The organism is Helicobacter sp. NHP19-012 (assembly GCF_019703325.1).
Taxonomy (GTDB): Bacteria; Campylobacterota; Campylobacteria; order Campylobacterales; family Helicobacteraceae; genus Helicobacter; species Helicobacter gastrofelis.
The window spans coordinates 799,695-856,098 of record NZ_AP024819.1 but is presented as its reverse complement, the minus strand read 5'-3'; the positions used below and the strand labels follow the sequence as shown (position 1 = coordinate 856,098).

Sequence of the window (56,404 nt, the reverse complement as noted above, 5' to 3'; positions counted from 1 at the left end):
TTTGTAGCGTTGTCTGTCTTTGGTTTGCGGGTGTTGCGCTTTCTTTGCGCCCTCTTTAGCCTGCTCAATGCCCTAGCTCTTTACTTTGTTAGCACCTACCACGCCCTATTGACAAAGGACATGATGGGCAATGTCCTCAACACCAACTTCAATGAAGCCAGTGCCTTTTTAGGCGGACATTTGTGGGCTTATGCCTTACTAGGGCTTGTAGTGGGGGCTATCTTTTGGGTCTTGCCCTTAAAGCCAAGCCCCTTTAAGAGTAAAGCCTATTTTTTCTTAGGCTCGGGGCTTGTCTTTGCGCTGTGGGGGGCGACCCACACGAAACAATGGCTCTTTTTTGACCGCCACGCCAAGGCCATCGGTGGGCTGGTTGCGCCCTACAACTACAGCATCAACGCTGCGCGCGCCGCCCTAGCCCACTTAAAACACACTCCTCTAAAACGCTTTGGCTTAGTGCCCCTGCAAGCGCAAGGGCGGGTGGTGGTGCTGGTCATCGGCGAGAGCGCGAGGCGGGCAAATTATGGTATCTATGGCTACAACAAGCCCACCACGCCCAAACTCCAAGAGCTTTTAAACCACCACGAAATTTTAGCCCTCAAAGCCACCTCTTGCGCCACCTACACCACCGCTGTGCTGGCGTGCATTTTAAACGCCAAGAGTGGGTATGAGAACTTGCCCTTGTTCTTACACCGACAAGGGGTTAAAGTCGTGTGGCTGAGCCTAAATGACGGACCACCTCCCATGGATGTGGACTGGTCTCCCCCTTTGCTAGAGCTGCACCAATGGTTTAGACAAGCAGGCTTAGATCCTAAGATCATAGACTACGATGAAGCCCTAGCCCTAGCCTTGCCCCATTTGCTGGCACGCTACCCTAAAGACAATTTATTGGTCATCTTGCACCTCAAAGGTTCGCACGGCCCGCTGTATGTGGATAAAGTCCCTAAAGGTTTCGCCCCCTTCAAACCCATTTGCACCCACAGCGAATTAAACATGTGCCAGAGTGCCGCCCTCATCAATGCCTACGATAACACCATCGCCTACAATGATAAAGTCCTAGGTCTTTTGGTGCAAGACCTACACCACACGCCCCGCCAAGCGGTGTTGCTTTACATGAGCGATCACGGCGAGAGTTTGGGCGAACATGGGCTTTACTTGCACGGCACGCCCTACCTCATCGCCCCCGATTTTCAAAAACAAGTCCCCTTCATTGTTTACATCAACCCCGCCTTTCAAACGAGTTTGCAAACCAAACCTATAAAGTCCAACTACCACCAAGATGTGATTTTTTCTAGTGTCTTGCACGCCTTTGGGCTGCAAAAAAGCCCTGCCTACAACCCCCATTTGGATATTTTCCAATGAAGCTTAAAACCCTATGTCTAAACAGCCTACCTAAGTGCTTACCGCTCAAAGGCATTATGCTTTTTTTCCTGCTCTTTTTAGTGGGTGTTATTGTGCCTTTTCCTAAGATTGCCAAACAACCTCAAGTCCCCACCGCCTTTAGCGTGACCGAGCATTACGCCCGCTTTGTGCCGACAATCACCTCTTTTGCCTTGCCTCTTGCTAAAAGGGACATAGTCGGTTTGGTGCAAATTATCCATGTGAGCATCGCCACCACCATCGCCACGCATGCGCTCAAATGGGGCTTAAACAATGTCGTGCTTTTTGGGCGGCGTTTAGGAGAACGCCCCAATGGGAGCTCTAAAAACATGCCCAGCGGACACTCTTCGATGGTCGCCTGTGCTTTGGGCTTTTTAGTGCGTCGCTATGGGTGGGTGTGGCTGTGGTTTTTGCCTTTAGCCTTCATGACAATGGGGGCTAGGATTTTTTACAACGCCCACACCATCGGCGCGCTCATCGCCGGCTTTAGTGTAGGGATTTTATGTGTTTTGTTTTTAACAAGCCGGTTTAAGTAGGTCTTTTATAAATCTCTGGGTGCGTGGTTTTGAAACGGCGATGAAACCAAAACCAACTCTCAGGGTGCGCTCTAATGATTTGCTCGCTCAAGGTGGCTTGGGCTTGGGTCGCCTCTTGTATGTCGGCTTGGCTGTCGTCTGTAATGTTGATTTTGATCGGGGGGTAGTAGGTGACGAAGTAGTGGCTGTAATCCTCGTTAAAATCAATGATCACCGCCACAATGTCTATGTTAAAACGCCTCGCTAGGATAGAGCCGATCGTGGTGTGGGTCGCCTTGTGCCCGAAAAACTCCACCTCCACGCCCTCTTTGGGCGAAATGTTTTGATCGACCAAAATGCCTACTAAACCCTTGCCCCCATTATAGACTTTTAAGAGTTCTTTAAACGCCCCGACTTTGTTGATAAAACGCACGCCAAAAGCCTCTCTATGTTTGACAATCAAGCGGTTAATGTTTTCAAACTTCGTCAAACGCCCCAAACTCCCCCGATCGTACTGCGCATAATACTGCGCTAAAGAAGTCCCCACCGCCTCCCAATAGCCAAAGTGCATGCCCATCACCACCGCCTGCCCGTTCTTAGCCAGCGACTTTAAAACATTTTCTTGATCAATCAGCGTAAAGCGGGCATCGTAAATGTCTTTAGGCAAAAACTCCACCCTAACGCTTTCTAAAATAATGAAGGCGAAGTTTTGGTAAGCCCTTTTGATGATTGCCTCTTTACGCTCATTTGACATTTCGGGGAAGACAAAGTCTAAATTTGCCTTAGCGTCATAATAACGCCGTCTATCTAGCTTGTAAAAGATAGAGCCCAAAGCCCGCACACAGCCTACAAACCATTTATGGGGCATGCGTGCTAGAATGAAGCCCAGCCCATTTAAAGCCCACTCCAAAAGCTTGCCCCAAAATATCCCCCACTCCCTTTTAATCCCGTTTTCTTTAATCAAGTTTCTTTGTCCCTTCTAACACTTTTAACACCGCCTCTTTAATGGCAAGGGGCGGTATGTCTTTAATGGAGTGGTCGTTTTTGTTGTAGGTGGCATTGGGGTTACCCACTAGGGCGATGTGGTGCGCACCTTTCAGCTCAAATCTCTCTTTAGGGGTGTTGCCATACAGCGTTACCGAAGGCGTTTTTAACGCCCAAGCCAAATGCACCACGCCCGTATCCCCGCCCACCACCACACTCACCCCAGCCACAAGGGTTTTCACCTCTTCTAGGCTTAATGGGGGTAAAAGCGTGGCTTTCACTTGGGGGTTTAAATAGGTGTAAAGCTCTTGGGCTTTCTCTAAGTGGGCGTGGCTTAAAATTAAAATTTCCAGCCCATAGTCTCTTAGCGCCAACCCCACTTGTTTAAAGCCCTCTAAAGGGTAGGTTTTATGCACCCTAGAAGTCTCTAGCACGAACAAAACTTTAGGCGTTTTGGTGTTTAAAATGGGCTCTAATTTTAGGCTAGCAGGGCAGAAAAAGGCAAGGTTTCTTAGCTCTAAGCTGTCTTGCCACTCTTGCACGCCAAAGACTAAATTAAAAGCGTCATGCAAGACTTTTTTATTGCGTTTTAAAATGTGGGCGCTGTAGGGGATTGCGACCTTATGGGTGTAAAAAAAGCTTGCTAATTTCTCTTTAATGGAGTGCTTGTCAAAGCCCACAAAATGCCTAGGCTTTTTCTTTGCCAAAAACAGCCCGATTAAAGCGGACTTTAACAGCCCTTGCATATCAATGATTAAATCAAACACTCCCAAAGAGCGTAAATGCCGATAGAAACGCCAAATTTTTAAGGGGTTTTTGGAGTGCAAGGTTTTTTTATAAGGCAGGACGTGTAAGACATCAATGTAGGGGGCATTTTTTAAAATGGGGGCGAAGTTTTCATCTACAAACCAATGGATTTTCGCCCCATTATAGCGTTGCTTTAAAAAGGGTAAAAACACGGCACTCACAATCACATCGCCTAGGGCTGAGAGCCTAATGATGGCGATTTTCATACAAACTCAATTTCAAAGGGCACGGGTTTGGTGAGTTTGGCAGCGATCTCTTGGCATAAATAGGTGTCGCTCGGGCATTTGATTTGTAAGGTCTTGTGCTTGAGGCTGTAGTGCGTGCCCTTGGGCACACGGGCTAGGCACATGGTTTCAGCAAGCCCCAAAATAAAGCTGAGCCACTGCAGGGTCAAAATGGGGGGCATGATCGCACTGATATGGGCGATGTTGCTATCTCTAGGGATTTTTTTATGGCTAAATTGCACTAATAGACAAATGATTGCCCGATCTTGATGAGAAAAGCCATAGCTCAAAGAGTGCAAACTTAAATAAGCCCCGTGTTTGTGGGCGTTGTAGAAATTTAACACCTTGCCAATGCTAGAGAGTTGTCCGGCGATTTTCAAATGGTAGAGGTATTTTTGGTGGATGCCATGCAAGGGTTGTAGGACTTCAAAGAGTTTAGCGCACTCTTTTTTCACCTCTTGGCTGTGCTTGGAGTGGGGCAAGAAGCGATCCAAGAGCGATAAAATGGAGGGGTTGATCCCCTTGGGGAAGCTGTGGTTGTGGCTTCTTAGCATGTCGCTTAAAAACACGCCCTCACGCACGCCCACCCCGCTAGCCACAATCGTACTCGCCTTAAAATGCTCCAAAAACATGGTGAAAATCAAGGTCCCACTGCGGATGCTGTCTTTGCGATCCTCGCTGATGCCAAACTCGGCAAGCTGCGATTCACTGCTTCTAATGATTTGTTGCATCCAATGCCAATTGCTCTTCACATCCATTTCGTAGCCGTGGATCACATCAATGGGGTAGTTATTTTGAAACATCCCCACCTTAGCTAAAGAGCGGATCGTCCCACCCACACCAAAAACACAGCTGGTTTTAAAATGGGGGGGCAATTTGGCCAATTCTTTTTGGATAAACTCCCTAGCTAAGCTCAAATCGAGGTTTTTATCAAAAAAGAGTTCTTTGAGGCGGATTGTGCCAAGATTAACAGAAATCAAATCCTTGATTTTACCATTTTCAATCAAGGCGCACTCTGTGCTCCCCCCGCCAATGTCAATGGTGATCCCGTCTTTATGGTGCAAGAGATTCGCACAAGCCACGCCCCCATAAAACGCCTCTTTTTTGCCATCAATCACCTTCACTTGCAGGCCACACTCCTCTTTCACAAGGGCGACAAATTCTTTAGAGTTGGGCGCATCGCGCACGGCTGAGGTCGCCACGCATAAAATCTTACGGCTCTTGTATTTTTCGGCAATGTCCTTAAAGTCGCTGAGTGCCCGCAACGCCCGCTTGAGTGGGGCTTTTTGCAAGACCCCCTTATGCTCGTAAGTGCCTTGCGAAATGCGCACCTTGGCTTTGATCTCATAGAGCAGATAAAAACCAAATTGGCTTGTCTTTTTAAAGATCGCCATGCGCACGGAGTTCGAGCCGATGTCAATGATGGTGGTGATTTTTGCCATAAAAACCTAGTTCTCTTCTTGCAAGCTCTCGTATTTGTATTGCAATTCCTCTTGAGTTTCGGCATTATTTGGGTCGGGTATAATCGCATCTACGGGGCAAATGCCGACACAGCTAGGCTCATCGCTGTAGCCCACGCACTCCGTGCACCGATCGGGGTCAATGGTGTAAATCGGGTCGCTTCCATCAATGGCAATGGCTTCTGTAGGGCACTCCTCTCGACACGCATCGCAAGCAATACACTCCTGAATGACTAATAAAGACACGAAAACCCTTTATATAGAATTTTTAGCATGCGTATTTCTACTAGAGTTTTGCTAAATTTTCTCTAAAAAATCTAAAAAAAGACTCCTAAGAGCCTTTATTTTCATCAAAACACACTTTCAAACTTGCCCCGACTAATGCTCTTTGGCACGCTTGGGGCTTTTTAATAGACATATAGACTTGTGTAATAGTAGGAAAGCAAGTCTTAAGCCATGCGCTAATTTCGCTTAACGCCTCCTCTAAAAGCCCATACTTGGTTGTGGATAATTTGTTTTGCACCACCTCTAAAATGTCCATGTAATCTAGGTAGTTTTGGGGGGTATAGTTGTACTCAATGCTTAAATCCACAATCAAGGGCTGGGGGGCTTTTTGCTCGCCCTCCAACACCCCGATGATGGCATCGATTTGGTAATCTTGCACACTTAGTGTCATAAAATCTTGCCCTCTTGTCCGCTTAGTAAATTTAGTAAATTAGACCAATGCTTGTAAAGTGTGAAAACAAAAATCAGCACCATGGGCGTTTGCGTGCCCACCTCATGCACGATATTAATCGGTGCCGGCAGGAATTTAGGCATGAAAAAGATGAGGATTGTTGCCGTGCCCACCCCCACAATGGAGGCTAAGGACGAGATTTTAAGCCCCTTGCCAATGACCGCCCACAAGGCAAGCCCGATCAAACTTTCTACGGGGATTAACAAGAGCACCGCCCCCATGGTGGTGCTGACCCCCTTACCGCCCTTGAAGTTCAAAAAGGGCGAATAGCAATGCCCCAAAATCGTGGCGATGGCGACCATCCACTGCGCCGCAAAATTCAAGCCCGCCATTTTGGCAAGGAAGACACAAAAAACCCCTTTCACCAAGTCCAAGACCAAGACCAGCGTACCGATTTTTTTCGCCTTAGCCGGGTCAATATTTTTAAGCACCCGCACGACATTAGTCGCCCCAATGCCCCCACTGCCATGCGCGGTGATGTCCACTTGGTACATGATTTTGATGAGCCAAAACCCAAAGGGCATGCCCCCCACCACATAGCCCACAATGTAAAAAATGACATTAATGTTTGTCAAAAAACTCAAGAGACTATCCATAAGCTCCCCTAAAATTTAAACCCCCATTATAGCCAAATTCAAAACGACTTGAGATAAGCCCCCTTAATGAAGACATGGTTTTTATCATTAAAGAGAAAATCCACCTTGTAACTCTCTTTAATCTTTTGCTTTTTATTGGGCAAAATGTGGCGCACGGCTAGCTCAATGGGGGGCAACTTTAAGGGGGTATTGGGTTTGACCTCAAAGGCTAAAAACAGCGGTTTGTTGTGCACCTTGTCCCAGCCCGTGCGCCACCTAGGCAAAGTCCCCTGACTTTTTAAAAGTCTATCGCCCACCTGAAACTCAAAAGAAGCCAAGTAATACAGCCCGGGCTCTAGGTAGCGTTGTTCGATTTTGGCTTTTTTATAGGGATCTTTGAAAATCAACAACACCCAATTATTGCTCCCGAGTGCAAACTCTTTAGAAGGTTTGTCGCCCAGCTTACGCCAATAAGTTTTCACCACCCCCCCCTGATGGGCAATGTCAAAGGTTACCAAGCTCGCATTTGGGGAGTGTTTTACAGCACACGCCCCTAAAAATAGCCCCAAGAGCAGACTAAATATTTTCACGGGCTATTTGATAAGCTTAGAAATGGCTTTAAACTGCGGGTGGGTGTAGGTTTTAAGCCAGCCAAAGGCGCACATTTCAATGGAGACAATCCTCGCCCCCTGTGTGTGTAAATCCTCTAGGGCTAAATGGCAATCCGTGGGCTTTCTTGAGCTGACACACTCGGCGACCACGCTCACACTAAAGCCTGCCCCTAAGAAGTCCAGCACGCTTTGATACACGCACACATGCGCCTCAATGCCGAGCATAAATAGGGGGGTTTTAGGCAGAGATAAAACGGGGTGGGCACTAAAGCTCTCTTTGGTGTAAATCTCCTCACAAAAGGGGCGCAACTCTTGCAAGGTTTCACCCAACTTAGTGGGGTTTTGCTCTGTGGCGATGGTAGGGATATTGAGCTCTTTAGCGATTTGTAAAAAACGCAGGCAGTTTTCAAGCAGTGCTTCTTTTTGGTGCATGGCAGAAAAGAGGCGTTCTTGCAAGTCAATGAGTAAAATGAGGGGTTTTTCTAGGGTTTGCATCCATGTCCTTTAAAAGCCCCTATTCTAGCCCAAAATGTTTAAATTTAAGGAGTTTCTTTAAAGGTGGTACCAAAAGTCGGACTCGAACCGACACGGAGTTGCCTCCACCAGATTTTGAGTCTAGCGTGTCTACCAATTCCACCATTTTGGCTTAAAGTTTTTAAGGCTTTGAGCCGTTTCACTAGCTTGCTCATAAAGCAACCAGCCGTTTTTTATCCGCCCTGCGACGCAACTAGCCGTTTTACACAACTAACAAATCCCACGGTTTTGTGGTGCACTGAGCGAGACTCGAACTCGCACGGGTTGCCCCACCACCCCCTCAAGATGGCGTGTCTACCAATTCCACCACCAGTGCCTAACCCCCTCCTTTTGTTTTAAGCCAAGAAAGGGTTGCTGTAAATCGCCACGATGGCAAACACAAGGGTGTAAATCACTTGCGCCTCGATCATCGCCATGGCGATGAACATGGTGGTGAGCAATTTACCGCCCACGCCGGGGTTGCGGGCTGTGCCTGTGATGGCAGCGGCAGCGGCGTTGCCCATACCGATTGCGCCCCCACAAGCAGCCACGCCTAGCCCCACAACTGCCCCCACGATAGAGTAGGATTTAATCATGTCCACCCCGCTCATATCCGCTCCAAAGGCTAGCCCTAACGCTCCTAAAAAGAAAAGCACAAAAAACTTCATCACCGCCACAACCTCGCTTTGCTATTTTAAAATATACATAAGCCCTAATTATAGCAACTCTAAACTTAAGCTAAAATGACATGCACCTTGCCCTGCTCGATTTTAGAGATTTCACACCACAGCGGCGTGCCATTTTCTAAGCTCGTCAAATCCAAATCCCCCGCATTGCTCTTATGCAACAAAGCGTCCTCCCCCGCCTCCAAGCGCACAAACACCCCAAAATCCACCACCCGTTTGACAAAGGCCTGCACCTTCTGCCCCACGCTCAAATTTTGCAGTTGCAAGGCTTGGCTAATGTACTCTTTAGCCTGTGTAACTGCCTCTTGCATGCCCCTCACCGTCACAAGTCCGCTTGCCTTGTCTAAATCGATCTGCACGCAAAAGCGTTGTAAAATGTCTTTAATGTGCTTGCCCCCCGGACCTATGAGTGCGCTCATTTTTTGGGCGGGGATGTGAAAACTCTTAGTGGTGGGTAGGTTTGTGTTGATCGCCATGTTCTGCGCCGCCTCTTGCATGTGCTCCAGCACGGCTAGGCGGGCTTCTTTGGCCTGCTCTAAAATTTCTTCTAGCCACTCTAGGGGCAAGCCAGCTAATTTCGTATCCATTTGCATGGCGACCACGCCCTGAGTGGTGCCTGCGATTTTAAAATCCATGTCGCCTTGCATGTCCTCTAGCGCGCTGATGTCGCTTAAAATGGCATGCTTATTGCCATCAAACACCAACCCCATCGCCACACCCGCCACTAAGGCGGTGGGCTCAATCCCGCTTGCCTTTAAAGCTAGCGAGCCCGCACACACGCTCGCCATAGAGCTAGAGCCATTGGACTCTAAAATCTCGGACACTAGGCGGATGACGGGGGCATTTTGGGGCAAAGAACAGCTTAAAGCCTTTTGGGCCAAATGCCCATGCCCTAGCTCGCGGCGGCTGGGTGCGCTAAGTGGGGCAGCCTCACCCACACTAAAAGGTAAAAAATTATAGTGGAGCATAAAGCGTTCTTTGGTGGGGCTCGCCTCTTGTAAACCAAAGTTTTGTTTGGCATCGCCCTCTGCCCCCAAAGTGCAGGTTACCAAAGCTTGGGTGTGCCCCCTTTCAAAGAACACGCTGGAGTGGCAAGTGGGGAGTAGGTTTGTGTCAATGCGTATGGGGCGGATTTGTTTCAAGCCGCGCCCATCCGCCCTCTCTTGGTGCTCTAAAATGCTTTGGTGCAGTAGCTCTTTAAAGCAGGCGTGTAGGGCGTGTTTGAGCTCTGTGAGGCAGTGCTCGCCCAGCTCGTGGGCGATGTATTCTAATAAATGTTCTAATTGTGCGCCCCGCTCACTCTTTGCCATTAAGGACATGGTTTCTAAGATTTGGGGCCTAAAGCGGGTGCTTAAAATTTGCATTAAATGCGGATTTAAGGGTTTTTCCTCAGGGATTTGTAGTTTTGCTTTTCTATGGGGGCTAAAATGCTCGGTGTAAAGGGCGCACTGGGTTTTAATGTGGGCGTGGGCGTTTTTTAACAAATCTAAAAGCTGTGCCTCGCTTAAGGGGTCGCTCGCCTCGCTTGCTTGCATTTCGATCATTAAGATTTTATCCGCACTGCCCGCCACAAAAAGGTCGCCTTTTTCTTTGAGGCGCATGGCATGAATCGTTTCTTCCACGCCCACATTGGCTAAGTAGAGTGCACAAGAAGCGGCGTTTAAAGCGCACACCTGTAAATCGCTCTCATAGGCGTGGCTTAAAAGCAAGAGCGTGATTTGCGTGGAGTAGGCGTAGTTCTTAGGAAAAAGGGGGCGCAAAGAGCGGTCAATGAGCCGTGAGGTTAGGGTTTCAAAGTCCTCCATCTTGCCCTCGCGGCGGGTGAAACTGCCCGGCAGTCTGCCCACAGCATAAGCCCTTTGGGCATATTGCACGCTGAGGGGCAAAAAGTCCTCCTCTGTGGCTTGCAAATCCACCACCACGCTGGCTAAAATCGTGGTGTCCTTGTGGCGATAAAGCAGCGCACTCGTGGCCTGGCGCGCCATGTAATCTAAAATAAATTCTTCATGATTAATGTTAATTTTTTGCATCATTTCCTTTCATTTGGACTTCTTCAATTTTCTTTAAAATGGCTTCAATCTCGGCGGGTTCGATTTGTATGGGGGTTTTGTAGTAGTGGTCTCTGCTGACAAAATACTCAGGGCGGTACACGCTCACCACCCCATCGCACAGCATGGCTAAAGCGTCCGCCACGCTCTTTGGCAAAATGGGGGTGAGTATATAAATATTTTTTGATGACTTTGCCATGCAAGTTTGGATAGCTAAATTCGCCGTGATGCCTGTTTCAATGCCATAGTCCACGATGAACACATTTTTATTCTCTAGGGATTTAATGGTGTTGCCCTTGCGGTATCGATAAATTTTAGACAAAATCTCCTCTTCATACACCCGTTTGGCTTCCCCATAGACATAATCTAGGGTGATCTCAAAGGAGTTAATCAAATTCTCGTTCATTAAAATATCCATGCTCTCGCTCACAAGGGCGATCTCACACTCGCGATTTAGCGGGGCATAAATGGGAGCGGTGAAAAGAAAATCTAGGGGGGTGTTGAGCCTTCTAGCGAGCACATGGGCAAATTTCAAGCCCTTTAGGCTTATTACAAGCATGAGGGCGTTCTTGGTGTCTAAATGCCGGATAAGGATTTCGTTCATCAGCAACTGCAGCGCGTCTTCAGGGCTAGCAAACATGAAATTGTCCACTAAATCACTCATTTTAATGCCTTAAGGATCGGTAGGTGATGTTGGTTTTGGTGAGGGGCGAGAAGTCAAGGGTCAATTTGATATAGTTGTTTTGGTAGATGGTGAGCGGGTCGGCGGGATTGCTTGTGAGCACAGGGCGGCGTTGGCTCACAAATTGCAGTCCAACGCCAAAACAGCGGATTTTTTTAAAAATCCCTACGCGCCAATTTAAAATCACATTGTTTTGGATGTCATAACCCACGGATGCATTTAGAGAAAACCAGCGAAAATCGTTGCTAAGACCGGCTTTTAAATAGTTGGAGTTGTTCGTGGAAATTTTATTAATGCCACTCTCATCAAAGTTCTTTTTTAGGTAGTAGGACACATTTGCGCTTAAAAATTTACGGGTGTAATTGGCGTTGATGGACACTTCCTCTAGGCTGTTGTAATACCACGAGTAAAAGACGGTCCCGTAAATGTCAAGCCCTCTTAAGGGCGAAAACCCGATTTTGCTCTCCATCGGCGAGTTGGCGGTCGAAATCGGGTTGGCAAAGTCCAACACCTGACTGATGCGCCAATAGAGCAACTCTTGCCCACCTAGTCCGTATAAATATTGTGTCAAGTTCAAATAAAGTTGGCTATTAGAGGGGTTTGGGGCAAAGAGTAGGGAGGGGTTCCACACCGCATCGTACAAACGCCCCCCCACGGCGTAGTTACTTAAGGTGGGCGAGGTGAAGTTGTTTAGTGCCCGTGCGCTTAAGTCATACATTTGTGTGTCAAACAACCCATTGGCAAAGGTGTAGTAAGCCCCACTAAGGAGGGCTTGAAACTGCACCGTGTGCAAGAGTTTGTGGTATTCCCTAGCTAGGTCGGTGTTTAAATAGAGTGCGTAAGAGCTAGAGAAGTAATTGCCAAACTCTTTAGATTGTCCGCTCACCTGCGGAATGTAGCTGGCTTTGGTGTTTAAAATGGCTAAGTTACTCAGTTGCACCGTGTTCCACAATCCCACCGAGAGGTATTTGTTAAACATGGAAAATTGCAAGCCTAGGGGGACATTGATCGTATTTTGGGCGTAGCCATAGCCCACATCCCGCACCACATTGTGGAATTGATAGTCAAAGGAATAAAGTAAATGCTTCCACCCTAAAGTATTGAGGTATTTGTGGTATTGCAAATTTGGCAAGGATTGGAAGGTGTTGTTGTTGTTGATTTTATTCAGGTTTAAAAAGTATTTGAGGTAAAAGCCGTAAAAGTTGTTGTTCGTTTGTACATAGTAGTTGCCCCTAGACATGTGGGTTGCGTCCGTGATGCGCTTATTCACCTTTTCAAAGCGCACATAGTCTAGGTCGTTCATATACAAGAAGTCTAAATAAAAGGCGTTGTCTAAAGGCTTTTTCAAGCCAAAATATTTTTGCAAGGTTTGGCGGCTGGCGTGCAACATTTCAAACCCAAAGACATTTTGGTTTCTCAGGTCATACCTCTTAGTGTAGGCGTTGTAGTTGCGGAAATATCTAGCGTTGAATAGAAATTTGTCTTGATGGGAGTTGATCAAACGCCCTTCAAAGTTGAGTCCCAAGCCCCTTTTAGAGCGGATTTGTGGGGTCAGTGTGATGTCCCAAGAATCCCTAGGGGCAATGTAAAGGGGCTGTAGGTAGATAAAGCCGGCAAGGTTAGAGGTCCCAAATTCGGGGTAGAGAAGCCCGCTCGAGCGTTTGGTGCTTGTAGAGGTGAAAATATAGGGTAGGTAAAAGATGGGGATTTTACCTAAATAGATTTTAGAATTGACGAGGGACAAATGTTTTTTGTCGGCGTTATACTTGCCCGAAGAGGCGTTGACATGCCAAATGGGGTTTTCGATGTCGCAGCCGGAGGTGGTGAGGTTCTTAATGTAGTAGTGGTTTTTCTGCGAGTGGGCGATGTCTGCGCTGATCCAAATGCCCGTAACGCTGTCTTGCACATAAAAAGGGAACATAAGAGCGTATTTGTCATCCATGCGCACCTTCATGTGCTCGCTTTGCACCAAGAGCCCCTCGCCCCGATACACCTTGACATGCCCGTCAATGATAGCTTCTTTTTTCTTGGTGTCGTAGCGCACTTGATCGCCTAGGATATAGACATCGTAATTAAGTAGGATCGCATGTCCCCTAGCCACCACGACATTGTTTTTCGCATCCACGCGGTCGGCTAGCAGCTCAAAGATTTTATGGTTTTTCTTGTCAAACTTTTGCACGGCGACTTGCTGTTGTTTGCCAAACAACACACCCAAGAAAAAAGCAATGATAAAAGTACCGCGCCACACCACTCATTTAGACACGATGATAAAAGTCTGTGCGTGTCTGTCATAAAAAGTCCGCCCAAATTTATCCCTAAAGAAATAACCTAAGGGGTAAAAAAGCAAGAGCTCCTTCAACAAATACCGCTTTAAACGGGCGGCAAATAGGGGCTTGTCTAGGCTTTTAAAGTCCAAGACCCGCAAGTGAAATACGAGCTTACCCAAACTACTCGCAAAGCCAAGCATGGACAAAGACTCATAGACCACATGCGCCGCCACGAAGGCACATAAAAAGCGCAAAAACGCCCAGTGCAAGGGCACATAAGGGTGCAAATCCCACGCCAAAAAGCAGATAAAGAGCAAATCCACCAAGTAAGCCCCCACCCGCCACCAAAAAGGGGCGATCACCAATCTTTCCTTGTAAATTTTCTCTTCTAATTTGGCTTCCAATCAAAGCACCCCAATATCCTCACGAAATTGCATGCCCTCAAACTGCACCTTCTTCACTAGGTGGTAGGCGTGGCTTTTGGCTTCAGCTAAGGACTTGCCCCAACCCACACACACACACACCCGCCCCCCCGTAACCAAGAACACCCCGTTTTCTTGCGTGATTTTGCCTAAGTCCAAATGGGCGTTTTTCTCATCAATGGGGTCTATGTAGACGCTTTGCCCTTGTGAGATTTGGTGGGGGTAGTCCTTGCTTGCCAAGACCACGCCTAGGGCATGCTGTGGATGCAATTCTAATTGTATTTGGTCTAAATTGCCCTGCAAGGTGGCTTCTAGTAAATCTAGCAGGGGGGTTTTAAGCAAGGGCAAGAGCACACTGCACTCAGGGTCGCCAAAACGCACATTAAATTCCAATAAATAAGGCTCTAAAACCCCTTCTTGTTCCACAAGCATGAGCCCCGCATACAGCACCCCCACAAAGGGCGTGTCGTTAGCGTTTAGGGCTTGCAAGGTGGGTTTTAAAATGCGCTCGATGATCTTTTCTTGTAGTGCGTCATCGCATAGGGGCGAGGGGGCAAATGCCCCCATCCCCCCCGTGTTTGGCCCATTTGGGTGTAACTTTTTATAATCGTGGCAAGCGGGCAAAAGTAAAAAATCCTGTCCGCTCACAAAGGCAAAGACCGACAGCTCAAAGCCCTCTAAAAACTTCTCTAAAACGACCTTAGAGTGCGCTTTAAACAAGTTTTCTAGGGCGATTTTGGCTTCATTTTCATTCTGTGCCACCACCACGCCCTTGCCCTGTGCGAGCCCATCGGCTTTAAGAACCACAGGGCAGCCAAAGCTTGGGATCATCTCTAGGGCTTCTTGTGGATTAGTGGCAATGGCATAGGGGGCAGTGGGGATATGGTGGGCGGTGGCTAGCTCTTTGGTAAAACTCTTAGAACCCTCGAGCATGCTCGCTCGCTTGCTTGGTCCAAAGACCACCACCCCCGCTTCTTGCAAAAAATCCGCCAACCCCCCACCAACGGCTCTTCCGTCCCCACCAATACTAAATTAATCATTTTCTCTTTGGTGAAAGCGGCGATTTGGGCGAAATCTAGCAACAAGACATTTTCACCAATGCTTTGCGTCCCGCCATTGCCCGGGCTAAAGAACAGCTCGCTCACCCTAGGGTCTTCTCTTAGCTTACGCCCTAGCGCATACTCGCGCGCCCCGCCCCCAATGATTAAAATTTTTCTTTTCATTCAATCCCTAATGTCAATCGCCCAAACGACCGTTACTTATGTGCTGTAGTTCAACAAAGCCACAAGAGGCAAGAGGGTTTTTTTAGGGGGCAAATGCGAGCAAGTGCCCATCACACCAAAACCACTACAACAGCCTCATAAAAAAGATAAACGAACTTGCTTTATATGAAACACGCATCGTTCAGGCTAAACAGCCCCATTATACCCCATTTTTGCTTAAGGGCTGTGGATAAAATACACGGCTCAAATACAGCCCATTAGGGGGGGCTAAATCCGCACACACCCGCTTTTTTAACGCAATTTGCGCTTTTAAATCCTCTAGGCTCAAATGCCCCAAAGAATGTTTTAGCACCGCCCCGAGTATTGAGCGCACCTGCGCACGTAAAAACCCATTGGCCTCCAACACCACCACCGCCAAGTCTAAGCGCCCCACTTTAAAAGGGTAGCAAAAGGCTTTAAAAACCGTGCGCCTTGTGTGGGTGGGGTTGCTGCCCGTTTTACAAAAATACTTAAAGTCGTGTGTGCCCACAAAGCAATTTAGGGCTTCTTGCATTTGCGTTAAGTTGCCATGCGGGTGTGTCGCCACATAGCGGGCACAAAAGGGGTTTAAAGGGATTTGGGTAAAAAGGTAGCGATAACGCCTTTTGTAGGCGCAAAAGCGGGGGTGAAAATCTAGCCCGACTTGCTCTAAACTCTTACAAACAATGTGGGGGGCAAGTTTGGGTGCAAGGTGGGCTAAGAGTTTAGGTACGCTCCAAAAGGCGGGAGTATTAAATGCCACGACTTGGCAAGTGGCGTGCACGCCCTTATCCGTGCGCCCAGCGGCCATAATAGGGCTAGAGATGCCTAGCCTTTTTAAAGCGTTTTCTAAAGTGCCTTCAATGGTGTGATGACCTACTTGTTTGGCAAAGCCTAAAAATGCGCTGCCATCGTAGGACAGGGTGAGTTTAAAGCGGCGCATCAATAAAAGCGCACAATGATGCGGCGATAGAGCGCATACGCCCCCAAAAACCACACAATCGGCAAGGTGATGGTGCCGATGAGGGGCGCATCTTGGCTGATGACATGCATGCCCAAGAAGTAAATCCCCACCGCTAAAAGCACATAGACATAGGATAAATTCTTAGAAAAGCGCGGGTTTGAAATGCCAAAGACAGGGATTAAAAAGAGGCTGGCTAGGGGGAAAAGGGCGACTAAAATAGCTTGGGTGAAGCGGCGTTGTTGGTGTTTATCTGGGTGCGCTCCAAAAGCCTTTTTCCAATACCCGATGTAGTCGTGGCCGTGCAAATACGCCGCCCCATTTCTAGCCGATACGTTTAATTTGTTGCGTAAATTCAACTGCTTGAAGGCGACCTTGCGTAACTGCCCCTTGTCGGCAAAATAGGCATTGCCATGCTCTAATTGCAAGCCAAAGACCCCATCGGTGTTTTTCACCTCACCCTTTTGAGCGATCATAAAGCTCTCTAAAGCCAGCCCCTTATGCGAGAAGAGCACCAAATCGCTAAACACCCCCCCCTCTTTCTTACCCACATACACCAGCCAATCGCCCAATTTCTGCCCAAACTCCCCCGCTTGGATATTGACATCGATGTGATCCTTTTTATCCCGTATGAACGAGTAATATGCACTCTTAGAGGCCGGAATTAGGATCAAAGAAAAGACCAAAAGCACACAGCTCGCAAAGATACAAAGGGGCAAAAAGGCTTGCACGATTTTTTTAGGCGCGATCCCCAGTGAAAAGAACACCAAGAGCTCGTGATCGTAGGAGAGCCGTGCTAGCCCAATGGCGCAGGCGGCAAAAAAGGTGATGGGGATGATGAAAAAGACCGTGCCGGGTAAAGAGTAGGTGTAAAGCTGCACTAAATCTAAAAAACTGAGCTTCACTACTAAGGTAACGCTGGCGATGCCAATGAGCATGATCATGGAGGCGATGAAAAAGAGCACCAAAAAGAACGAGAAAAAGATTTGCGAAATGGCGTTAAACATACAGGTTTTAGCCAAATCCACGCTTGCCCCCTAAACCCCCCGCTCTACGCCATCTAGCACGGGCACAAACTGACACTTCTCTAACCGCTCAGCTAGCAAGCGTTCTTTTTGTTTGGTGAAACGGGTGATGATCTGTGTGTTGCCTTCTAGCATGGGGGCGAGTAAGATCCCCCCCTCGCTTAATTGCTCCACAAGGGCTTGGGGGATGTGCGTGGCGCAGGCGGAAAACAAAATGCGCTCAAAGGGGGCAAATTCACGCCAGCCCTCTTGCCCGTCTGCCAATTTAGTGTGGATGTTGGTAACGCCCAAGTGCCTAAAACGCTCCTTAGCCTGCACCAAGAGCTTTTCAATGCGTTCAATGCTAAACACACGGCGCACCAATTTAGAGAGCACCATCGCCTGATAACCGCTCCCACAGCCGATCTCTAGCACGCTATCCACCCCCCTCAGCTGTAAATACTGCGTCATTTTTGCCACCGTGAGTGGGGAGCTGATGAACTGCTCGCCATCTAGGGGCAGGGCGTTGAGGCTGTAGGCTAGGTGTTTAGGGGAGACAAACTCTTCTCTGTTGATCGCGCAAATGGCCTCTTCAACGGGCTTTTCTAGGGGGAAGTAGCGGGCGATCTCAGCACACATGCGGGCGTTTTTTAGACTTAGCAATTAAAACCCCTCAAAGCTGATGCTGCCCTTAGAGTAATTGCTGACCCTTGCCTCAAAGAAGTTTGAGCGGTGGCTGTTGAAGTTGGCAAACTGCTCCACCCAGCGGATCGGGTTTTTGCTGTGGTAAAGCTTGGGTAGCCCCACCACGGCTAAACGGGTATCGGCTAAGTATTCGGTGTAGGCGCGCAAAATTTTAGGGCTTAAGTCTAGGATTTGCCCTTGGGTGATGTAGGCTCCCCATGCGCTCTCTAAATCCACCGCTTGTTTAAACATTTCTAACACCTCTTCGAGCAAATCGGGGGTGAAAAGATCGGGGCGTTCTTTACGCAAGGAATTGATCATATTTTGAAACAAGCTTAAATGCGTCACCTCGTCCCTTTGGATGAAACGGATCATTTGCGCCGTGCCTAGCATGCGCCCACTTCTAGCCAAAGCATAAAAAAAACTAAACCCGCTGTAAAAGTAAATGCCCTCTAGGATTTGGTTGGCAAACAACGCCTTTAATAAATTGCGCTCCGTGGGCTCTTGCGAGAGGTCCATATAAATTTGGGCGATGCAGTCGTTCTTATCCTTGAGGGCGGAGTCGGTGCGCCACATTTCGTAAATCTCATCGCTGTTTGCGCTGATGCTCTCCACCATCACGGCGTAGCTGTGGCTATGCAATGCCTCCTCAAAGGCTTGGCGCACAAGGCATAGATTGATTTCAGGGCTGGTGATGAAGGGGTTGATGTTGTCGATGAGGTTGTTTGTTTGCAAGCTGTCCATAAAAATGAGTTGGGCTAGGGCGCGGTCGTAGCCGATTTTCTCTTGTGGGCTTAATTTCAAATAGTGGGTCTTGTCCCCGTGCATGCCCACCTCTTCAGGAAACCAAGTGTTGGTGAGCATTGTTTTCCAAAGTTTGCTTGCCCACGGGTATTTGATTTGGTTTAAATCAAACATGCTCGTGGGGTTGCCCCCAAAGATTTGGCGCTCCCCAACATGTTCCTTGGATTCGGGATTGTAGATTTTTTTACGGCCCAACGCTTTCATTTTTCACTCCTTCAAAAGGGGCTTAGTATAGTCTAAACTAGCTTATAAAATAGACTTTGGCTAAATTTAAGTATACTTTAAACTTCTAAAGGTTAAAATTTGTGTTTTGTGCGGAAGTGGCGAAATTGGCAGACGCACCAGACTTAGGATCTGGCGCCGCAAGGCGTGGAGGTTCAAGTCCTCTCTTCCGCACCACTACTTTAAAATCTCCTTGCGCAAAATCCAGTCGTAGATTTTATCCGGCAGCAGTGCCTTACCCCACACCAATAAATGCGCCTTTTTGCCGACCAAATAGCGGGTTTTAGGCTGTTTGCTCTCTAATGCCTTGATAATCGTGCTAGCCACAAGGCTAGCCGGGCTCGCGTCCTCATAGGCTTTTTTAAAATAGGCATGGGTTTTTTCTAGCTCCATTGCATAGGGGCTCTTTGGTTTTAGGGCGTTTTTAAGTCCTGAATCCCACTTGGTTTTAATCGCCCCCGGTTCAATCAACACCACTTGCACGCCAAGCTCCAAGAGCTCGGCACGCAGACAATCGCTGTAGGCCTCTAGGGCGTATTTGCTCGCATGGTACCAGCCTAAAAACAGCGTGGTCGAACGCCCTGCACTCGAGGCAACATTGATGATCTTGGGAGCAAGCCCTATGCTTGCCTGGAGTGCCGCACTTGCCCGAAGTAGGGGTAAAAGTTTAGAACACAACGCCCCCACGCTGAATAAATTTGTTTCAAACAACGCCCTTGCCTCTTGTATGGGTTGCTCCTCTAGTGCACCAAACATGCCATAACCGGCGTTGTTGATGAGGGCAAACAGCTCTTTTTCTTGCGTTAAAATCGTGTCTGTGGTTTTGATGATCTGCCCTTCATCTTGCAAATCACAATCAAGGCGCACACAATGGGGGTGTTCTAGGCTTTCTATTTGGGTGGCGTGGCGTGAGAGGGCATAGACTTTATAGCCCTTCTGCAAAAGCATTTTGGCACACTCTAGCCCGATCCCACTGCTTGCCCCCGTCAACACCACCGCTAACATTTGGCTAAGTATTGCTCCCACTCATAGGCACTTTTTATAATTGTTTCTAAATCGTCATATTGTGGTTTAAAGGCGGTGTGGCTTGAAATCTTAGAATTGTTGGCGATCAAATTTGCCAGATCGCCCGCCCTCCTGCCCTGCATTTGCATCTTAAAATCCACGCCCGAAACTTCTTTAACTTTCGCCACCACCTCAGCCATGCTATAACCCCGCCCATAGCCCACATTGTAAATTTGGTTCGTGTTTGTGACACACTCGCAAGCCACAAAAAGTAGCATTGAAAAACCTTTAAAAATTTTGGGCTATGTTATCTAAAATTGGCTTTGGGTGTGTTGCACCCGTGGGCTAAGGCATTTGAGCTGGCGTTACAAGCATTGCCCTTTGTTGTGTCTTTCTTTGTGGTGTTACACATGTACTCCCTTTTTTAACTTTTAACCATGTGTTTTAAACCCCTCTTGACTCTCTCTCTCGTTAAAATGCCTTTGTACTTTTAATTTTTTAGCAAAGGAGTTAGCTTGTTTATCCAAGATTTAAGCGTTGAGCAACAACAAGTGTTCTTGTATTTGGCAAGAAAGGTCATTGAAGCCGATGGGGTGTTGCACGAATTGCAACTAGGGGCTTTAGATGTGATTAAAAAGCAATGTGAATATGGCATTAGTGAAAAGGAAGTGCCCGTAAACACTTTAGGGCAGATCTTCACCACAAACCACGCCAAACACGCCACGCTGTTAGAATTGGTGTCTGTGGCTTTAGCCGATAGCCGCTGGCATGACAATGAGAGAGACACCATTTACTCTTATGCTAAAGAGATGGGCGTTCCCACCCACAAAGTGGATCAATTCAAAGACTGGGTGGTGAAAAACTTCATGCTTTATCAAGAAGCGATCAAGTTGTTGGAAGATTAGGGGGCGCTATGGTTAAGGTTTTAAAAGCAATGGTGAGAACCGCCGGGATCGCTGTAGGGGCTGTGGGTGTGGCAGCGGTTACTGCTGCATCATATGCGGGGGATTTAGCCGCAAGCGCCACCAACCATCTAATCCGTGATAAGGTGGGCGAGCCTGCGGTGGGGAGTGTGGTGCGCCGTTATCATGGAGGATTGGAGCATACGGGCATTTATGTGGGCAACAACCAAATCATCCACTGGAGTGAAAACAGCCGCGTTGAAAAATGCAATCCAGAAGCATTTTTGCAAGGGGGTGGGGATTTAGCCCTAAGCATTTATGTTTCGTGCAAAGGCACGGAACCCATCGGGTCTCTTGAAGTGGCGCAACGCGCAAGGGTACAAGTGGGGCATGGCATAGATGAGAGAGGTCCATATGACCCCTTGGTCAACAATAGCCATAGGTTTGTCATTGAGTGTTTGTCCGGACAGGAATGCCAAGAAGACCTCTTGGTGAAAGACCCTATAGAATATTGTAAGGTGTTTCTTGGGGCGGACAACTGGCGCGTTTGGGAGAGAGATTAAGTCTCTAAATCCCCTCCAACTGCTCTAAAATGTGCTGACCTATGGGGATAGCAGAGGTGGCAGCGGGGCTTGGAGCGTTGTAGGCATCCACACTTTTGGCACTATTACAAAAAAGTCCTCTTTTTAAAGGAAACACCTATCTGCCTTTACCGCTCTTAAGAAGTGTTTTGTGCAAATTGCTGAGGATCAGAACAACACTAAAAATACCAAGTATGGGACACAAAAAAGCTGTAGTTACGCACAAATCTAGAGCCTAGCTCTGTGTCAAAGGGGAATTTAATCCCAAACTCGAAGGACACATCGTGGTAGAGAATCACGGTCTGAAAGCGCACGCCCACTTGCCCTAAGAGCCTAAAGTAAGTCCCCTTAAAGGAAAAACTAGTGAAAGAGCGGTAATTTTCCACAAAGAAATTTTGTGAAAATTCAGAAGTCGTCCAAGTGTTGCCCGCCAGCATCATTCCATAAAAGAGCCCCCACACATTGAGCGGGTTTTTGTTGTACTCAATCAGCAAATCCGCCCCTACTCCATAGGTAAACATGTTTGTTTCGATCTTGCCTCGAGGATCTAAGATCACATACCCATAGTCTAAGAAGCCGTAGTAACGGGTGTAAAACCAGCGATCTAAAGGGTTGAATTCGTAGCCATAGACAATGCTCGCCCCTTCAATGGTGCGGATATTTTTAATGGGTGTGCCGTTTTGGTAGGTGTAAAACTGCATTTGACCGACTTGGTATTGGCTGAGTAGAAATGTGCGGCTTTTGGCAGCCTGTAAGGGGAGCAACAAAACGCTAAACGCACCCAACACAAGAGCAAGGTTGCGCACAAATGTTAAAATAGTTATCCTTATCAGTTTAGTAGTTATGGTTCAAGGGCGAGGCGAGATTATCCTCGTGGTTGGTCCAATTTTGAAGGATATTGCTATTTTGGGGGGTGTAGAGTGGGCCCGTGCCCTGCGTGGCTTCTTGGACGGCGTTTTCCTCATCCACAATGCGATCGACTCTATCGGTCGTTTTTGCATCATCAATTCTATGATCTAAGCCGGATTCTATAGATGCATCCTTATTGGGCTTCATCAAAGCCATCTTGTTGAGGGCTTTGGAGTCGGCATCCTTAGCTTGGTTAAAAACTTTAGTGTCTGCAGGTTTCGCTCGTTGGCTAGAAGTTTTGTGCGTGTCCTTACACGCTTGCAAACCAAGTACCCCCGTCGTTGCTAAGATAGAAAAACCTAAAAAGCGTAAGAGTCTGGAGTTCATCCACTTCCTTTTTGGGCTATAATAACCATGCTTTATTAAATCTAAGTTAAAGATCAGTTCATGCCACAAATAAAGATGGGAGGGATTAACTCCAACACCGATTTAGGTGTTGGTTTGCCCTTAGCCCGTTTTTTAGAAATCATTTTAAATCCCCCCAAAACCTACACCCCCTACCCCATCTTAAACAACTTAGAACCCGGGGTTGTGGGCTGTATAGAAGTAGCGTATTTAAGCATGCACACTAGCAAAGTTCTAAAAATCCAAACAAAAACCAAAGCGACTCAACAATCTTTAGATCTGCTTTGCTTTAACCACACCCCCTACCATCTTAAGATTTTCACCCAAAAAAGCTACTTTGTCTATGGCAAGTTGAGCACCAACCCCTACACAAACGCCCTACAAATGATTAACCCCAAAATCATAGACAAGCCAAACACCATCACCATGCGTTTTGATAAGGCTTGCAAGAAACTGCCCGCCTTTTTAAAGCAAGACCAGCACAAAACCTACCTTGACTTTTGCCTAGCCACACTCACACCCCAAAATTTAGAAAAGCTCGTAAATCTAGGCGTGCCCTTGCAGGTGGTGCAACACATCAACGAAATTTTCCACCCTAGCATGGATTTTGCCCTCGCCTACAACGCCCATAAGGGTTTTTGCCCGCCCCACCTACAAGCCCTAAAGTATATAGAAGCTTTGGCGTATATGTGCGCTCTAAGCTCTAAGACCTTTGATTTCCCCGCCAAGTTTAGCCAACACGCCAACACACAGGCTTTAGCCGAGTTTGTGAGTAACCTCCCCTTTGCGCTCACCAACGACCAACAAAAGGCAATCAGCGCAATCCAAAACGACATGCAAGGCTTTAAAGCCACAAAACGCCTCGTGATGGGCGATGTGGGCTGTGGTAAAACAATGGTGATTTTAGCTAGCGTGGCTCTGTGCGCCCCCTATAAAAGCCTTCTTATGGCACCCACAAGCATTTTAGCCAAGCAAATTTACACCGAAGCTCTAAAATACTTACCCAAAAGCATTAAACCCTTACTGCTCTTAGGTGGGACAACTAGCAAGCAAAAAGAAGCTTTTAACGAAGCAGATTTTATTATCGGCACGACCGCCTTGCTCTACGCCCCCCTAGACACTTCTAAGGTCGCCCTAGTCATTAGCGATGAGCAACACCGCTTTGGCACAAAACAACGCCACACCCTGCAGACCCTAGCCACACAAGCGGGCAATAAACCCCACTATTTGCAATTTTCCGCCACGCCCATCCCTAGGACTTTAGCGATGATGGGGGCTAAATTCATCGCCACGAGCTTTTTAAAGGACAAACCCTACACCAAGGACATACGAACCCATATTGTGGATAAACCCCAATTCAACGCCCTTTTAACCCACATCAAAGCCGAGATTGGGGCAGATAAACAAGTGGCGGTCATTTACCCTTTGGTGGAAGAGAGCGAAACGATGGACTATCTCTCTTTAAAAGAGGGCGCGCCCTATTGGCAAAAACGCTTTGAAAGGGTCTTTGTGGTGAGCGGTAAGGACAAGGATAAGGAGGACATCATGGAGGGCTTTGCCAAAGAGGGGCAACTTTTACTCGCCACAACTTTAATTGAGGTGGGGATCAGTTTGCCTAAACTCTCCACCATTGTGATTGTGGGACCCGAGCGCTTGGGGCTAGCGACCTTGCACCAATTAAGGGGACGGGTGGCAAGGCTTGGTGGCAGGGGCTATTGCTATCTTTTCACCCACCAGCCCACCAACCGCCGTTTACACGACTTTAGCCAAACTTTGGATGGCTTTGAAATCGCCAATTTAGACTTAAAATACCGCCATTCGGGGGATTTGCTTCAAGGGACACAACAGAGTGGAGACGCCTTTAATTTCTTGGATTTAAGTCAAGACACGCACATCATTGAACAAGTGAGCACACTTTTTAGCTAGAACGCCTAAAAAAACCAAAAAGGATATTAAATTAAACGCTACTAATGCAATCTGTGCTATAATCCAAGTCTGTGTGATATTTTTATGAAGGAGAACGTATGGATGTAGGCATCCAACAGGGCTATGTCCGCAGTGCTTCAGTGTCGGCTACGGCTAAAACTTCCACTGAGTACGATTATTCAATCGCCCGATTATTCATCATTGCCATGATCGCCTTTGGGGTCATTGGGATGTTGATTGGGGTGGTTTTAGCGTTTCAGCTAGCCTTTCCCAAGCTCAACTATATTTTGGGTGAATATGGCATTTTTGGGCGTTTGCGCCCCGTGCACACCAATGGTGTGATTTACGGCTTCACTTTGGGCGGGATTTGGGCGAGTTGGTATTATTTTGGACAAAGGGTCTTAAAAATTACCTACCACGACTATCCATTTTTAAAAGCAGTGGGCTATCTGCATTTTTGGATTTGGATTTTAACCCTGATCTTGGGTGTGGTGAGCTTGCTAGGTGGGATCACCCAAAGTAAGGAATACGCCGAACTTGCATGGCCTTTAGACATTTTGGTCGTGGTGGTGTGGGTGCTGTGGGGCATTAGCATGTTTGGCAGCATGGGCGTTAGACGCGAAAACACGATCTATGTTTCTCTGTGGTATTACATCGCAACCTATGTCGGGATCGCCGTGCTCTACATCTTCAATAACCTGTCTATCCCCACTTACCTAGTCGCCCACACCGGTAGCCTTTGGCACTCCATTTCTATGTATGCGGGCAGTAACGATGCCCTCGTGCAATGGTGGTGGGGGCACAATGCGGTGGCATTTGTGTTCACCAGCGGGGTGATTGGCACCATTTATTACTTCTTGCCCAAAGAGAGCGGACAGCCCATTTTCTCTTACAAGCTCACTTTGTTTTCCTTTTGGAGCTTGATGTTCGTCTACATTTGGGCGGGCGGCCACCACTTGATCTACTCTACGGTGCCCGATTGGGTGCAAACCTTGTCTTCTGTGTTCTCTGTGATTTTAATCATCCCCTCATGGGGCACCGCCATCAACATGCTCTTAACCTTAAGAGGGCAATGGCATCAACTCAAAGAATCGCCCCTCATTAAATTCTTGGTTTTAGCCAGCACCTTCTACATGCTCTCCACCCTAGAGGGCTCTATCCAAGCGATCCGCTCCGTCAATGCCCTAGCGCACTTCACCGATTGGATCATCGGGCATGTGCACGATGGCGTGCTCGGTTGGGTGGGCTTTACACTCATTGCCGCCGTCTATCACATGGTGCCCCGCGTGTTTAAACGTGAGATTTACTCAGGCAAACTCATGGATGTGCAGTTCTGGCTGATGACTCTAGGCATCGTGCTTTACTTCTCCTCCATGTGGATTGCGGGAATCACGCAAGGGATGATGTGGCGCGATGTGGATCAATACGGCAACTTGGTCTATCAGTTTGTCGACACCGTGCGGGTGTTGATCCCCTACTATGTGATCCGCGGTTTTGGAGGCAGCTTGTATCTCATCGGGTTCTTCATTTTCCTTTACAATGTGGTGATGACGATCCAAAAAGGCAGAGTTTTAGAAAAAGAACCCGCCTACGCCACGCCCATGGGCTTACGCTAAGGAGCGCAGATGTTTACTTTCTTAGAAAAAAACCCATTCTTTTTCACGCTCGCCTTTGTAGTCGCCTTTGCGGTGGCAGGTGTGGTGGAGATTTTGCCTAACTTCTTTAAATCCGCCCGCCCCATTGAGGGGCTAAAGCCTTACACGATTTTAGAAACCGCCGGGCGGCAGGTGTATATCAATGAGGGGTGCTACAACTGCCATTCCCAACTCATCCGCCCCTTTCAAGCTGAAGTGCAACGCTATGGGGCTTATAGCCTAAGTGGAGAATACGCCTACGATCGCCCTTTCTTGTGGGGGTCTCGGCGCATTGGTCCTGATTTGCACCGCGTGGGCGATGTGCGCACCACTGCGTGGCATGAAAAACACATGCTAGATCCCACCAGCGTGGTGCCCGGTAGCATCATGCCCGCTTATAAGCACCTCTTTAAAAAGGATGCCGACTTTAACACTGCCTTTGCTGAAGCTTACACCCAAAAAGAAGTCTTTAATGTGCCTTACGACAAACCCGGCGGCGTGCAGCTGGGCGACATGCAAAAGGCAAAAAAACTTTTCTTAGAGGAAGCTAAGGGCATTGTGGATCACATGCAAGACCCCGAAATTAAAGCCGCTTTAAAAGAGGGACGGGTTAAAGAGATTGTGGCTCTGATCGCCTATTTAAATAGCTTGGGGCAAGGACGCATTGAGGCCCCAAAAGCTAGTGCAAAGGGGCAATAGATGGACATTGACACCTTAAGAGGCTTTGCCTACGCCTTTTTCACGGTCTTATTCACGCTCTTTTTATACTTTTACATCGTGTCCATGTATGTCAAGGACAAAAAGGGGATCACCGATTACGAGCGTTACAGCCAACTCGCCTTGCAAGATGAGCTAAACGACACGCCCATTGAACCCCGGCACTTATCCCATAAGAAAGGCTAAAGATGAATATTTTAAAGGATCACATTAATTTGTTCACATTAGTGGCAGCCCTTGTGATTTTGGTCGCCACGCTTAGCATGAGCTCCTCTCTGTTTAAAGCGATGCGCGAGAGCAAGGCAGATGGCGAGCTTTACGGGGGTAAGGATCACAGCTATGACGGCATCGGGGAGTTTCTTAACAACATCCCCATGGGTTGGGTGGTGAGTTTTTTAGTTTTCATCGTATGGGGGCTTTGGTATATCTTTATGGGTTATCCCATGTCGAGTTACTCGCAAATCGGGGAGTACAATAAAGAGCTCGCCGCCTATAATAAAAACTTTGAAGCCAAGTGGCAAAACCTCAAAGATAAGGATTTGGAGCAAATGGGGCAGGGCATCTTTTTAGTGCAATGCTCGCAATGCCACGGTTTAGAGGCCACGGGGCTTAACAACACCGCTAGAAATCTTGCCAAATGGGGCAAAGAGGCAGGCATTGAGGAAGTGATCGCACAGGGCTCAGTGGGCTTAGGTTATCAAGCCGGTGAAATGCCCCCCATGGGTCTTAATGCTGAGGACTCTAAAGCGGTGGCTAGTTATGTCATGGCAGACATCTCTGCCCTGCACCACACCAAATACCCCAAATTAGTCCAAAAAGGGCAGACCATTTTCCAAAGCACTTGTGCGAGTTGCCACGGGGCTGATGGCAAGGGGCAAGCGGGCATGGCAGCGGATCTAACCCACTATGGAACTCCAGCCCTTTTACAAGAAGTGCTTGATAAAGGCAAAAAGGGGCACATCGGCGAAATGCCCAGCTTTGCTTACCGCCACTTTAGCCCCACACAAGTGAAGGCGTTGGCAACTTATATCCAATCCTTACAAGGAGATGAGTGATGAACGGATTATTTGGCTTGAATGGGATTTTAGGTAATTTGATCGTGGTGGTGGTGCTCTTGGTGGCGGTGGCGTTCTTTGGTTTTAAAGCCGTGCACATCCAACAAGAAGAGTCCACCCACTACTACAAGCTAGACACCAAGAGTCTACAAATGTTTGGCAACAAGCATGAGTTTTATAAAGTGGAGAAATAGCGATGTTTACGGGAATGGAAAAATTACTAGGTCTTTTCTTGATCATTTTATTTGTCATCACAGTGGTGCTTTACTTCGCCCGCCCCTTTCTCTTTGCCGTGTGAAACTTCTTAGGGCTTGCCTGCTTTTGGCGGGCTTTTTGCACGCCCAAAGTTTCGTGCTGGACAACGAAGCGGGGCATTTAGTTACCAAGAGTGCGGGGCTCGTGCAACAGGTGTCTAGCGAATTATTTGACAAAACGGGAGTTTCTTTTATGTTGTTTTTAAAAGACAGCCCCGACACGCTGGATAAAGCCGGGCGTCTAGCTTACCAACAAGCTAAGTTAAAAACCCTGCACCCCCCTTTCATCGCCCTTTTTGCTCACTTTAGGGCACAAAAAATCGACATTCTGTCTAACCCCAAGGATTTAATCTCCACAGACCAAATTTTTTTTGAACATATCGCCCCCTTTTTACCCAAAGAGTGGGGCAAGGACATGGCCAAAAACAACGCCCGCTTTTCCTTTGCACTGCTCAATGGCTACACCTACATGGCAGATGCGATCGCACGCAAACACCACATCACCCTAGCAAGCAACATCAAAGAAGAGTATGCCAACAGCGTTACAAAGACCACGCTCTACATTCTCTTATGCTCGCTCTTGGCACTTTTCTTTTATGGTTACTTCTTTGGAGTAAGAAAACATGGAAACTGAAGAAAAAAATTATTGGCCCCTAGGCATTTTGTCTATTCTGCTCATCGGTTTGAGCTTAGTTGTCGCTTTGGTGGTCGTGGCGATCAAATACACCCCCCAAAGCGACAATTCTTATTTGCACCAGCACACCTACACTGATAGCCACATCAATGGCATGCTCTCCACTTACAACGCCTTTAGGCAAGCCTACAGCCTTGAGCTAGTGAATGGCAACCAAAAACTTGAACCGCTCTTTCCTTTTTACATCAACCAAAACACCCCTTTGCTTTGGCTCTCCAATCGGCACAATAACCTAAGCTTACAAGTGCAACGCAAAGACCCCAAAGCCCTAGTTCCCACTTTTAGCGTGGCGGTGCTAAGGACAAAACAAAAAACCCTAGACCTTGGCAAAATCCCATGCACCACGCAAGAGAAAGAGAGCACTTGTTTATTGCCCCCCTTTAATCTCCCCCTAAAAGGGCACTACCAAATCATGTTAAAAGTAGACTTTGAAGGTGAAGAACTTCCCCTCATCCAACCTGCCTATGTGCGCTAAAAGGTGAAAGCGTAGTTAACATACCAAGAGTAGAGTCGGCGGATATAAAGCGTTCCGTCATTCTTAGTTTGTAAGAAAGGATTTTTACGCATCATGGGAAATTTAATGCCCGCTTCAATGCTGCTGTGTTTTAAGATACGCAACCTTCCCCCCACATTGAAGAGAAACTGAAAGCCCGTAGCGCTCTTATTTACACCAGCATACCGCAAGGCTACATCACTGAAATCGGGCGTGGCCAAAAGCCAAGAGTTACCGGCAAGTTGTATCCCCCCTATCACGCCTAGAGCCATCATTTTATTGCTGATGGCATTCACCACTAAATCCGCCCCTACGCCATAAGTGAGCATGTTAGGTTGCAAGGGCTTGTTGCTCCCCACCATTTGTTGTAAAACGCCCATGGCATTAACAGAGCATTGGAGCGTGTTCCACCCGGATGCTCCTCCCATAGGCGGCGTGCGCTCGCTCCCAGGCATTTTACAATCTACGGGGTTGCCCCCTGGATAGCCATTGTTGGCAAATTTAATTCCCATTGTGTGGGCATAGTCAAAGAGACCATAAACCTTAAAGCCAAAGTACTTATTTGCAAACATTTGGTAACCAATTTGCAAACCAAAGCCTCTTATGGTGGAAGTTGTAGTTTTGCCATCTTTACCCGTGCTTCGTATCTGCGCCTTGCCCTGCTGGTAACCACCCTCAAGAAAAACACCGCTCTCCTCAGCGTTTAAGAAACCAACCAAAGCGGGCAGAACCATCAAAGAACACTTAGAGTAACGCATACCAACTCCTTTTGTTTCGGTTGCCTTATAATCGGTTATAAGCTTTTGAACTATAGCATAAGTCATACAAGGCGATCTTTAACTCCACACAAAAGAGTTAGAGTTTAGACTTTTAACACTTTTTGTGTTAGTATACAGGAAGGTTTTTGTTTTTTGCAACTTGTTCGGGGGTATTTTTATTGTATCGTTTCTGCACTTTTGTTTGTTTTATTTGTCTTTTTGTAGGATCTGTTGCTCTAAAGGCACGGGTCTTTGTCCCCAAGGACAAAGCCACTTTACAAGCTCTCTTACAAAACCCCAAGATCTCCCTTGCCCAAATCAACACCCATTACGTCAAGGACATGAGCTATTTATTTTGTCTGCAAGGCCCCTTAACTAAAAAAGGCATTTGCACATCTTATAGAGAGGATTTTAAGGGGATTGGTAAGTGGGATGTGAGCCGTGTGGAAAACATGGAGGGGATGTTTATGAATCAGATGCATTTTAACGAACCCCTACAAAACTGGAACACTGCGCGGGTGAAAAACTTTAGCTACATGTTTGCCAACGCGATCCGCTTTAACCAACCCATTAATAGTTGGAACACATCTAATGGGGTGGATTTTAGCTACATGTTTGCCAACGCGATCCGCTTTAACCAACCCATTAATAGTTGGAACACATCTAATGGGGTGGATTTTAGCTACATGTTTTACCATGCCAAAACCTTTAACCAACCCCTATCTCATTGGAACCGCACACGCCACATAACTCCTAAAAACTTTAGTTACATGTTTGCCAACGCCATGCATTTCAAGCAAGATATCAGCCGATGGAAGAACCTAGAGCGGGCGAACACACAGGGGATTTTTTTAGGCACGCCCTTAGAGGGCACAAAAATCCAAAGTAAAAAAGCACAAGGCTTGCAAGACGATAAGCAACGAGAAACACAAAGCGTTTCTCCGCCAAATGTCTTAAAATACCTACACTACCCACAGACCAAAGCCGAGCTCGTCGCTCTAGTCAATAATCCTAATATTTCTTTAGCCAGCATCGACACGAGTCTAATTGAGGACATGAGTTATTTATTTTGCGATAAGGGCAATACCTACACCCGCTTAAAGCAACTCCCCATTAAAAACGGCACTCTATGGGCTAAACAAGATAAAGAATATAGCCAGATTCTAAACCTTTTTGAGAATTGCCAAGCGGGCAGTAGCCGCACAAATTTAGATGGTATTGAAACATGGAATGTAAGCCATGTCAAAAACATGGAGGCGATGTTTATGGGGCGGGTCGTGGATGTCCCTCTAAGCAGTTGGGACACAAGCGAGGCCACGAATATGAAGGGCATGTTTGCTTTGGCTTCTTTTAACCAACCCTTGGACGATTGGGAAATGCAACATGTGCAAGATACGAGTTTTATGTTCTATGGCTGTAAAGACTTTAACCAAAACTTGAATCATTGGGATGTGGAGCATGTCCGCACCATGAGCTACATGTTTAGTCTAACTTATGGATTTAATGGAAACATTACCCGTTGGAAACTCTCTAGTGTCACAGATTTGCAAGGCATGTTTAAATACGCCACTGCCTTCAACCAGCCCATTGAAAATTGGGATGTGAGCCATGTGCAAAACATGGCATATCTTTTTTACGGGGCTTTCGCTTTTAATCAGCCATTAAACAAGTGGGACACCAGTCATGTAACCGACATGCGCAAAATGTTTTTTTATGCTAAAAGCTTTAACCACCCCCTCAACCACTGGAACACAGAGCATGTACACAACATGTACAAAATGTTTGCCTACGCCAAGAACTTTAACCAGGATTTGAGCAATTGGTATTTGCATAACACCGACACCCGTTGCATGTTTTTCCACGCTACTAGAATGCACTCCCCGTCTCCTAGAACTTTTTTTAAGGATATTGGTAGCTGTGGTTAATTTAAGGTACAAATCCCTATACAAAATTGCTTAAAAGCATGCTATTAAGCTAAAATTCAACTAAGAATGAGTAGAATCGGCTCTGTTTTTGATTCCACAAATTCCACAAAGGTAGTTTATGCGTCAGTTCGCAAAAATTTTTGTAATGGGTTTATTGGCTTTAGGTGTTGCGCATGCAGCGGAAGATTTTTCTAAGCTTAGCAATAAAGATTTCATTAAAAAAGCGGGCACTATGCACGATGCTGAAGATGTGATCCACTATAAAATTGAAGTGGCTAAACGCGTAAAGGCGATGAAATCAGCAAAGGCGAAAGCAGAATTCAAATACCAAGTTAGAAAAACCGCAAAAGCCAACTTTGCCAAAATGGGTGCAGAAGATTTTAGCAAGTTGCGTGAAGAAGTGGCTGAAGAACTTGATAAAATGAAAAAAGAGCACAAACCTCAAGAAATGAAAGCTATGGGTTTAGCTGGAGTTGAGGTTTGTAAAGGTGAAGACCACAAAATGTGGTGCCACCCCAAACACGCCAAAAAAGGCGAACATCATAAGGGCGAACACCACGCTCATAAAAAAGAGCATAAAGGCGAACATGAAGAGCACGAAGAGCATGGCAGCAAAGCCGAACACGCACACCCCGCTAGCGCAAAACCTGCAGCCACTCATGAATAGTTAAGAAAGGGTTTTTATGACAACAACAAAATTAAAACTTGGCATTGGTGCTTTGATAGTGGCTGGATTGTGTAATGGCCTATTTGCAAGCGCCAATCCCTTTGAAAGTAAGAGTGATCAGGAACTCATTGACATGGCTGGTAAAGTTGTTCCAAATCAAGTTCCAGACTATAAAATGGAACTTCACAAACGCATGCAAAAGATGAAACCTGAGCAAAAAGAGAAGTTTCACGAGAAACTTAAGGCCTCTGCAGATAAAAACACGGCGAACATGACCATGGAAGAGTTTGAAAAACGTAGACAGGCTATCCATGAGGCCATTAAAGCTAGGATTGCTAAAATGACACGGGCGCAATTTAAAGCAAGTGGTCTCTCTGCTAAAGGTTGTGGCTGCCATGGAAAGTGCAACTGTGATGTTGATGGACCTTGCAGTTGTAAGGAACACAAACACCACCACCATTAAGTTTTTATCCCCAAAGTTACTAGGTGTAACGCTTGGGGGTCTTAAAGTGCCTTTCTTCCTTAAAATCCAAGAGATGCGGATAAACTTGCCTTTTTAAATACTACTCTTTCCCTATGACTTAAGCCCATCGCTTTAGATCCATAGATTACGAAAGGATGTTTAATGTCAGACACTGTTTTAACCAACGCCACAGGCATACCCATTGGATCTAACCAAGATGTACTTACCGCCGGACCTAGGGGACCGGTATTGCTCCAAAACACTTGGTTTTTAGAAAAACTCGCCCACTTTGATCGCGAGCGCATCCCTGAACGCGTGGTGCATGCTAAGGGCAGTGGGGCTTATGGGACTTTGACGATCACCAGCACCGAGATCACCAAATACAGCAAAGCCAAACTTTTTAACCAAGTGGGTAAACAAACCCCCTGCTTTTTGCGCTTCTCCACTGTGGCGGGCGAAAAGGGCTCAGCCGATGCCGAGCGCGACCCTAGGGGCTTTGCGCTCAAACTCTACACTGAGGAGGGCAATTGGGACATTGTGGGCAACAACACCCCCGTGTTTTTTATCCGCGACCCTTTAAAATTCCCCGACTTTATCCACACCCAAAAACGCCACCCCAAAACCAACTTAAAAGACGCGACTATGGTTTGGGATTTTTGGAGTCTAGTGCCTGAGAGCTTGCACCAAATAACTATCCTAATGAGCGATCGGGGGATTCCTAGGAGTTACCGCCACATGAACGGCTATGGCAGCCACACCTTTAGCCTCATCAACGAGAAAGATGAACGCTTTTGGGTGAAGTTCCACTTTAAAACTTTACAAGGGATTAAAAATTTAACCAGCCAAGAGGCGGCAAAGATCCGCATGCACGACATGGATTCGCACCAAAGGGATTTATTCGAAGCCATTGAAAATAAAGACTTCCCCAAATGGCGTTTTTGTGTGCAAATCATGCCAGAAAGCGATGCCAAAAACTACAAATTCCACCCCTTTGATGTTACAAAGGTGTGGAGCCATAAGGACTACCCCCTCATTGAAGTCGGGATTTTAGAGCTGAATAAAAACCCTGAAAACTACTTTGCCGAAGTGGAACAATCCGCCTTCAACCCCGCCCATGTGATCCCGGGCGTGGGTTATAGCCCCGATCGGATGCTACAAGGGCGGCTCTTTGCTTATGGGGATACGCAGCGCTACCGCCTAGGGATCAACCACAGCCAATTACCCGTGAATGCCCCCAAATGCCCCTTTGCCACCTCTTCACGAGATGGCTTTATGACAAACGGGCATTATGGCGTAATGCGTAACTATGAGCCAAGCTCACTGCCCGGCTATAAAGAAGCCCCCCACGCCAAAGAGCCCAAGTTGGAGCTAGCCAAACTTACCGATGAAATGGCGGTCTATGCCTACAACTTCCGCGATTGCGACAGCGACTACTACACCCAGCCCGGCAATCTCTTTAGACTCATGCCAAAAGACGAACAAGAGCGCACTTGCCAAAATGTCGCCGATGCCATGCAGGGTGTGCCTAATGACATCATTAGCCGCCAATTAGAGCACTTTAAAAAGGCGGACGCGCATTACGGGCAACGCATCCAAGAGTTGTTGCAAAAACGCTAACCCTTAAAGGGAGGGGGCTAACCAACGATACACCTGGTTTTGCTATTCTTTTGTAATTTTATTTTGGGAGAGGCCATGAAACTTTTTGGAGAGTATAAAACCCGCTTATTTTTCATTTATTGGGTGCGTTGGATGGTTTCAGCGGTGGTGATGTTGCCCTTCATGCTCTTGTTTGAGTGGATGCACACCCCCCTTTGGCTCAATCTCTTTTTAGGGCAGACGATCGGGGCGTTCATTTTCTTTAAAATCGATAAATTTATTTTCCGCAACAAAGACTAAAATTTTCGTGGGAGTTTGCCCTAAGTAAAGTTTGGCTATACTAGCCCACTCAAAAATCTATCACAATCAAGAGGCTTAGATGCAACAGATTAGGAATATCGCTGTCATCGCCCATGTCGACCATGGCAAGACCACTTTAGTGGATGGTTTGCTGACCCAATCGGGGACTTTTGGCGAGCACGACAAGGTCGATGAACGCATGATGGACAGCAACGATTTAGAGAGGGAGAGGGGAATCACAATCCTTTCTAAAAACACCGCAATCCACTACAAGGACACCAAAATCAATATCATAGACACCCCTGGGCACGCCGACTTTGGGGGCGAAGTGGAGCGGGTGTTGAAAATGGTCGATGGGGTGTTGCTCTTAGTGGATGCGCAAGAGGGCGTGATGCCCCAAACCAAATTCGTGGTGAAAAAGGCATTAAGCTTTGGCATTTGCCCCATTGTGGTGGTGAATAAAATCGACAAGCCCGCCGCCGAGCCTGACCGGGTGGTGGATGAAGTCTTTGATTTATTCGTGGCGATGGGGGCTAGCGATGCGCAATTAGACTTCCCCGTGGTCTATGCCGCTGCGCGCGATGGCTACGCCATTAAAGACTTAAACGATGAAAAGAAAAATTTAGAACCGCTGTTTGAAACGATCGTATCGCATGTGAGCGCGCCCAGCGGAGAGGCAAACAACCCCCTACAAATGCAAATTTTCACTTTAGATTACGACAATTATGTCGGAAAAATCGGCATTGTGCGGGTGTTTAACGGGCAGATCAAAAAAGGGGACATGGTCGCCCTTTGTAAGAGCGATGGAAGCAAGGAAACGGGGCGCATTACAAAACTGATCGGCTTTTTAGGCTTAGCCCGCATGGAGATCGAGCAAGCACAAGCGGGCGATATTGTCGCCATTGCCGGCTTTAACGCGATGGATGTGGGCGATAGCGTGGTCGATCCTAACAACCCCCAACCGCTCGATCCCATGCACCTTGAAGAGCCCACCATGAGCGTGGTGTTTGCGATCAACGACTCCCCACTGGCTGGCACTGAGGGCAAGCATGTAACCGCGAACAAACTCAAAGACCGCTTGCTAAAAGAAATGCAAACCAACATTGCCATGAAGTGCGAGGAAATGGGCGAGGGGAAATTTAAAGTGAGCGGACGGGGGGAATTGCAAATCACCGTTTTAGCCGAGAATCTACGCCGTGAGGGCTTTGAGTTTAGCATATCCCGCCCTGAAGTGATCGTTAAGGTGCAAGATGGGGTGAAATTAGAGCCCTTCGAGCATTTGGTGATCGACACCCCCCAAGACTTCAGCGGCGCGATCATTGAAAGATTAGGGCGGCGTAAGGCAGAGATGAAGGCGATGAACCCCATGAATGATGGCTACAGCCGTTTAGAGTTTGAAATCCCGGCTAGAGGGCTTATAGGCTATCGCAGCGAATTTTTAACCGACACGAAGGGCGAGGGCGTGATGAACCACTCATTTCTAGAGTTTCGCCCCTTTAGTGGAGGCGTGGAGTCGCGTAAGAATGGGGCGTTGGTGAGTATGGAGAATGGCGATGCCACCGCCTTTTCGCTTTTCAATATCCAAGAGCGAGGCGTGTTGTTTATCAACCCCCAAACGAAAGTCTATATCGGCATGGTGATCGGCGAGCACAGCCGAGACAATGATTTAGAGGTTAATCCCATTAAATCCAAACACCTAACCAACATGCGTGCCAGTGGGAGCGATGATGCGATCAAGCTCACCCCCCCAAGGCTAATGGCACTAGAGAGGGCGTTAGAGTGGATCGAAGAAGACGAGCTACTAGAAATCACCCCCTTAAACTTACGCATACGCAAAAAAGTTTTAGACCCCACGGCACGCCGCCGTGTCAAAAAATGACCGATTAAAGGCAATTTATGGAAATGACAGCAACTAAACGCACGGATCGCACCGAATCGATAGACATGGACAAGATACGCCAAAGCATACAAAAAGCCACAGAGGGCATAGAGGGGATCGACTCTAGTGAGCTAGAAATGGAGGCAGAACTTTACTTTAAGGACAGCTTAAGCACGCAAGATACAACGCAAGCCCTAATCCGCATGGCGGTGGATAAGATCGACATTGACGCGCCTAACTGGAGCTTTGTCGCCGCTAGGCTGTTCTTAGAGGATTTATACGAAAAGGTGAGCGGGTTTCAAGGCTACTTGCCCCTTAAAAAATATTTGGAGCTGGGTGAGAGTAAGGGGCGGATTGTCCGGGGCTTTAAAGAAAAGTTTGATTTGGACTTGCTAGACAAGGCGATCGAGAAAAAACGCGACCTGCAATTCAACTATTTAGGCATTAAAACCTTGCACGATCGCTATTTACTCAAAGACGAGCACAACCACCCGATCGAATTGCCCCAGCACATGTTCATGGCAATCGCCATGTTCTTGGCACAAAATGAAGAAAACCCCAATGAAAAAGCCCTAGAGTTTTACGGGGTTTTAAGCCGCTTTGAAATGATGTGTGCCACGCCTACGCTTGCCAACGCTCGCACCCCCAACCACCAATTAAGCTCTTGCTATGTGGGCTCGACCCCTGATAACATTGAGGGAATTTTTGACAGCTATAAAGACATGGCTTTGCTCTCTAAATACGGCGGAGGGATCGGGTGGGACTTTAGCCAAGTGCGTTGTTTAGGCAGCTACATTGACGGGCATAAAAGTGCCAGTGCAGGCGTGATCCCTTTCTTAAAGATCGTCAATGATGTGGCGATCGCTGTGGATCAACTCGGCACAAGAAAAGGGGCGATCTCTGTGTATTTAGAGATTTGGCACATGGATGTTTTGGAGTTCATAGACTTACGCAAAAACAGCGGAGATGAACGCCGCCGCGCGCACGATCTCTTCCCCGCCCTATGGATTTGCGACTTATTCATGGAGAGGGTAGAAAAGGACGAAATTTGGACTCTCTTTGACCCCTATGCGTGCAAGGATTTGACCGAGTGCTATGGGGACAAATTTAAAGAAAAATACCTCGCCTACGAGCAAAACCCCCATATCAGCAAAGAAAAAGTCAATGCACGCACACTTTGGAAAAAGATTTTAACCAACTACTTTGAAAGCGGTTTGCCCTTTTTAGGCTTTAAGGACAACGCCAATCACGCCAACCCAAACGGCCACGCTGGGCTCATCCGCTCGTCTAATCTTTGCACCGAGATTTACCAAAACACCAGCTCCAGCCACTACAAAATGCAAGTGGATTTTAAAAATGGCGATAGAGCGTATTTTGAAGAAGAGGCGATTGTTTGCACCGATGCAGGCATTAGCAAAAGGGCAAACAAACTCACCAGCAACGACTCGATCAACGGGCAACAAATTTTCATGGCGACTAAAGTGCCCGAAGAAGGCACGCTTGCGGTGTGTAATTTAGCTAGCTTAAATTTAAGCAAAATCAACACCCCAGCAGACATTGAGCGGGTTGTGCCTATTGCCGTGCGTATGCTGGATAATGTGATCGATTTGAACTTCTACCCCACCGCTAAAGCCAAAAAAACCAATCTAAAAAGCCGGGCTATCGGGCTTGGCGTGATGGGCGAGGCGCAAATGCTCGCCCAAGCCCAAATTGCGTGGGGGAGCAGTGAACACGCTGCTAAAATAGACGCTTTAATGGAGAAAATTAGCTACGAAACGATCAAAGCGAGCAGTGCGCTAGCCAAAGAGCGTGGATCTTATGCAAACTTTAAAGACTCGGCGTGGAGCAAGGGCATTTTCCCCATTGACAAGGCCAAACAAGAAGCCCTAGAGTTGAGCCCCCACAAGAGTGCTTGCGATTGGGCGAGCTTGAAGGCACAGGTGCAAGAGCAGGGCTTGAGAAATGGCTATTTAATGGCGGTTGCGCCCACCAGCTCGATCTCCATTCTAGTGGGCACGACCCAAACCATTGAGCCCATTTATCAAAAGAAATGGTTTGAAGAGAACTTAAGCGGGATGATCCCCGTGGTCGTGCCTAACTTGAGCCTTGATACCTGGAACTACTACACCTCGGCTTACGACATTAACCCTAAGGACATTGTGCGCCTTGCTGCCGTGCGCCAAAAGTGGATCGACCAAGGGCAGAGTTTGAATCTCTTTTTACGCCCCGATAAAGCCAATGGCAAGCTTTTGCACGAAATCTACCACCTAGCGTGGAAGCTGGGTTTAAAATCCACTTACTACCTACGCACCCAAAGCCCCCACCTAGAGGACAAAAGCATCTTTGATCGCTCCATTGAATGCCACCATTGCCAATAAAAATCAAGGTTTGCTTGGATATTCTTAAAGAGAACCCCCTAGGTTCCACTCCAAAGAGAAAATTAGGAGGCTTTTTTTTTGAATTCACTACTCTGGTATCCTAAACTCTGGGTCATAGCATGTAAAAAAATATAGACAAGAAATGGGGATCATTGGTCTTTATAGATTTGGAAAAGCATAAAAAGGATACCTCCCCAAGATTATATTTATTTTACTACCTTTGAGGAAGTAGTGAAAAGAACAAAATTTCTATGTGTATGTGTAAGATCCCAAAATACAGTATCATCGTTATAGCGAGCATCTTATCTATGAGACTGATAAGGGTAAATTTTAGCATTTACATAAGGCAAGATGTTAAAAAGATGTTTTACTTCTAAATATTTTGAGATCATGTAGTTCGATATTTCATTTTTTTGCACTGATATAGGCAGTATTAAAAGAGATAAGGGGGAAAAAATCACAGCAACAAGACCCAGCTTATACGATGTAATTTGGGAATTATGGGGGTTTTTAGTCAATCCTTAGCATGTCATAGTAAGGATTTTTCCTCGTTTGGGCTTGTTTGCGTTGCTTGTCTTGGGTGGAAGTAGTAGGGGGCGTTAATCAGATCGGTGGCAGACATCTAGGGGCAAAGAAGTCGGCATTTAAATAGAGAGCTTGCATGAATAAAAAATAAGCTGTGTGGTGATTTTTGTAAAGATACAGTGATGGATTATTTAGACACAAAGAGTGCATAGAGAGCGCAGGAGTAAGGAGTGGTGGACTATTTAGACTATAGTTTTAGCAGCTGAGTAGGCGGTGATTTATTTATGACATTTGATAAATTTGTTTTTGCATCTAGGTCTTCTAAGCTCTTGTCTATGAGGGTTTTTAAATCATCGGAGAGCTCCACACCACAAGTTTCAAAGATGATCTATTGCTCTATACATTTGCCTTGTATGTGCTCATAAAATGTTTTCGAAGGGGAGCAACAATACTCTTATAACTGCACAACACGCACAGTGCTTTGTAGGCTAAAAGATAAGTTTGTGTATGGTTAATTAATCATCTTGCTTGGCACATAGGCAACAATTTTTCGGAGGCATTTTGGGTTGGTGTGGAGCGCTTCATAATGTATTCCAAAAGTTTTCGTAGCGTTCTTGTTCTTTTGTCTTTTGTTGTTGTTCTTTGAGAGCACGAGCCCACTTTTTGGCATTTGGGTCGCTTACTGCCACTACTAAATCATACCTCCCATTGAGGTCATCGATGACTTCTAGGACTTTTGGATAGCCATGCCACTTTTATTGGGGTTGCTATTTGCTTTATGTAGTTCGAGCATGCCTTGTAAATCCTCCCATAACATGGCCTGCATGTTTTTGTTGTTGTTCTTAAAGACTTGTTCGTATTTATGGAGTATGTCTGTGAGTTTGTCAAAAATGGGCTTGCTTTTGGTTTTGGACGACTTGGAGCATTTTTACAACACTCTCTACGATGGCTTTGTTGTTTTGAGGGGTTGGGTGTTTTGGCATGCATACCCTTAAATCTCTATTTTCAAGCTCCTCTAATACTGAGCGAACCACATTTTTTAACTCATTATTTACTTCATTTGAATTTACAATTTTTTGGAAAAGCCCAGCGGCTTTGGCATAGTCTTGGGGGACACCTTTATCTATCGTATTTAAAAGCCAAGTCAAAACAATCTTCAGCACTCATAAAAACGCCCTTGGCATTCTCAGGAAGACTTTCACAACCTACAAATATCGCCCTCATATCTGTCACATTAGACACATCCCAGCCTAAAATGCATGGTTAAAATAAATTGCCTCGTAAATATCCCCTGCATGTTTTTTACATGGGGTACATTCCAGCTTTCCAATCCTTCAAAATTTCGGCGTCTAGAATCTTCACATTTTCCAGTTCTAGATCATCTTCTTTTAGGGTATTATAGTGTTGGTCTAGGGCTTGCATTAAGCAAGTAGGTGCATCTACAAAGTGCCGAACTCCTGGTGCAATTCCTCAACTTCTTGCTTAACATCTAATCTAGTAGCCCATCTTTCAAAACACTTTTGTTTAAGCGACACGCACGCTTGAGCGTTCTTGTTTTTTGTCCGAGTTTTGCTAGTTCCTGTTGCAAGTGAATCCTTTAGCCTCTAAAACAACAAACCCATCTTAGCACAATAAATCAAAATGCCATGAAGAAAGCAAATTTGCTAGATCAATCCGATAGACTCAACAATGACTGCTAAAGTATCTTTAAGTTCTGCCATGTCGCCATCCTCTAAAACGGCACTAAGATGACTTAAACGCACTTGATCGGAGTCTAAGAGCTCGGCTGCATTAAAGGGTTTAAAGGTTACGGACATGGATAATCTTTTAAGATTTTTGTGCCTTGATTATATCTTTTTGCTGTGTGCTTTTGTCGCCTTAAGCGCGCCACTGTACGGTGCGCCACAGCAAGATCACCAACACATCGCCCCATTTATCCATATACAAGCGGTAACTTGCACCCGTGTGGATACGCATTTCAAAGATTTAACCCGTAATGTATTTATGATCACCAAAGTGTCCGCTCTTTTTTAAGCTCTGTATGCGGCGTGTAAGTACACCTTTTCCGTTTAAATCTTTGAGGTTTTTAGCCACTTTTTAAATTCGCTCGATGTTTGTATTTTCATGCGTGCATTGTAACTAAACACCCATTTGGGGCATCAGGGGCGTGTGGCTCGATCCTTAGAGTTGTGCACAATCAGCAAATAGTGAATCATCCATCCACTGAAGAGAGGTGGGCTTCTTGTTTCAACGATCCATAACTAGCTGTTAGCTGTATCTAGCTGTATCTAAATACTTAGCCATACTTGGTTACAATCCAATTAGAGGAATCTCCACAAGCGTAACTTCGGGTCATCCCTACCATAGAATGTGCCATTTAGATATGGTTAATAATATGGATTTAGCACATTACGGTTGCGTGATTTGGGCGGTCTGTCTGTGCGAGGGTTGCGTATTGGATAGAGTGTAATGGATCGAGCAGGGTATAGCACTAACTTGGGTGATAAAGGAGCAGTATGGACAAAGTAAAGTGGAGCGAGGAGGAAAGAAGGGCGTTTCAAAGATTGTTGTGGAAGTTTGTGGTGGGAATCGAGGTGTAAGGACGCGATAGGGGGCTAGTGGTGTGTTGGCAAACAATGAGATACATTATATATTTTCAAAAACTGTCTAATCAGTAGGTTAAATAATGAGTTGAAAAAAGAAAAGCTTTTATAGGACTTGGGTTACACATGTGAAGTTCGCATATTTGCAATAGGCCCACAACTTCCAGATCATTTCTCATCGTGTGAGGTGGCGATTGCCTTTTGCCGTACGGACATTTTTGGTGAGGATTTTGTTAATAAAAGTTAAGAGGGTTTTTTTACAAACTGGAATGTCCCACTCGAGGAGCGCAAAGGGGGGTATAGTGAGGGGACAGGTGGCGTGTGGATTTGTTTTAAGTTCTTGTGGGAAAATGGTTTGACATGGAAGGATGGTAGAACGGAGTCCTTTGATCGTTTGAGGGGCTTTGTAGGGGATAATTTTCCATGTCCAAAAAAAGGTGAGATCACTTCTACGCATTCAAACTTTTCTCTTGGATTTGGTAAGTCTGAAAATGCAAAATGTGCAGCAACTTTAAAGATGGGGTGGAACGCAAAAACCTATCCTGATCCTGACTTAGAAAATTCTTTGGAGGGTTCCTTAGAGCAAATCACTAGAGATTTTTTAAATTTTGTCAATCGATTTAATACAATTCCTCAAGGAGATTTTAAAAAAAATGATGTTTCTAAAAAGTACCCACTCAATCAAATCCTTTATGGTCCTCCGGGTACAGGTAAAACCTATCGCACCATCAATAAGACACTAGAAATTTTGGGTTTTGCAAATGATCAAGAAATCACAGCGAAGCTTCAAGAATTAAAAAAACCGATCCCAAAAGATGAAAGAACCCGCGCAAAAGTCTTGTTTGATTATTATAAGCAGGAGGGACAAATTAGTTTTATTACTTTCCATCAGAGCTATGGTTATGAGGAATTTGTGGAGGGTATCAAACCCAGCATGGATTCTAAAAAGACAGGTGAGGTTACCTACAGTATTCAAGAGGGAGCGTTTAAACAGGTCTGCAATAGAGCATGGGAGAATTATGGTAGAGTTCAGATGCAAAACAAGCAGGGCACTCGGGAAATTAGTTGGGAAGATTATCTAGATCACTTGATCCGCGATTTTAATACTTTTATGCAACGGATGATTGACAAGAAACAGGAATTTTTCTCGACAGTGACAATAAGGTGGTGGTTAGAAGTTTTGGTTTGAAAGCTCCACTTTTAGTGGATCTTGAAAATAATCTATCGCTAGCATTAGATGAGTGGGTTAAAATGGTAAAAAGAGATTACAGTGATTTTAAAAACGGTGCGAACCTAAAAGAGGCTGAACATGCCAAGTACTACCTTATGCTCTATCGCAAAATTTGGGAGTTTGAGCAATCCTGGTATTGTCCCAAAACCTATGTTCTTATCATTGATGAAATCAACCGGGGCAATATTTCTAAGATTTTTGGGGAACTTATTACGCTAATAGAGCCTGACAAACGCGCAGGTAATAGCGAAGCCTTAGGAGTTGTCTTGCCCTATAGTCAGGAGTTTTTAATGTGCCTAAGAATCTCTATATCATTGGTACAATGAACACCGCCGATCGAAGCATTGCTCTATTAGACACTGCTTTGCGCCGTAGATTCACCTTTGAAGAGGTAATGCCAGAACCCGAGTCTCTCAAAGATCGCCACATTAAGGATAAGGACGAGGATACAGGCATCGATCTATCAAGACTCTTGAAGGCAATGAATAAACGTATAGAATTTTTGCTCGATCGCGAACACACCATTGGGCATGCGTACTTTTCAGAACTAGAAACATTAAAGGATTTGCAAGACTGCTTTAAAAACAAGATTATCCCGCTCTTGCAAGAGTATTTTTACGATGATTACGCCAAGATCAAGGCGGTGCTTAATGATAATGGTATGCTTGTGAGTGAAACAATGCAAGATGCAAGTGAGGAGGATGAAGATTTAAGAGATACAAGTCTTAAAAATTCTCTTAAAAATCTTGTCGATCCTAACAAAAAGATCTATCGGATTACAAATGATAAATGTGATGAATGGGAGGTTAATTGCTTCAAAAAGATCTACAATGATAAGGCATGGGACAAAAATAGAAAAGAGAAATAATTCTACTCTGCATTTTAGTGAGTGATCTATGTTAATTCCACCTACACTCCATCTAACAGAGCATGCTAACTTTGGAAAACAAAAAGTCATAAGTCGTTTACCGCTACAAGAAAAAGACAAAGCCCAAGGCATATGGGAAGCCTTAAAAGAATTTGCTAAGGCCAATAAAGAGTTGTTAAAATTTGAAGATTCAGATACCCTAAAAACCCAAAATTATGTGGGTTTGATCCAAGTTGAAGGTTTTTACGTAGAAATTTTGCCCAAAGTTTGCGAGTATGATGAACATGATTTAGAGAGACATACTAGTTGCGACAAAAAAAAAATTTCCATGCTCGATCACTCAAAGTTTCAAGAGTATGCAAGAGAATTTATAAAGCCACAAACTAACCCAAAACCTTTAAAAGAGCCTTCTTGCCCTATTTGCTATGCCAAACAAATTCTTTACAATTGCTTGTCTACTCTTAAAGATATGTCCTTTAAGCAAACCCACTTTTCTCAGCTTGACAGTGCGCATTTACCTATACTAGATGTCTTTGTTTGCATGTTTTTAGATGAATGTATGGAGCTCATTAAGCGTGGATTAAAACGGGATTATTTGAGTGTCTCAGAAAATCGTCATTATCTTAAAGGTAAGTTAGAGTTTTCTAGTCATCTTAAGACTAATTTAGTCCATGAAGAACGCTTTTACACAACAAGTGATGAATATAGCCTAGATGTCGCCCCTAATCGCTTGATCAAATCTACACTTGAAACTCTCAAAACTCTAGCGTTAAGTCCTCAAACACAAGAAAAACTAAATGCCGTGCGTTTTGTTTTTGATGAAATAAGCACTAGCAAAAATATAGATGCGGATTTTGCTAAAAGTACGCATGCAAGCCGTTTTAAAGAGTATAAGAATCTTTTGATGTGGTGCAATCTTTTCTTGCGCAAAAAGTCTTTAATGCCTTATAGCGGTTCTAATCGAGCCTATGCGCTATTATTCCCTATGGAAAGGCTTTTGAGTCTTTTGTAGGGGTTTGGTTGCAAAGGAGTTTAAGAGACTATGATGTGAGTTTGCAAGAACAAAGCAGATATCTCGCAAAAGATGAAAACTCTCAAAATTGCTTTGAAATGCATCCCGATGTTGTACTTAGAAACAAAAAAGAAGTTTTGATTTTAGACACTAAATGGAAAGTCATTAAGAAGCAACAAGATATTGACCAAGCTGACCTTTACCAAATGTGGGCGTATGCAAGTAAATACGCTTCTGTTGAATTAATAGGTAAACAACGGCGTGTGAGCGTGTGGCTGGTCTATCCTTGGCAGGGGTCAGGATCCACTTCTACTTGGACTTTTAAGGCGAGTGAGCCATTTAGTGTAGATGGCATTCAACTCACCTTAAAGATACTTCCCCCTCAGTCTTTGACCTATATTTGACCTATACAAAAGGGTGTTTTTTGGTGTTTAAAAGTACTTACAAGTTCCTAGTTCCTAGAACAAAGTATTTTATAAACTATCCAATGAATAGACGGAGTGCAGAAGATCGACATGTTTTGATAAATCTTCTGGAGTGTGTTGTTTCAAGTGTGTTGTTTCAAAGAATCCAACTGAACAATAACCCCTTCTCGTTTAGCAAATTTGATGGCAGGGACAAAGTCACTGTCATTGGCAACCAAAACGATCTTTTCAACCTGCTTTTTAATGGCAAGAGAGGCAATGTCTGGACCTATCTTCATGTCTACCCCTTTTGCCGTAAGTTCAACTGAAAATCTTCATCTGTCAAATCTTGTATAGACTTTTTGTTGGATAGAATATCAAACAAGACTTGAGGTTTTAATATCTATGGATTCTTCTTATCAAGCCTAATCTCTCCCAACCTAACGGTAAAATAAGACTTTGTGTTGAGTATCTTTAAAAGCTCCGTTCTAAACTGAGCTACATCGCTTTGGTCTAAGGGAAATTGTTTCTTGCTCTTTGGCCTTTGCACCCTCCCAGTAATCGGCGCACAATCATAGACAAAAACACGGAAGAGATAGTCTTTAGAGTTGTGCAGTGTTTTAAGGACATATGCTTGATCTCTTCGGCTAAACTGCTAGGCTCAAGATACTTCTTAGAACCAGGGTAGTACACCTTAAGAAAAAAACTTAAGTCTACTAAAACTGCTGTTTTTTTTTTAGGGTAGGAAAACATCGAAATCTTGAGTGGTAGAGGAATCGCTAGAAGATTGATCACATTCGTTTGACACAAGAAACTCCGCAAAGACCTCGGGGGCTTGAGTGCCTAAATCAGCGTGACACTGAACCAACCGAGCCAATATTCACTCCAAATTTTAGTGCTTTTCTTGCTGATTGTCTAGAGTTTGGGCGGTGATGAAGGAGGAAGAGAGAGCCAAGTGTTTGAGTCAAGAGCAAGTCTTAGAAAGGGAGGCAAACATTGCCCGTTACACTAATGAACCCTTAGAAAAAGCAAGGCCGTGGGTTACAAAGCTTTATCATCGGGGTTTCTTTGAAAAGATGATAGACAAGGGCAAGGATTTAGTTAAAGACTTGACAGATGTTAAAAAGGTTAAAGACAACACCTAGAAAGACAACAGACAATAGACAATGAGCTAATCCAAAGCCTTAACCTTTGTCTTTTGACAATTTAGAAACAGCAAATGGCAATAATCAAGCTAGCACAATCTTATACAGCATAGATAGCTCTGTCCGCATGCATAAGGAAAGAGCGGAGCAGATACTCAAAGAGTGGAAAGAAAAAGGCGGAGATGAAAGGGGTGGGGGTTATCATAAGTAGGGGTTGTGTCAAATAATTTTAAGTAGTATTAAATACAATTTTAAATAATATATAATGTTTTTAATAGTGTTTGAAATATTGGTTATATAGCAAGTTTATACTCAAGGTCATGGAGATAGAGCACGCTGTAAATAGCGGATAATAGACCGTGATACTCAGAGAATTGGGTGTTGGTGGTTTTTGCACAAGATCTTTAAATAAATTATTTTTGTAGGTTTCCACAAGCTTTTTCTGTTGTTTGAGCATTTGCAAAACATGGTTCAAGGTCATAATGTGAACCTTACTTTTTTGGTGCACTTCAAGCTGTTGCTAAATACCTTGGATTTCTTTTTGGATTTCTGTGGAAATTTTGTTGTCTTTTTCAGGTATTCTGAGTTTTTTCAGCCAAATATTACCGCTGTCTTTCTGTAGTTGTCTCTTAGTAATGTCTAACTCAAATTCATGTTATTTTTTTGTAATTTTTCTATCCTCTTATCAGCGTATGCAACTTCAAAACAGCGCGAAAATATTAGCAATGCCTTGGTAGTCAAACTTTATTTCACCTTATTTCCTTTAATAAAATCGGGGCGACCACCCTTTCCGTTATTTAAAGCCCAAATTGAGCGACTTCATTTAGTGATGTGGCCATCTTTGGAGCAGATCCAATTTAGTATAGCACTTCATATCCTAAACATTTCCTAATTTACACGAATCCTAGTTTTATATTCCTCAAAATATATTAGAAAGAAGATTTTAGGGTGGCTTAGCTAATCCTATTAACTATCCATTAAAAAAATACGCTAGACCGAACTACCTTGTTTTATGGAGGTCATTGTGGCGACTAAATTAGATGTGCAAACTATCCAAATGGATATTTTAGCCATTTGTCTAAAAATAAATTTGTAGTCCACTCTTACCAAGGAGGCTATGCATGGTGGGTCGTGTAAGTGTGGATAATTGTGGGAAAATGTCTATCTTTGCACGCAATGCACAACTGAACGCATTACCAAAAGACGCTCCAAGATTTTTTCATCTTCCAAACTCACTAAAAGCAATTGGTTTCATAATGATATTGAAACGTGCACAGAGAAAGTCTACCTGTGCTTGCATGGCTTTTTTAAAGAATATACCATTTAAGGAATTTTCATGATTGAGCGGATTCAATGGAGTGGCCCAGAGGCGGCAGTCCTAGACAAATACCTAAGCAACTTTGGGCATGTGGGAGAAGAAATCACAATCGCCCAAAAATTAAACACACTCTTAAAAGGCATTGGGTATGTGTGTGCATTGCACATCACGCCACTTAAAATTCTAAGCCAAAAGGGAGTAGAAGAGGTAGAGCGTGCGCTTATCTTTGCCCCTAAAACTCTCTTGCAAAAGGGTCTAGTCAACACGACTAAATTAAATAGCCAACATGGTTTTTACCTATGCTTTGCGTCTTTCAAAGAGGGCAAATACAAATCTTCCTTTTTGATCACTTGTGGGGCACAAAATCTCAAAGAAGCGCAAAAATGCCCCGCATTTAAAAAACTTTTAAGGGCAATAAAGCCAGATACCACTTGGATGACTCCCAGTATGAAAGACTCTTTTTAAGATTAGCGGCGTTGCTCAATGATTTACCCTTAGATGCGTTTAAAGTGGGGGACATTGCCATGGCTTGATGGCCTTTCCTAGAAAATCTGATATCCTTTTTTAAAAGCTACAAAAGCACACCAAGGGGGTATGCTTGAAGAAGCCTTAAAGTATTATGAAAAGAGTGCCAAACTAGGCGATACAGAAAGCTACTTTGAAATGGGCATGATCTATGGGCAGGATTCTCCCCTAGAATTACGGAGTGGAGACCCTAACCGCACCAAAGCTCTAGAATATTATGAAAAAAGCGCAAAACTGGGGAATGCAGAGGCTTATGAAGTGCTGGCTAAGATTTACTGGAATGCTAGTGGGGTGTCTAGGGATGTAAAAAGAGCCTTAGCATACTACCACAAGGCCATTGATATGGGCTCTGTAGATGCTTATTTGGAATTGGCAAAAATATGTCGGAGTGGCGTTCGGGAGCGTGAGTATGTTGGGAATGCTGAAGACTATTATAAAAAAGCCATTCAAATAGGCAAAACCAAGCTAGGAAGGGCAGATATTTGCGCTAGAATCGCTAGAACCTACCTAAGCTATTGCACAGATAAGCTCAAAGACCGCCCTAAGGCCACAGCCTATCTTCAAAGAGTCGCTGATTTATCGAGGGGAGTCTTAGGGATGAGGGCTTCTAGGTGGTTGGCATTTTCAGGCTGGCGCTATGGAGATGGCTTTGTGTTAAAGTGGTATCTCAAGGCGATTGAATTAGGCGATACAAGTCTTTATGGGTGTGTCGCCAAAATGTATGCTGAGGGTCGAGGGTGTGTGCAAGATGATAAAAAGCCCTAGAGTATTACCAAAAGGCAGTAGAATTTAGGAAAGATAATTGGGATTATTATAATGCGTGTTGCGGACTAGCAGACTTATATTTTGAGGGTAGGGGTGTGGCTAAGGATTATGCTAGGGCTTTTGCATATTACACCAAAGTGGCTACCGAATATAAGTGGACCCACTTTGTGAGGACTCGCGATCCTTTTAGCAAAGCTTGCTATCGGCTAAGTCAAATGTATGAGAAGGGTTTGGGCGTTGCACCTGACCTTTTAAAGGCGTTTGAATACCTTAAAAAATCTTGCGATCCGTGGGGAAATTAAGTGTATTTACAAATATTCTATGTGCTTATGTGCTTTTATTTAAAAATATCATAAAGGACTCACTTGAAAACACAAACCCATGAAAGAAAATACTTCCCTAAAAGTAAAGAAGAGCTTCAAAAATTAGTAGAAAATAAAAAGATTCACCTAGCTGAAATCGATATTGGAGATTTGACAGACTTAAGCCGATTGTTTTATCGTTCAGAAAGAAAAAATTTTAAAGGGTTAGAAACTTGGGATGTATCCAAGGTAACAAACATGGAGAGCATGTTTTACAAGTGTGAGAGTTTTAATCAACCGCTTAATGATTGGGATGTGTCTAGTGTAGTGAATATGAGGGAGATGTTTAGTAGGTGTGAAAAGTTTAACCAACCTTTGGATAAATGGGATGTTTCTAGGGTGGAGAATATGCGAGAGATGTTTAGTGGTTGCTGGTCTTTTAATCAACCACTTAATAGTTGGAATGTCTCTCATGTGGTGGATATGCTGGGGATTTTTGATGGTTGCTCGTCTTTCAATCAACCCCTAGATAAGTGGGATGTGTCTAGTGGAGAATATGGGAAGTATGTTTGCTGGGTGCAGGGTTTTCAACCGACCCTTAGACAACTGGAATGTTTCTAGTGTGAAAAATATGAGTGGGATGTTTTCTGGGTGTAGAGTTTTTAACAAACCGCTCAACAGTTGGAATGTGTCTGGTGTGAAAAATATGGGATGGATGTTCGTCGGTTGTGGGCACTTCAATCAGCCCCTAGATCAATGGGATGTTTCTAGTGTGGTGGATATGAGTGACATGTTTGCTTGCTGCACAACTTTCAATCAACCACTCAATAGTTGGAATGTGTCTAATGTGGCGGATATGTATGGCATGTTTCGTGATTGCAAAGTTTTTAACCAACCCTTGGATAAGTGGGATGTGTCTAGTGTAAAAGATATGAGGTGGATGTTTAAAGACTGCACAGCCTTTAATCAACCACTCAATAGGTGGAATGTGTCTAGTGTAAAAGATATGGGAGATATGTTTTCTAGTTGCAAAGTCTTTAATCAATCCTTAGATAAATGGGATGTGTCTAGGGTAGAGAATATGGAAAAAATGTTTTGTGGTTGCACATCTTTTAATCAATCTTTGGATAGTTGGGATGTGTCTAGTGTAAAAGATATGGGGGTATGTTTGAAAATTGCACAGCCTTCAACAAACCACTCAATAGTTGGAATGTGTCTAATGTGAGAGATATGGAAAGTATGTTTGAAAATTGCGTGGTCTTCAACCAACCATTAGATAGATGGGATGTATCCAATGTGGAGGATATGTGTGGTATGTTTTATTGTTGCAAAAGTTTTAACCAATCTTTAGATCACTGGAATGCTTGTAGTGCAACAGATATGGAATGGATGTTTGCTCACTGCATAGTTTTTAACCAACCATTAAATGGCTGGAATGTTTCTAAGGCGGAGAACATGTATAGAATGTTCTATCGCTGTGTCGTTTTTAATCAGCCTTTGGATAATTGGAATGTTTCTAGAGCAAGGAATATGAATGGTATGTTCAAAGGGTGCATAGCCTTTAACCAATCTTTGGACAAATGGAATGTCTCCAAGGTGTGGGATATGCGGGAGATGTTTGATGGTTGCATAGCTTTCAATCAACCTTTAAATGACTGGAAGGTGTCCAATGTAAGGAAGATGGGAAAAATGTTTTTTGGTTGTGCATCCTTTGATCAGCCTTTAGACAGGTGGAATGTTTCTAAGGTGTGGGATATGCAAGGGATGTTTTTCAACTGCGCAGCATTCAACCAAGCATTAGATAAATGGAATGTGTCTAATGTAACAGATATGGGTAGTATGTTCAAGGGCTGTAAGGCCTTTAATCAGCCATTAGACAAATGGAATGTTTCAAAGGTGTTGGATATGAATGGCATGTTTTCTGGTTGTACATCCTTCAACCAACCTTTGGATGAGTGGGATGTCTCTGGTGTTGAATGTATGGATGATATGTTTTTTGGTTGTGATAGTCTTATCTACTAAAATATCCAGCATGGTATCGGGAAGTAATGGTGGCGAGTGCTAGGTTGGTACATAGAACAAATCCGCCTTTTCATTATAAAGAAGAGATGAGAATATCTAGCATGGAACAAAAGTTTGCCCAAGGCATAAATAAAGAGAGTCTAGGTATTGTGCGGCAGCCTGTCTTGCAAACTTCCTTTATCGCTCGTGATGGTATAATGCGCTAGACTAAGCCAGTCAACCTATATAGGCTTGGGTGCATTTGATACACTCTAGTAAACGGCATGCTGGGGGCGGCACTAGGAAGTGGTGGGTTACATTTATGGATTGAGCATCGCCGCCCAAAACCCCATGCTACACAGAACCCAAAGGCACTTTTTTGCCATTGCTCGATTTAGGTTAACCAAGCTAGTTTATGAGACCCTTGCATGTAGGCTGGACTTATGAATATATGACTCAAATACTCCCATTATTTAGAAAACAATTTGGAGAAGATTAGTTATAACTTATTAGAATCAACGAGCTAACCTAACGAACCCTTTAGAAAATCCCAGGTTAGTGGGTTATGTTTTTGCAATGGAGGATTATCATAGCAAAAGTAATTTGGAATCAAGAGCAAAGACAAGCGTTTCAGGGGTTGTTGCGAGAGTTTGTGAGGCGCATGGATGCAAAAATAGCCAGCGGAGATCGCACCACGAAAGGCATGGTAACAACCGACTTAGAAGAAAATTTTAACTATCTTCTAAATGATATTGACTATGAATGCAATGTGAGATTTGGGCAGGGCTGGCTATCGGGTGCTGGCAAGAAGAATCTCAATCCCAAAAAAGGGTTTAGACCTGCGATCGTTTTTTGTCGCAAAGATATTTTAAAGGAACATCTTGTTAATAGAACCAAGTTAGCACGGAGTCGGGGGTTTTATATTTGGTTTGCCTATTATTGGCTTGACACCTTAGTGAGAGGTGTGCCTAATTCCAAAGATGGTTTTCATCTTTCTATGGGTAGGGCTACAAATAAAACTGAGTCAGAAAGGTGCGAAAAGTGTCTAGCATATGAGAAATTCTTTGGAAAAAACTCCAGAAAAGACCTCAGAAATAAATACGAAATCTATCCTGATCTAGAAACTGACTTAGAAAAAATCACAAACTATTTTTTGAAGTTAGTGGATTTCTTTAACGAAATCCCCCAAGAGTGTTTTAAACCAATGGATAATCTATCCACTCTCTAGCAAACAACCCCCACACAAGAGCCAACATAAGAGAAACAGCACATGCAAACTTCCGCATGTCCCCTTAAATATAATCCTTTATGGACCTCCAGGCACAGGCAAGACCTACAACGCTATCAATGTAACAAAATGAACATCTCTTCCATTCTAAAAATTAGGGGTGGATGGGGATTTTAGAAGATGCGACTATACAACTCTTATCAAAATAAATGGGCGAGCAACAAAGCGCAAAACCCACCACAAATCCCCGCTAAAGCATCATCACCCACCACGCCAAGCCCGCCTTTAACATCTCTATCAATTTTGCCAATCAAAGAGGGCTTGTAAATGTCAAAGAGGCGGAAAAACACAAAACTAGCAATCACACCCAACCAACTAAGCCCAGCAATCGCCATCGCCATCCACATCCCCACCAATTCATCGATCACAATTTGTTTATCATCATGGCTATTCGTTTGGGCTTCATAAATGTCAATCTGCTTAATGGCGATAAGCCCAATTAAAAGGGCACACAAAAAAAGTGTGTTAGCTGATAAATACAAGATAGGTAGACCCAAAAACAGAGCAACCACACTCCCCGCTGTGCCCGGTCCCTTAGGGAATTTACCGGAGTAAAAAAGTGTTAAAAAACACTCACGACTCAAGAATTTCAAAGTTCTCTCCAAAAGCTTTGGTGTCATTTTAACATGATTTAAAAATATGTTACAATGAATGGCTTTTTGCATTATTGAGATATAGGGGGTTGCATGGATTGCTTGGAATTTGGGCAACACAGACGGAGATGTAGGGGTAGCTTGCCACCATTATCCTTTTTTGGTGGTGCTTTTGCCTTTCGGTGTGCTTTTTGTGTTTTTCCTATTTCTTGCCCAAACCCGAGAACCCCTAGGCTTTCTTAAGGTTTTTGAATAAGGACTAAATAATGTTATTCGCCTCTTCTGCTAGCAAAAAAACTAAAAATACAGAACTCACAGAACAAATCACCACGCTCACCAAAGAAAATCGTGAATTGCGTGCGATCTACAACGCCATCAGCCGATCTCTAGCCATGATTGAATTTGATACAGAAGGTAAAGTGATCACAGCCAACGATAACTTTCTTCATCTCATGGGCTATACCTTAGAAGAAATCAAAGGTAAGCACCATTCCATGTTTTGCGACCCCGAGTTTGTCAAAACCCCACAATACACCGAGTTTTGGCGACATTTAAAGTCGGGGGAGTTCAAACGAGGGACTTTTAAGCGCATCAACAAGGATGGCAAAGAATTGTATTTGGAATCTACTTACAACCCTGTCTTAAACGATCAGAGTAAAGTGGTTAAGATCACTAAGATTGCCACAGATGTAACCGCGCGTATTTTGGAGTTTAATGATTTGCGCTCCGTCTACAATGCCCACTTGGCCTCTATGGCCCTCATTGAATTTGATACAGAAGGTAAAGTGATCACAGCCAACGATAACTTTCTTCATCTCATGGGCTATACCTTAGAAGAAATCAAAGGTAAGCACCATTCCATGTTTTGCGACCCCGAGTTTGTCAAAACCCCACAATACACCGAGTTTTGGCAACATTTAAAATCGGGACAATTCACGAAAGGAACTTTTAAGCGTATCACGAAAGCGGGCAAGGCAGTTTATTTGGAGGCCAGTTACAATCCCGTTTTTGACAGTGAGGGTAAGATATATAAATTCATTAAATTTGCCCTAGATGCCACCCACAAAGAAGAAAAAATCCATATGGTCTTAGAATTAATTAAGGAAAACCAACAGCTCACCAGTGATGGCAACCACATGATCGAAAGAACCACCGTCAATATCCAAAATGTCGTTAGCACCATGAAAAACAATGTTTCCCTAGTCGACACGCTCAGCGCACAATCTGATTCGATCTCAAGCATCACCCAAACCATTAAAGACATTGCCGATCAGATCAACCTATTAGCCCTCAATGCCGCTATTGAAGCTGCACGGGCAGGTGAGCATGGGCGCGGCTTTGCGGTGGTGGCTGATGAAGTGAGAAAGCTAGCTGAACGCACCGGCAAATCTGTTACAGAGATTGCAGCGATCATTGGCTCGATTAGAGAGATTACAGCCCAAGTCGTGGATAGCATTAGCACCGGTGCCGATGAAGCAGAAAAAACCGCTGAACTCTCCTATGAAACCCGAGATTTGATAGAGAAAATTAAAGCCGCTAGCGATCGCGTGGCGCAGGGCATGGGTTTAATGCTATAATGCTCCTTTCATTTAAGGGGGCATTATGGAGATCAAAAAAGGCTTGTTTTACATGGCTTTGGGGGCTTTTAGCTTTGGGCTGATGAATGCTCTTGTCAAAATCACGAGCCAGTATTACTCCCCCCTTGAAAATGTTTTTTACCGCGCCTTTTTTATGATTGTTTTTATGGGCTTGCTTTACTTTGCCAAACCCTTTAGATTTAGGGCATATAAAAAGGGTGGGGGTAAAATCCTAGCGTGGCGCATGGGCTTGGGGGCGGTGGCTATGGTGCTTTTGTGCTACAACATTTACACCATGCCCCTAGGCACGGCGATGGCTTTTGGGCAGAGTGCACCCATTTACGCGATTTTCATCGCGTGGTTGGTGTTTAAAGAACCCTTGACTTGGCGTTTGGCTCTAGCGGGGGTGTTGGGGCTTTTGGGCGTGCTTTTAATCGCTAACCCGCACACGAGTGGTTTAACTTTTGGCTTAGTGCTGTGTGGGGTTTTAAGTGCCTTGTTTAAAGCCATTGCTTATACGAGTTTAAGCAAACTAAAAGCCTACTATGACAGCGGATTTGTGATCTTTGTCTTTTCGCTCTTTTTATGCGTGATAGGTGCATTTGGATTATTTTTAAATATCCCCCCCTTTGCTACGGGTTATCACCCTATGCGTTTTAATGGAGCTTGGTGGCATTGGGATTTGTGGCTTTTGATGGGCATGGGCTTTAGTGGGACTTTGGGGCAGTATTTTTTAACGAAGGCATACATGTGCGCCCCAGCTGGACTAGTTTCGCCTATAGATTACACCCGTTTATTGTGGGGAACCCTCTTTGGGGTGTGGCTTGGCGATCCGTGGCTAGGGGTTTATGAAGGGCTTGGCATGGCGCTTGTGGTGGGTGCGGGGCTGTTGATCACGCTAGGGCATAAAAATAAAAAATAGTTTATTTTTATGGAGTATAAT

General features: G+C 45.1%; 62 protein-coding genes, 3 tRNA genes and 1 pseudogene (1 of these 66 running past the window's edge). 35 read left to right on the top strand and 31 right to left on the bottom strand.

Annotated elements, in window-relative coordinates; all coding sequences use genetic code 11:
* Together K6J74_RS04320 and lpxE are read left to right on the top strand one after the other, a co-directional pair.
* Positions 1–1,359, top strand: partial view of a sulfatase-like hydrolase/transferase gene (locus K6J74_RS04320; RefSeq protein ID WP_221271091.1) — the 3' portion only. 171 nt of this gene lie to the left of the window's left edge; only the last 1,359 of its 1,530 coding nucleotides appear in the window; its start codon lies beyond the left edge, outside the window; it ends in the stop codon at positions 1,357–1,359.
* Entirely contained in the window at positions 1,356–1,913 is a 558-nt protein-coding gene (gene lpxE, locus K6J74_RS04315) for a lipid A 1-phosphatase LpxE (RefSeq protein WP_221271090.1), read from the top strand. The genes K6J74_RS04320 and lpxE overlap by 4 nt, the downstream gene beginning before the upstream one ends.
* Here the strand turns inward: lpxE and K6J74_RS04310 are convergent.
* From K6J74_RS04310 to K6J74_RS04215, 21 genes are all read right to left on the bottom strand, one after another.
* Positions 1,906–2,856 (bottom strand): lipid A biosynthesis lauroyl acyltransferase, encoded by a 951-nt coding sequence (locus K6J74_RS04310; RefSeq protein WP_430886772.1) that lies wholly within the window; start codon positions 2,854–2,856, stop codon positions 1,906–1,908. The genes lpxE and K6J74_RS04310 overlap by 8 nt on opposite strands.
* The gene (gene waaC, locus K6J74_RS04305) at positions 2,849–3,889 is read right to left on the bottom strand and encodes a lipopolysaccharide heptosyltransferase I (protein WP_221271089.1); all 1,041 of its coding nucleotides are present in this window, start codon (positions 3,887–3,889) and stop codon (positions 2,849–2,851) included. Before waaC ends, K6J74_RS04310 begins: the two co-directional genes overlap by 8 nt.
* Positions 3,886–5,349 carry a Ppx/GppA phosphatase family protein gene (locus K6J74_RS04300; RefSeq protein ID WP_221271088.1) on the bottom strand — a complete coding sequence of 488 codons (1,464 nt, stop codon included), beginning with the start codon at positions 5,347–5,349 and terminating at the stop codon, positions 3,886–3,888. Before K6J74_RS04300 ends, waaC begins: the two co-directional genes overlap by 4 nt.
* 6 nt (positions 5,350–5,355) lie before the next feature.
* A complete protein-coding gene (locus K6J74_RS04295) occupies positions 5,356–5,613 on the bottom strand; it encodes a YfhL family 4Fe-4S dicluster ferredoxin (RefSeq protein ID WP_221271087.1) in 258 nt (85 codons plus the stop codon).
* Between the two features lie 85 nt (positions 5,614–5,698).
* Positions 5,699–6,043, bottom strand: coding sequence for a dihydroneopterin aldolase (locus K6J74_RS04290; protein ID WP_221271086.1), 345 nt, complete (start codon positions 6,041–6,043; stop codon positions 5,699–5,701).
* The gene (gene plsY, locus K6J74_RS04285; RefSeq protein ID WP_221271085.1) at positions 6,040–6,699 is read right to left on the bottom strand and encodes a glycerol-3-phosphate 1-O-acyltransferase PlsY; all 660 of its coding nucleotides are present in this window, start codon (positions 6,697–6,699) and stop codon (positions 6,040–6,042) included. The genes K6J74_RS04290 and plsY overlap by 4 nt, the downstream gene beginning before the upstream one ends.
* A 38-nt stretch (positions 6,700–6,737) precedes the next feature.
* Entirely contained in the window at positions 6,738–7,268 is a 531-nt protein-coding gene (locus K6J74_RS04280) for a hypothetical protein (RefSeq protein ID WP_221271084.1), read from the bottom strand.
* A gap of 3 nt (positions 7,269–7,271) precedes the next feature.
* A complete protein-coding gene (locus K6J74_RS04275) occupies positions 7,272–7,784 on the bottom strand; it encodes an isochorismatase family protein (protein WP_221271083.1) in 513 nt (170 codons plus the stop codon).
* A gap of 64 nt (positions 7,785–7,848) precedes the next feature.
* Positions 7,849–7,935: transfer RNA gene (locus tag K6J74_RS04270), tRNA-Leu, on the bottom strand.
* A 119-nt stretch (positions 7,936–8,054) separates the two neighbouring features.
* A tRNA-Leu gene (locus K6J74_RS04265) sits at positions 8,055–8,139 on the bottom strand.
* Positions 8,140–8,158: 19 nt separating this feature from the next.
* Complete coding sequence (locus K6J74_RS04260; RefSeq protein WP_053825726.1) at positions 8,159–8,470, bottom strand: F0F1 ATP synthase subunit C; 312 nt, start codon at positions 8,468–8,470, stop codon at positions 8,159–8,161.
* 65 nt (positions 8,471–8,535) lie between these two features.
* On the bottom strand, positions 8,536–10,518 hold the full coding sequence (locus tag K6J74_RS04255) for a polyribonucleotide nucleotidyltransferase (RefSeq protein WP_221271082.1): 1,983 nt from the start codon (positions 10,516–10,518) through the stop codon (positions 8,536–8,538).
* Positions 10,505–11,200, bottom strand: coding sequence for a phosphoribosyltransferase (locus K6J74_RS04250; protein WP_221271081.1), 696 nt, complete (start codon positions 11,198–11,200; stop codon positions 10,505–10,507). Before K6J74_RS04250 ends, K6J74_RS04255 begins: the two co-directional genes overlap by 14 nt.
* Position 11,201: 1 nt before the next feature.
* Entirely contained in the window at positions 11,202–13,466 is a 2,265-nt protein-coding gene (locus K6J74_RS04245) for an LPS-assembly protein LptD (protein ID WP_430886771.1), read from the bottom strand.
* A 3-nt stretch (positions 13,467–13,469) separates the two neighbouring features.
* Positions 13,470–13,889, bottom strand: a complete 420-nt coding sequence (locus tag K6J74_RS04240) for an RDD family protein (protein ID WP_221271079.1) — start codon at positions 13,887–13,889, stop codon at positions 13,470–13,472.
* Positions 13,890–14,900, bottom strand: coding sequence for a phosphoribosylamine--glycine ligase (gene purD / locus K6J74_RS04235; protein ID WP_260321516.1), 1,011 nt, complete (start codon positions 14,898–14,900; stop codon positions 13,890–13,892).
* Complete coding sequence (locus K6J74_RS08570; protein WP_260321515.1) at positions 14,804–15,130, bottom strand: phosphoribosylamine--glycine ligase N-terminal domain-containing protein; 327 nt, start codon at positions 15,128–15,130, stop codon at positions 14,804–14,806. Before K6J74_RS08570 ends, purD begins: the two co-directional genes overlap by 97 nt.
* A gap of 199 nt (positions 15,131–15,329) precedes the next feature.
* The gene (truA, locus tag K6J74_RS04230) at positions 15,330–16,091 is read right to left on the bottom strand and encodes a tRNA pseudouridine(38-40) synthase TruA (protein ID WP_221272586.1); all 762 of its coding nucleotides are present in this window, start codon (positions 16,089–16,091) and stop codon (positions 15,330–15,332) included.
* Entirely contained in the window at positions 16,091–17,131 is a 1,041-nt protein-coding gene (locus tag K6J74_RS04225; protein WP_221272585.1) for an LptF/LptG family permease, read from the bottom strand. The genes truA and K6J74_RS04225 overlap by 1 nt, the downstream gene beginning before the upstream one ends.
* 15 nt (positions 17,132–17,146) lie before the next feature.
* The gene (locus K6J74_RS04220; RefSeq protein WP_221271078.1) at positions 17,147–17,776 is read right to left on the bottom strand and encodes a protein-L-isoaspartate(D-aspartate) O-methyltransferase; all 630 of its coding nucleotides are present in this window, start codon (positions 17,774–17,776) and stop codon (positions 17,147–17,149) included.
* Positions 17,777–18,805 (bottom strand): ribonucleotide-diphosphate reductase subunit beta, encoded by a 1,029-nt coding sequence (locus K6J74_RS04215; RefSeq protein ID WP_221271077.1) that lies wholly within the window; start codon positions 18,803–18,805, stop codon positions 17,777–17,779.
* Positions 18,806–18,915: 110 nt separating this feature from the next.
* Here K6J74_RS04215 and K6J74_RS04210 point away from each other — a divergent pair.
* Positions 18,916–19,000 (top strand) — tRNA-Leu (locus tag K6J74_RS04210).
* On the opposite strand, the gene K6J74_RS04205 is transcribed toward K6J74_RS04210, so the two are convergent.
* Both K6J74_RS04205 and K6J74_RS04200 read right to left on the bottom strand, forming a co-directional pair.
* The gene (locus tag K6J74_RS04205) at positions 19,001–19,828 is read right to left on the bottom strand and encodes an SDR family NAD(P)-dependent oxidoreductase (RefSeq protein WP_221271076.1); all 828 of its coding nucleotides are present in this window, start codon (positions 19,826–19,828) and stop codon (positions 19,001–19,003) included.
* Entirely contained in the window at positions 19,822–20,106 is a 285-nt protein-coding gene (locus K6J74_RS04200; protein ID WP_221271075.1) for a UDP-glucose 4-epimerase, read from the bottom strand. The genes K6J74_RS04205 and K6J74_RS04200 overlap by 7 nt, the downstream gene beginning before the upstream one ends.
* Before the next feature lie 237 nt (positions 20,107–20,343).
* Here K6J74_RS04200 and K6J74_RS04195 point away from each other — a divergent pair, with 237 nt between their 5' ends.
* Together K6J74_RS04195 and K6J74_RS04190 are read left to right on the top strand one after the other, a co-directional pair.
* Positions 20,344–20,733 (top strand): molecular chaperone DnaJ, encoded by a 390-nt coding sequence (locus K6J74_RS04195; RefSeq protein ID WP_221271074.1) that lies wholly within the window; start codon positions 20,344–20,346, stop codon positions 20,731–20,733.
* Between the two features lie 8 nt (positions 20,734–20,741).
* Positions 20,742–21,293: a lecithin retinol acyltransferase family protein gene (locus K6J74_RS04190; protein ID WP_221271073.1), complete on the top strand. Its 552-nt coding sequence runs from the start codon at positions 20,742–20,744 to the stop codon at positions 21,291–21,293.
* A 4-nt stretch (positions 21,294–21,297) separates the two neighbouring features.
* On the opposite strand, the gene K6J74_RS08565 is transcribed toward K6J74_RS04190, so the two are convergent.
* The 3 genes from K6J74_RS08565 to K6J74_RS04180 all read right to left on the bottom strand — a co-directional run bounded on the left by K6J74_RS08565 (position 21,298) and on the right by K6J74_RS04180 (position 22,484).
* Positions 21,298–21,429, bottom strand: coding sequence for a hypothetical protein (locus K6J74_RS08565; protein WP_260321514.1), 132 nt, complete (start codon positions 21,427–21,429; stop codon positions 21,298–21,300).
* Positions 21,430–21,490: 61 nt separating this feature from the next.
* Complete coding sequence (locus K6J74_RS04185; protein WP_260321513.1) at positions 21,491–22,075, bottom strand: outer membrane protein; 585 nt, start codon at positions 22,073–22,075, stop codon at positions 21,491–21,493.
* A gap of 70 nt (positions 22,076–22,145) precedes the next feature.
* Positions 22,146–22,484: a hypothetical protein gene (locus K6J74_RS04180; RefSeq protein ID WP_260321512.1), complete on the bottom strand. Its 339-nt coding sequence runs from the start codon at positions 22,482–22,484 to the stop codon at positions 22,146–22,148.
* 123 nt (positions 22,485–22,607) lie between these two features.
* On the opposite strand from K6J74_RS04180, the gene recG reads away from it, so the two are divergent.
* The 8 genes from recG to K6J74_RS04140 all read left to right on the top strand — a co-directional run bounded on the left by recG (position 22,608) and on the right by K6J74_RS04140 (position 29,320).
* On the top strand, positions 22,608–24,491 hold the full coding sequence (gene recG, locus K6J74_RS04175; protein ID WP_221271071.1) for an ATP-dependent DNA helicase RecG: 1,884 nt from the start codon (positions 22,608–22,610) through the stop codon (positions 24,489–24,491).
* A 206-nt stretch (positions 24,492–24,697) separates the two neighbouring features.
* Positions 24,698–26,107 (top strand): cytochrome-c oxidase, cbb3-type subunit I, encoded by a 1,410-nt coding sequence (gene ccoN / locus K6J74_RS04170; RefSeq protein WP_260321715.1) that lies wholly within the window; start codon positions 24,698–24,700, stop codon positions 26,105–26,107.
* A gap of 9 nt (positions 26,108–26,116) precedes the next feature.
* Positions 26,117–26,824: a cytochrome-c oxidase, cbb3-type subunit II gene (ccoO, locus tag K6J74_RS04165; protein WP_221271069.1), complete on the top strand. Its 708-nt coding sequence runs from the start codon at positions 26,117–26,119 to the stop codon at positions 26,822–26,824.
* Complete coding sequence (locus tag K6J74_RS04160) at positions 26,825–27,028, top strand: cytochrome c oxidase, cbb3-type, CcoQ subunit (protein WP_053828899.1); 204 nt, start codon at positions 26,825–26,827, stop codon at positions 27,026–27,028.
* Between the two features lie 2 nt (positions 27,029–27,030).
* Positions 27,031–27,897, top strand: a complete 867-nt coding sequence (gene ccoP / locus K6J74_RS04155; protein ID WP_221271068.1) for a cytochrome-c oxidase, cbb3-type subunit III — start codon at positions 27,031–27,033, stop codon at positions 27,895–27,897.
* Complete coding sequence (locus tag K6J74_RS04150; protein ID WP_221271067.1) at positions 27,897–28,091, top strand: DUF4006 family protein; 195 nt, start codon at positions 27,897–27,899, stop codon at positions 28,089–28,091. Before ccoP ends, K6J74_RS04150 begins: the two co-directional genes overlap by 1 nt.
* A gap of 127 nt (positions 28,092–28,218) precedes the next feature.
* Positions 28,219–28,785: a hypothetical protein gene (locus K6J74_RS04145; RefSeq protein WP_260321511.1), complete on the top strand. Its 567-nt coding sequence runs from the start codon at positions 28,219–28,221 to the stop codon at positions 28,783–28,785.
* The gene (locus K6J74_RS04140) at positions 28,775–29,320 is read left to right on the top strand and encodes a hypothetical protein (protein ID WP_221271065.1); all 546 of its coding nucleotides are present in this window, start codon (positions 28,775–28,777) and stop codon (positions 29,318–29,320) included. Before K6J74_RS04145 ends, K6J74_RS04140 begins: the two co-directional genes overlap by 11 nt.
* Here the strand turns inward: K6J74_RS04140 and K6J74_RS04135 are convergent.
* Positions 29,317–30,096, bottom strand: coding sequence for an outer membrane protein (locus tag K6J74_RS04135; RefSeq protein WP_221271064.1), 780 nt, complete (start codon positions 30,094–30,096; stop codon positions 29,317–29,319). The genes K6J74_RS04140 and K6J74_RS04135 overlap by 4 nt on opposite strands.
* Before the next feature lie 341 nt (positions 30,097–30,437).
* On the opposite strand from K6J74_RS04135, the gene K6J74_RS04130 reads away from it, so the two are divergent.
* The 7 genes from K6J74_RS04130 to K6J74_RS04100 all read left to right on the top strand — a co-directional run bounded on the left by K6J74_RS04130 (position 30,438) and on the right by K6J74_RS04100 (position 39,304).
* Entirely contained in the window at positions 30,438–32,021 is a 1,584-nt protein-coding gene (locus tag K6J74_RS04130) for a BspA family leucine-rich repeat surface protein (protein ID WP_260321510.1), read from the top strand.
* A 154-nt stretch (positions 32,022–32,175) separates the two neighbouring features.
* Positions 32,176–32,688, top strand: coding sequence for a DUF1104 domain-containing protein (locus K6J74_RS04125; protein WP_221271063.1), 513 nt, complete (start codon positions 32,176–32,178; stop codon positions 32,686–32,688).
* Positions 32,689–32,704: 16 nt separating this feature from the next.
* On the top strand, positions 32,705–33,151 hold the full coding sequence (locus tag K6J74_RS04120) for a DUF1104 domain-containing protein (protein ID WP_260321509.1): 447 nt from the start codon (positions 32,705–32,707) through the stop codon (positions 33,149–33,151).
* Between the two features lie 162 nt (positions 33,152–33,313).
* Positions 33,314–34,768: a catalase gene (locus K6J74_RS04115; protein ID WP_221271062.1), complete on the top strand. Its 1,455-nt coding sequence runs from the start codon at positions 33,314–33,316 to the stop codon at positions 34,766–34,768.
* 75 nt (positions 34,769–34,843) lie between these two features.
* Positions 34,844–35,047, top strand: a complete 204-nt coding sequence (locus tag K6J74_RS04110; RefSeq protein WP_015106194.1) for a hypothetical protein — start codon at positions 34,844–34,846, stop codon at positions 35,045–35,047.
* Positions 35,048–35,126: 79 nt separating this feature from the next.
* On the top strand, positions 35,127–36,926 hold the full coding sequence (gene typA / locus K6J74_RS04105) for a translational GTPase TypA (RefSeq protein ID WP_221271061.1): 1,800 nt from the start codon (positions 35,127–35,129) through the stop codon (positions 36,924–36,926).
* A 17-nt stretch (positions 36,927–36,943) separates the two neighbouring features.
* Positions 36,944–39,304, top strand: coding sequence for a ribonucleoside-diphosphate reductase subunit alpha (locus K6J74_RS04100; RefSeq protein WP_221271060.1), 2,361 nt, complete (start codon positions 36,944–36,946; stop codon positions 39,302–39,304).
* Positions 39,305–40,713: 1,409 nt separating this feature from the next.
* Here K6J74_RS04100 and K6J74_RS04095 read toward each other — a convergent pair.
* A complete protein-coding gene (locus tag K6J74_RS04095) occupies positions 40,714–40,992 on the bottom strand; it encodes a hypothetical protein (RefSeq protein WP_221271059.1) in 279 nt (92 codons plus the stop codon).
* Positions 40,993–41,493: 501 nt separating this feature from the next.
* The gene (locus K6J74_RS04085; RefSeq protein ID WP_221272634.1) at positions 41,494–41,646 is read right to left on the bottom strand and encodes a hypothetical protein; all 153 of its coding nucleotides are present in this window, start codon (positions 41,644–41,646) and stop codon (positions 41,494–41,496) included.
* Positions 41,647–42,751: 1,105 nt separating this feature from the next.
* On the opposite strand from K6J74_RS04085, the gene K6J74_RS09025 reads away from it, so the two are divergent.
* From K6J74_RS09025 to K6J74_RS04060, 4 genes and pseudogenes are all read left to right on the top strand, one after another.
* On the top strand, positions 42,752–43,621 hold the full coding sequence (locus K6J74_RS09025) for a hypothetical protein (protein WP_221271057.1): 870 nt from the start codon (positions 42,752–42,754) through the stop codon (positions 43,619–43,621).
* Entirely contained in the window at positions 43,600–43,989 is a 390-nt protein-coding gene (locus K6J74_RS09020; RefSeq protein ID WP_221271056.1) for a hypothetical protein, read from the top strand. The genes K6J74_RS09025 and K6J74_RS09020 overlap by 22 nt, the downstream gene beginning before the upstream one ends.
* A complete protein-coding gene (locus K6J74_RS04065; protein ID WP_221271055.1) occupies positions 43,956–44,531 on the top strand; it encodes a 5-methylcytosine-specific restriction endonuclease subunit McrB in 576 nt (191 codons plus the stop codon). Before K6J74_RS09020 ends, K6J74_RS04065 begins: the two co-directional genes overlap by 34 nt.
* Before the next feature lie 28 nt (positions 44,532–44,559).
* Positions 44,560–45,947: pseudogene (locus K6J74_RS04060) on the top strand (McrC family protein).
* 143 nt (positions 45,948–46,090) lie between these two features.
* On the opposite strand, the gene K6J74_RS08550 reads toward K6J74_RS04060, so the two are convergent.
* Positions 46,091–46,246: an NYN domain-containing protein gene (locus K6J74_RS08550; protein ID WP_260321505.1), complete on the bottom strand. Its 156-nt coding sequence runs from the start codon at positions 46,244–46,246 to the stop codon at positions 46,091–46,093.
* A gap of 633 nt (positions 46,247–46,879) precedes the next feature.
* On the opposite strand from K6J74_RS08550, the gene K6J74_RS04050 reads away from it, so the two are divergent.
* From K6J74_RS04050 to K6J74_RS04010, 9 genes are all read left to right on the top strand, one after another.
* The gene (locus K6J74_RS04050) at positions 46,880–47,092 is read left to right on the top strand and encodes a hypothetical protein (RefSeq protein ID WP_221271054.1); all 213 of its coding nucleotides are present in this window, start codon (positions 46,880–46,882) and stop codon (positions 47,090–47,092) included.
* A gap of 46 nt (positions 47,093–47,138) precedes the next feature.
* Positions 47,139–47,303, top strand: a complete 165-nt coding sequence (locus K6J74_RS04045) for a hypothetical protein (protein WP_221271053.1) — start codon at positions 47,139–47,141, stop codon at positions 47,301–47,303.
* Between the two features lie 1,125 nt (positions 47,304–48,428).
* Entirely contained in the window at positions 48,429–48,875 is a 447-nt protein-coding gene (locus tag K6J74_RS04040; RefSeq protein ID WP_221271052.1) for a hypothetical protein, read from the top strand.
* A gap of 129 nt (positions 48,876–49,004) precedes the next feature.
* Positions 49,005–49,700 carry a tetratricopeptide repeat protein gene (locus K6J74_RS04035; protein ID WP_221271051.1) on the top strand — a complete coding sequence of 232 codons (696 nt, stop codon included), beginning with the start codon at positions 49,005–49,007 and terminating at the stop codon, positions 49,698–49,700.
* Between the two features lie 215 nt (positions 49,701–49,915).
* Positions 49,916–50,002 (top strand): SEL1-like repeat protein, encoded by an 87-nt coding sequence (locus tag K6J74_RS09015; protein ID WP_430886797.1) that lies wholly within the window; start codon positions 49,916–49,918, stop codon positions 50,000–50,002.
* A gap of 63 nt (positions 50,003–50,065) precedes the next feature.
* Positions 50,066–50,623 carry a BspA family leucine-rich repeat surface protein gene (locus tag K6J74_RS04025; RefSeq protein ID WP_221271049.1) on the top strand — a complete coding sequence of 186 codons (558 nt, stop codon included), beginning with the start codon at positions 50,066–50,068 and terminating at the stop codon, positions 50,621–50,623.
* Positions 50,541–51,227, top strand: a complete 687-nt coding sequence (locus K6J74_RS04020) for a BspA family leucine-rich repeat surface protein (protein WP_347709898.1) — start codon at positions 50,541–50,543, stop codon at positions 51,225–51,227. Before K6J74_RS04025 ends, K6J74_RS04020 begins: the two co-directional genes overlap by 83 nt.
* Positions 51,167–52,024: a BspA family leucine-rich repeat surface protein gene (locus K6J74_RS04015; RefSeq protein ID WP_260321503.1), complete on the top strand. Its 858-nt coding sequence runs from the start codon at positions 51,167–51,169 to the stop codon at positions 52,022–52,024. Before K6J74_RS04020 ends, K6J74_RS04015 begins: the two co-directional genes overlap by 61 nt.
* A 544-nt stretch (positions 52,025–52,568) precedes the next feature.
* On the top strand, positions 52,569–53,231 hold the full coding sequence (locus tag K6J74_RS04010) for a hypothetical protein (RefSeq protein WP_221271046.1): 663 nt from the start codon (positions 52,569–52,571) through the stop codon (positions 53,229–53,231).
* A 200-nt stretch (positions 53,232–53,431) separates the two neighbouring features.
* On the opposite strand, the gene K6J74_RS04005 is transcribed toward K6J74_RS04010, so the two are convergent.
* On the bottom strand, positions 53,432–53,911 hold the full coding sequence (locus tag K6J74_RS04005) for a phosphatidylglycerophosphatase A family protein (protein ID WP_221271045.1): 480 nt from the start codon (positions 53,909–53,911) through the stop codon (positions 53,432–53,434).
* A 239-nt stretch (positions 53,912–54,150) separates the two neighbouring features.
* On the opposite strand from K6J74_RS04005, the gene K6J74_RS09070 reads away from it, so the two are divergent.
* Together K6J74_RS09070 and K6J74_RS03995 are read left to right on the top strand one after the other, a co-directional pair.
* On the top strand, positions 54,151–55,461 hold the full coding sequence (locus tag K6J74_RS09070) for a methyl-accepting chemotaxis protein (protein ID WP_221271044.1): 1,311 nt from the start codon (positions 54,151–54,153) through the stop codon (positions 55,459–55,461).
* A 25-nt stretch (positions 55,462–55,486) separates the two neighbouring features.
* The gene (locus K6J74_RS03995) at positions 55,487–56,383 is read left to right on the top strand and encodes a DMT family transporter (protein ID WP_221271043.1); all 897 of its coding nucleotides are present in this window, start codon (positions 55,487–55,489) and stop codon (positions 56,381–56,383) included.
* Positions 56,384–56,404 lie beyond the last annotated feature (21 nt).

Bases quoted from the DNA above. Each gene is read 5' to 3' on its own strand.
- typA (WP_221271061.1), top strand. From the start codon at position 35,127: ATGCAACAGATTAGGAATATCGCTGTCATCGCCCATGTCGACCATGGC.
- K6J74_RS04020 (WP_347709898.1), top strand. From the start codon at position 50,541: ATGTGTCTAGTGGAGAATATGGGAAGTATGTTTGCTGGGTGCAGGGTT.
- K6J74_RS08550 (WP_260321505.1), bottom strand. From the start codon at position 46,246: ATGAAGATAGGTCCAGACATTGCCTCTCTTGCCATTAAAAAGCAGGTT.
- K6J74_RS04010 (WP_221271046.1), top strand. From the start codon at position 52,569: ATGTTTTTGCAATGGAGGATTATCATAGCAAAAGTAATTTGGAATCAA.
- K6J74_RS04160 (WP_053828899.1), top strand. From the start codon at position 26,825: ATGGACATTGACACCTTAAGAGGCTTTGCCTACGCCTTTTTCACGGTC.
- K6J74_RS04215 (WP_221271077.1), bottom strand. From the start codon at position 18,805: ATGAAAGCGTTGGGCCGTAAAAAAATCTACAATCCCGAATCCAAGGAA.
- ccoO (WP_221271069.1), top strand. From the start codon at position 26,117: ATGTTTACTTTCTTAGAAAAAAACCCATTCTTTTTCACGCTCGCCTTT.
- plsY (WP_221271085.1), bottom strand. From the start codon at position 6,699: ATGGATAGTCTCTTGAGTTTTTTGACAAACATTAATGTCATTTTTTAC.
- K6J74_RS04035 (WP_221271051.1), top strand. From the start codon at position 49,005: ATGCTTGAAGAAGCCTTAAAGTATTATGAAAAGAGTGCCAAACTAGGC.
- K6J74_RS04040 (WP_221271052.1), top strand. From the start codon at position 48,429: ATGATTGAGCGGATTCAATGGAGTGGCCCAGAGGCGGCAGTCCTAGAC.
- K6J74_RS04200 (WP_221271075.1), bottom strand. From the start codon at position 20,106: ATGCTACTTTTTGTGGCTTGCGAGTGTGTCACAAACACGAACCAAATT.
- K6J74_RS04150 (WP_221271067.1), top strand. From the start codon at position 27,897: ATGAACGGATTATTTGGCTTGAATGGGATTTTAGGTAATTTGATCGTG.
- K6J74_RS04130 (WP_260321510.1), top strand. From the start codon at position 30,438: ATGAGCTATTTATTTTGTCTGCAAGGCCCCTTAACTAAAAAAGGCATT.
- K6J74_RS04260 (WP_053825726.1), bottom strand. From the start codon at position 8,470: ATGAAGTTTTTTGTGCTTTTCTTTTTAGGAGCGTTAGGGCTAGCCTTT.
- K6J74_RS04205 (WP_221271076.1), bottom strand. From the start codon at position 19,828: ATGTTAGCGGTGGTGTTGACGGGGGCAAGCAGTGGGATCGGGCTAGAG.
- waaC (WP_221271089.1), bottom strand. From the start codon at position 3,889: ATGAAAATCGCCATCATTAGGCTCTCAGCCCTAGGCGATGTGATTGTG.
- K6J74_RS04275 (WP_221271083.1), bottom strand. From the start codon at position 7,784: ATGCAAACCCTAGAAAAACCCCTCATTTTACTCATTGACTTGCAAGAA.
- K6J74_RS04135 (WP_221271064.1), bottom strand. From the start codon at position 30,096: ATGCGTTACTCTAAGTGTTCTTTGATGGTTCTGCCCGCTTTGGTTGGT.
- K6J74_RS04005 (WP_221271045.1), bottom strand. From the start codon at position 53,911: ATGACACCAAAGCTTTTGGAGAGAACTTTGAAATTCTTGAGTCGTGAG.
- K6J74_RS04050 (WP_221271054.1), top strand. From the start codon at position 46,880: ATGAAGGAGGAAGAGAGAGCCAAGTGTTTGAGTCAAGAGCAAGTCTTA.
- K6J74_RS09015 (WP_430886797.1), top strand. From the start codon at position 49,916: ATGTATGAGAAGGGTTTGGGCGTTGCACCTGACCTTTTAAAGGCGTTT.
- lpxE (WP_221271090.1), top strand. From the start codon at position 1,356: ATGAAGCTTAAAACCCTATGTCTAAACAGCCTACCTAAGTGCTTACCG.
- recG (WP_221271071.1), top strand. From the start codon at position 22,608: ATGCCACAAATAAAGATGGGAGGGATTAACTCCAACACCGATTTAGGT.
- ccoP (WP_221271068.1), top strand. From the start codon at position 27,031: ATGAATATTTTAAAGGATCACATTAATTTGTTCACATTAGTGGCAGCC.
- truA (WP_221272586.1), bottom strand. From the start codon at position 16,091: ATGCGCCGCTTTAAACTCACCCTGTCCTACGATGGCAGCGCATTTTTA.
- ccoN (WP_260321715.1), top strand. From the start codon at position 24,698: ATGATCGCCTTTGGGGTCATTGGGATGTTGATTGGGGTGGTTTTAGCG.
- K6J74_RS04290 (WP_221271086.1), bottom strand. From the start codon at position 6,043: ATGACACTAAGTGTGCAAGATTACCAAATCGATGCCATCATCGGGGTG.
- K6J74_RS04140 (WP_221271065.1), top strand. From the start codon at position 28,775: ATGGAAACTGAAGAAAAAAATTATTGGCCCCTAGGCATTTTGTCTATT.
- K6J74_RS03995 (WP_221271043.1), top strand. From the start codon at position 55,487: ATGGAGATCAAAAAAGGCTTGTTTTACATGGCTTTGGGGGCTTTTAGC.
- K6J74_RS04190 (WP_221271073.1), top strand. From the start codon at position 20,742: ATGGTTAAGGTTTTAAAAGCAATGGTGAGAACCGCCGGGATCGCTGTA.
- K6J74_RS04015 (WP_260321503.1), top strand. From the start codon at position 51,167: ATGTTTGAAAATTGCACAGCCTTCAACAAACCACTCAATAGTTGGAAT.
- K6J74_RS04100 (WP_221271060.1), top strand. From the start codon at position 36,944: ATGGAAATGACAGCAACTAAACGCACGGATCGCACCGAATCGATAGAC.
- K6J74_RS09070 (WP_221271044.1), top strand. From the start codon at position 54,151: ATGTTATTCGCCTCTTCTGCTAGCAAAAAAACTAAAAATACAGAACTC.
- K6J74_RS04120 (WP_260321509.1), top strand. From the start codon at position 32,705: ATGACAACAACAAAATTAAAACTTGGCATTGGTGCTTTGATAGTGGCT.
- K6J74_RS04255 (WP_221271082.1), bottom strand. From the start codon at position 10,518: ATGCAAAAAATTAACATTAATCATGAAGAATTTATTTTAGATTACATG.
- K6J74_RS04250 (WP_221271081.1), bottom strand. From the start codon at position 11,200: ATGAGTGATTTAGTGGACAATTTCATGTTTGCTAGCCCTGAAGACGCG.
- K6J74_RS04085 (WP_221272634.1), bottom strand. From the start codon at position 41,646: ATGTCCGTAACCTTTAAACCCTTTAATGCAGCCGAGCTCTTAGACTCC.
- K6J74_RS04115 (WP_221271062.1), top strand. From the start codon at position 33,314: ATGTCAGACACTGTTTTAACCAACGCCACAGGCATACCCATTGGATCT.
- K6J74_RS08570 (WP_260321515.1), bottom strand. From the start codon at position 15,130: ATGAAAAGAAAAATTTTAATCATTGGGGGCGGGGCGCGCGAGTATGCG.
- K6J74_RS04110 (WP_015106194.1), top strand. From the start codon at position 34,844: ATGAAACTTTTTGGAGAGTATAAAACCCGCTTATTTTTCATTTATTGG.
- K6J74_RS04300 (WP_221271088.1), bottom strand. From the start codon at position 5,349: ATGGCAAAAATCACCACCATCATTGACATCGGCTCGAACTCCGTGCGC.